Source organism: Streptomyces sp. WAC07094 (genome assembly GCF_036320405.1).
Classification (GTDB): Bacteria; Actinomycetota; Actinomycetes; order Streptomycetales; family Streptomycetaceae; genus Streptomyces; species Streptomyces lannensis.
This window is the reverse complement of record NZ_JAVMJZ010000001.1, coordinates 1,087,885-1,143,398: the sequence shown is the minus strand read 5'-3', so window position 1 is coordinate 1,143,398 and position 55,514 is coordinate 1,087,885. Positions and strand designations below refer to the sequence as shown.

The 55,514-nt window shown below is 70.9% G+C and carries 53 protein-coding genes and 1 tRNA gene (1 of these 54 running past the window's edge); 25 read left to right on the top strand and 29 right to left on the bottom strand.

The window, feature by feature from the left end:
• Positions 1-772, top strand: the 3' portion of a protein-coding gene (locus tag RCR19_RS05120) for a sulfite exporter TauE/SafE family protein (protein WP_331263990.1). It extends 2 nt beyond the left edge of the window; only the last 772 of its 774 coding nucleotides appear in the window; only part of the start codon is in view: it crosses the left edge, with 1 base visible at position 1; its stop codon occupies positions 770-772.
• Between the two features lie 27 nt (positions 773-799).
• Here the strand turns inward: RCR19_RS05120 and RCR19_RS05115 are convergent, their stop codons facing one another.
• Positions 800-1,579, bottom strand: coding sequence for an HAD-IIA family hydrolase (locus RCR19_RS05115; RefSeq protein WP_331263989.1), 780 nt, complete (start codon positions 1,577-1,579; stop codon positions 800-802).
• A 127-nt stretch (positions 1,580-1,706) separates the two neighbouring features.
• Here RCR19_RS05115 and RCR19_RS05110 point away from each other — a divergent pair, with 127 nt between their 5' ends.
• A complete protein-coding gene (locus tag RCR19_RS05110; RefSeq protein ID WP_331263988.1) occupies positions 1,707-2,453 on the top strand; it encodes a cobalt-precorrin-6A reductase in 747 nt (248 codons plus the stop codon).
• Between the two features lie 248 nt (positions 2,454-2,701).
• Here RCR19_RS05110 and cobF read toward each other — a convergent pair whose 3' ends face one another.
• The gene (cobF, locus tag RCR19_RS05105; protein ID WP_331263987.1) at positions 2,702-3,472 is read right to left on the bottom strand and encodes a precorrin-6A synthase (deacetylating); all 771 of its coding nucleotides are present in this window, start codon (positions 3,470-3,472) and stop codon (positions 2,702-2,704) included.
• Between the two features lie 56 nt (positions 3,473-3,528).
• Positions 3,529-4,053 (bottom strand): DUF309 domain-containing protein, encoded by a 525-nt coding sequence (locus RCR19_RS05100; RefSeq protein ID WP_331263986.1) that lies wholly within the window; start codon positions 4,051-4,053, stop codon positions 3,529-3,531.
• Positions 4,054-4,152: 99 nt separating this feature from the next.
• Here RCR19_RS05100 and RCR19_RS05095 point away from each other — a divergent pair.
• A tRNA-Pro gene (locus tag RCR19_RS05095) sits at positions 4,153-4,226 on the top strand.
• Between the two features lie 160 nt (positions 4,227-4,386).
• Here RCR19_RS05095 and RCR19_RS05090 read toward each other — a convergent pair.
• Complete coding sequence (locus RCR19_RS05090; protein ID WP_331263985.1) at positions 4,387-4,953, bottom strand: cysteine hydrolase family protein; 567 nt, start codon at positions 4,951-4,953, stop codon at positions 4,387-4,389.
• An 86-nt stretch (positions 4,954-5,039) separates the two neighbouring features.
• Positions 5,040-5,930: an LLM class F420-dependent oxidoreductase gene (locus tag RCR19_RS05085; RefSeq protein WP_331263984.1), complete on the bottom strand. Its 891-nt coding sequence runs from the start codon at positions 5,928-5,930 to the stop codon at positions 5,040-5,042.
• Positions 5,931-6,451: 521 nt separating this feature from the next.
• Between RCR19_RS05085 and RCR19_RS05080 the strand changes: the two genes are divergently transcribed.
• Positions 6,452-7,432: a hypothetical protein gene (locus RCR19_RS05080; RefSeq protein WP_331269349.1), complete on the top strand. Its 981-nt coding sequence runs from the start codon at positions 6,452-6,454 to the stop codon at positions 7,430-7,432.
• A 48-nt stretch (positions 7,433-7,480) separates the two neighbouring features.
• Here RCR19_RS05080 and RCR19_RS05075 read toward each other — a convergent pair whose 3' ends face one another.
• Positions 7,481-7,909, bottom strand: coding sequence for an ATP-binding protein (locus RCR19_RS05075; protein ID WP_331263983.1), 429 nt, complete (start codon positions 7,907-7,909; stop codon positions 7,481-7,483).
• Positions 7,910-8,054: 145 nt separating this feature from the next.
• On the opposite strand from RCR19_RS05075, the gene RCR19_RS05070 reads away from it, so the two are divergent.
• From RCR19_RS05070 to RCR19_RS05060, 3 genes are all read left to right on the top strand, one after another.
• Positions 8,055-8,822 carry an IclR family transcriptional regulator gene (locus tag RCR19_RS05070; RefSeq protein WP_059127555.1) on the top strand — a complete coding sequence of 256 codons (768 nt, stop codon included), beginning with the start codon at positions 8,055-8,057 and terminating at the stop codon, positions 8,820-8,822.
• 41 nt (positions 8,823-8,863) lie between these two features.
• A complete protein-coding gene (gene glpK / locus RCR19_RS05065) occupies positions 8,864-10,378 on the top strand; it encodes a glycerol kinase GlpK (protein WP_331263982.1) in 1,515 nt (504 codons plus the stop codon).
• Between the two features lie 309 nt (positions 10,379-10,687).
• Positions 10,688-11,032 (top strand): hypothetical protein, encoded by a 345-nt coding sequence (locus RCR19_RS05060; protein ID WP_331263981.1) that lies wholly within the window; start codon positions 10,688-10,690, stop codon positions 11,030-11,032.
• Positions 11,033-11,587: 555 nt separating this feature from the next.
• On the opposite strand, the gene RCR19_RS05055 is transcribed toward RCR19_RS05060, so the two are convergent.
• The 7 genes from RCR19_RS05055 to xylB all read right to left on the bottom strand — a co-directional run bounded on the left by RCR19_RS05055 (position 11,588) and on the right by xylB (position 21,058).
• Positions 11,588-13,111, bottom strand: coding sequence for an aldehyde dehydrogenase family protein (locus RCR19_RS05055; protein ID WP_331263980.1), 1,524 nt, complete (start codon positions 13,109-13,111; stop codon positions 11,588-11,590).
• A 397-nt stretch (positions 13,112-13,508) separates the two neighbouring features.
• The gene (locus tag RCR19_RS05050; RefSeq protein ID WP_331263979.1) at positions 13,509-14,783 is read right to left on the bottom strand and encodes a GAF domain-containing protein; all 1,275 of its coding nucleotides are present in this window, start codon (positions 14,781-14,783) and stop codon (positions 13,509-13,511) included.
• 219 nt (positions 14,784-15,002) lie between these two features.
• Entirely contained in the window at positions 15,003-15,617 is a 615-nt protein-coding gene (locus RCR19_RS05045) for an N-acetylmuramoyl-L-alanine amidase (protein WP_331263978.1), read from the bottom strand.
• Positions 15,618-15,675: 58 nt separating this feature from the next.
• On the bottom strand, positions 15,676-16,689 hold the full coding sequence (locus tag RCR19_RS05040) for an acetamidase/formamidase family protein (RefSeq protein ID WP_331263977.1): 1,014 nt from the start codon (positions 16,687-16,689) through the stop codon (positions 15,676-15,678).
• Entirely contained in the window at positions 16,686-18,170 is a 1,485-nt protein-coding gene (locus RCR19_RS05035) for an APC family permease (protein WP_331263976.1), read from the bottom strand. Before RCR19_RS05035 ends, RCR19_RS05040 begins: the two co-directional genes overlap by 4 nt.
• A 216-nt stretch (positions 18,171-18,386) precedes the next feature.
• Positions 18,387-19,595, bottom strand: a complete 1,209-nt coding sequence (locus RCR19_RS05030) for an ROK family transcriptional regulator (protein ID WP_331263975.1) — start codon at positions 19,593-19,595, stop codon at positions 18,387-18,389.
• A gap of 17 nt (positions 19,596-19,612) precedes the next feature.
• The gene (gene xylB, locus RCR19_RS05025; protein WP_331263974.1) at positions 19,613-21,058 is read right to left on the bottom strand and encodes a xylulokinase; all 1,446 of its coding nucleotides are present in this window, start codon (positions 21,056-21,058) and stop codon (positions 19,613-19,615) included.
• A gap of 196 nt (positions 21,059-21,254) precedes the next feature.
• Here xylB and xylA point away from each other — a divergent pair, with 196 nt between their 5' ends.
• The 3 genes from xylA to RCR19_RS05010 all read left to right on the top strand — a co-directional run bounded on the left by xylA (position 21,255) and on the right by RCR19_RS05010 (position 23,491).
• Positions 21,255-22,421 carry a xylose isomerase gene (gene xylA / locus RCR19_RS05020; RefSeq protein WP_331263973.1) on the top strand — a complete coding sequence of 389 codons (1,167 nt, stop codon included), beginning with the start codon at positions 21,255-21,257 and terminating at the stop codon, positions 22,419-22,421.
• Positions 22,422-22,552: 131 nt separating this feature from the next.
• Complete coding sequence (locus tag RCR19_RS05015; protein WP_331263972.1) at positions 22,553-23,128, top strand: hypothetical protein; 576 nt, start codon at positions 22,553-22,555, stop codon at positions 23,126-23,128.
• A 180-nt stretch (positions 23,129-23,308) separates the two neighbouring features.
• Positions 23,309-23,491 carry a hypothetical protein gene (locus RCR19_RS05010; RefSeq protein ID WP_059127544.1) on the top strand — a complete coding sequence of 61 codons (183 nt, stop codon included), beginning with the start codon at positions 23,309-23,311 and terminating at the stop codon, positions 23,489-23,491.
• Positions 23,492-23,495: 4 nt separating this feature from the next.
• Here RCR19_RS05010 and RCR19_RS05005 read toward each other — a convergent pair whose 3' ends face one another.
• From RCR19_RS05005 to RCR19_RS04995, 3 genes are all read right to left on the bottom strand, one after another.
• Positions 23,496-24,872, bottom strand: a complete 1,377-nt coding sequence (locus tag RCR19_RS05005; protein ID WP_331263971.1) for a tannase/feruloyl esterase family alpha/beta hydrolase — start codon at positions 24,870-24,872, stop codon at positions 23,496-23,498.
• Between the two features lie 163 nt (positions 24,873-25,035).
• Complete coding sequence (locus tag RCR19_RS05000) at positions 25,036-25,878, bottom strand: hypothetical protein (RefSeq protein WP_331263970.1); 843 nt, start codon at positions 25,876-25,878, stop codon at positions 25,036-25,038.
• Positions 25,879-26,010: 132 nt separating this feature from the next.
• Complete coding sequence (locus RCR19_RS04995) at positions 26,011-26,307, bottom strand: hypothetical protein (RefSeq protein ID WP_331263969.1); 297 nt, start codon at positions 26,305-26,307, stop codon at positions 26,011-26,013.
• Positions 26,308-26,404: 97 nt separating this feature from the next.
• Between RCR19_RS04995 and RCR19_RS04990 the strand changes: the two genes are divergently transcribed.
• Positions 26,405-27,310: an oxygenase MpaB family protein gene (locus RCR19_RS04990; RefSeq protein WP_331263968.1), complete on the top strand. Its 906-nt coding sequence runs from the start codon at positions 26,405-26,407 to the stop codon at positions 27,308-27,310.
• Between the two features lie 222 nt (positions 27,311-27,532).
• Here the strand turns inward: RCR19_RS04990 and RCR19_RS04985 are convergent, their stop codons facing one another.
• On the bottom strand, positions 27,533-28,132 hold the full coding sequence (locus RCR19_RS04985; RefSeq protein WP_331263967.1) for a class I SAM-dependent methyltransferase: 600 nt from the start codon (positions 28,130-28,132) through the stop codon (positions 27,533-27,535).
• Between the two features lie 152 nt (positions 28,133-28,284).
• Between RCR19_RS04985 and RCR19_RS04980 the strand changes: the two genes are divergently transcribed.
• The 5 genes from RCR19_RS04980 to RCR19_RS04960 all read left to right on the top strand — a co-directional run bounded on the left by RCR19_RS04980 (position 28,285) and on the right by RCR19_RS04960 (position 33,285).
• On the top strand, positions 28,285-29,058 hold the full coding sequence (locus tag RCR19_RS04980) for an MHYT domain-containing protein (RefSeq protein ID WP_331263966.1): 774 nt from the start codon (positions 28,285-28,287) through the stop codon (positions 29,056-29,058).
• A gap of 48 nt (positions 29,059-29,106) precedes the next feature.
• Entirely contained in the window at positions 29,107-31,629 is a 2,523-nt protein-coding gene (locus tag RCR19_RS04975; RefSeq protein ID WP_331263965.1) for a nitrate- and nitrite sensing domain-containing protein, read from the top strand.
• The gene (locus RCR19_RS04970) at positions 31,626-32,063 is read left to right on the top strand and encodes a roadblock/LC7 domain-containing protein (RefSeq protein WP_331263964.1); all 438 of its coding nucleotides are present in this window, start codon (positions 31,626-31,628) and stop codon (positions 32,061-32,063) included. Before RCR19_RS04975 ends, RCR19_RS04970 begins: the two co-directional genes overlap by 4 nt.
• Before the next feature lie 19 nt (positions 32,064-32,082).
• The gene (locus RCR19_RS04965; protein WP_331263963.1) at positions 32,083-32,496 is read left to right on the top strand and encodes a DUF742 domain-containing protein; all 414 of its coding nucleotides are present in this window, start codon (positions 32,083-32,085) and stop codon (positions 32,494-32,496) included.
• 183 nt (positions 32,497-32,679) lie between these two features.
• A complete protein-coding gene (locus RCR19_RS04960) occupies positions 32,680-33,285 on the top strand; it encodes an ATP/GTP-binding protein (protein ID WP_331263962.1) in 606 nt (201 codons plus the stop codon).
• A gap of 4 nt (positions 33,286-33,289) precedes the next feature.
• On the opposite strand, the gene RCR19_RS04955 is transcribed toward RCR19_RS04960, so the two are convergent.
• Positions 33,290-33,718, bottom strand: coding sequence for a PPOX class F420-dependent oxidoreductase (locus RCR19_RS04955; protein WP_331263961.1), 429 nt, complete (start codon positions 33,716-33,718; stop codon positions 33,290-33,292).
• A 94-nt stretch (positions 33,719-33,812) separates the two neighbouring features.
• On the opposite strand from RCR19_RS04955, the gene RCR19_RS04950 reads away from it, so the two are divergent.
• Positions 33,813-34,226 (top strand): roadblock/LC7 domain-containing protein, encoded by a 414-nt coding sequence (locus tag RCR19_RS04950; RefSeq protein WP_331263960.1) that lies wholly within the window; start codon positions 33,813-33,815, stop codon positions 34,224-34,226.
• A gap of 274 nt (positions 34,227-34,500) precedes the next feature.
• The gene (locus tag RCR19_RS04945) at positions 34,501-35,436 is read left to right on the top strand and encodes a DUF6397 family protein (protein ID WP_331263959.1); all 936 of its coding nucleotides are present in this window, start codon (positions 34,501-34,503) and stop codon (positions 35,434-35,436) included.
• 36 nt (positions 35,437-35,472) lie between these two features.
• Here the strand turns inward: RCR19_RS04945 and RCR19_RS04940 are convergent, their stop codons facing one another.
• Positions 35,473-36,345 (bottom strand): acyl-CoA thioesterase II, encoded by an 873-nt coding sequence (locus RCR19_RS04940; protein ID WP_331263958.1) that lies wholly within the window; start codon positions 36,343-36,345, stop codon positions 35,473-35,475.
• Positions 36,346-36,364: 19 nt separating this feature from the next.
• Positions 36,365-38,878: a DUF3516 domain-containing protein gene (locus RCR19_RS04935; protein WP_331263957.1), complete on the bottom strand. Its 2,514-nt coding sequence runs from the start codon at positions 38,876-38,878 to the stop codon at positions 36,365-36,367.
• A gap of 144 nt (positions 38,879-39,022) precedes the next feature.
• On the opposite strand from RCR19_RS04935, the gene RCR19_RS04930 reads away from it, so the two are divergent.
• Complete coding sequence (locus RCR19_RS04930; protein WP_059127528.1) at positions 39,023-39,817, top strand: metal-dependent hydrolase; 795 nt, start codon at positions 39,023-39,025, stop codon at positions 39,815-39,817.
• A 25-nt stretch (positions 39,818-39,842) separates the two neighbouring features.
• Here the strand turns inward: RCR19_RS04930 and RCR19_RS04925 are convergent, their stop codons facing one another.
• The 4 genes from RCR19_RS04925 to RCR19_RS04910 form a co-directional block, all read right to left on the bottom strand.
• A complete protein-coding gene (locus tag RCR19_RS04925) occupies positions 39,843-40,118 on the bottom strand; it encodes a type B 50S ribosomal protein L31 (protein ID WP_331263956.1) in 276 nt (91 codons plus the stop codon).
• 34 nt (positions 40,119-40,152) lie between these two features.
• Positions 40,153-40,623, bottom strand: coding sequence for a DUF5709 domain-containing protein (locus RCR19_RS04920; protein WP_331263955.1), 471 nt, complete (start codon positions 40,621-40,623; stop codon positions 40,153-40,155).
• Between the two features lie 255 nt (positions 40,624-40,878).
• On the bottom strand, positions 40,879-42,699 hold the full coding sequence (locus RCR19_RS04915) for an ABC transporter ATP-binding protein (RefSeq protein ID WP_331263954.1): 1,821 nt from the start codon (positions 42,697-42,699) through the stop codon (positions 40,879-40,881).
• Positions 42,696-44,531 carry an ABC transporter ATP-binding protein gene (locus RCR19_RS04910; RefSeq protein ID WP_331263953.1) on the bottom strand — a complete coding sequence of 612 codons (1,836 nt, stop codon included), beginning with the start codon at positions 44,529-44,531 and terminating at the stop codon, positions 42,696-42,698. Before RCR19_RS04910 ends, RCR19_RS04915 begins: the two co-directional genes overlap by 4 nt.
• A gap of 238 nt (positions 44,532-44,769) precedes the next feature.
• On the opposite strand from RCR19_RS04910, the gene RCR19_RS04905 reads away from it, so the two are divergent.
• Entirely contained in the window at positions 44,770-45,549 is a 780-nt protein-coding gene (locus RCR19_RS04905) for a L,D-transpeptidase family protein (protein WP_331263952.1), read from the top strand.
• A 160-nt stretch (positions 45,550-45,709) separates the two neighbouring features.
• Here the strand turns inward: RCR19_RS04905 and RCR19_RS04900 are convergent, their stop codons facing one another.
• A complete protein-coding gene (locus RCR19_RS04900; RefSeq protein ID WP_331263951.1) occupies positions 45,710-46,180 on the bottom strand; it encodes a MarR family transcriptional regulator in 471 nt (156 codons plus the stop codon).
• 141 nt (positions 46,181-46,321) lie between these two features.
• On the opposite strand from RCR19_RS04900, the gene RCR19_RS04895 reads away from it, so the two are divergent.
• Both RCR19_RS04895 and mltG read left to right on the top strand, forming a co-directional pair.
• The gene (locus RCR19_RS04895) at positions 46,322-48,124 is read left to right on the top strand and encodes an ABC transporter ATP-binding protein (RefSeq protein WP_331263950.1); all 1,803 of its coding nucleotides are present in this window, start codon (positions 46,322-46,324) and stop codon (positions 48,122-48,124) included.
• A 43-nt stretch (positions 48,125-48,167) separates the two neighbouring features.
• On the top strand, positions 48,168-49,007 hold the full coding sequence (mltG, locus tag RCR19_RS04890) for an endolytic transglycosylase MltG (protein WP_331263949.1): 840 nt from the start codon (positions 48,168-48,170) through the stop codon (positions 49,005-49,007).
• A 60-nt stretch (positions 49,008-49,067) separates the two neighbouring features.
• Here mltG and RCR19_RS04885 read toward each other — a convergent pair whose 3' ends face one another.
• Entirely contained in the window at positions 49,068-50,162 is a 1,095-nt protein-coding gene (locus RCR19_RS04885; protein WP_331263948.1) for an NAD(P)-binding domain-containing protein, read from the bottom strand.
• 235 nt (positions 50,163-50,397) lie between these two features.
• Here RCR19_RS04885 and RCR19_RS04880 point away from each other — a divergent pair, with 235 nt between their 5' ends.
• Positions 50,398-50,820, top strand: a complete 423-nt coding sequence (locus RCR19_RS04880) for a secondary thiamine-phosphate synthase enzyme YjbQ (protein WP_331263947.1) — start codon at positions 50,398-50,400, stop codon at positions 50,818-50,820.
• 48 nt (positions 50,821-50,868) lie between these two features.
• On the opposite strand, the gene RCR19_RS04875 is transcribed toward RCR19_RS04880, so the two are convergent.
• Entirely contained in the window at positions 50,869-51,606 is a 738-nt protein-coding gene (locus tag RCR19_RS04875; RefSeq protein WP_331263946.1) for a class I SAM-dependent methyltransferase, read from the bottom strand.
• 338 nt (positions 51,607-51,944) lie between these two features.
• Between RCR19_RS04875 and RCR19_RS04870 the strand changes: the two genes are divergently transcribed.
• Complete coding sequence (locus RCR19_RS04870) at positions 51,945-53,381, top strand: ubiquinol-cytochrome c reductase cytochrome b subunit (RefSeq protein ID WP_331263945.1); 1,437 nt, start codon at positions 51,945-51,947, stop codon at positions 53,379-53,381.
• A gap of 144 nt (positions 53,382-53,525) precedes the next feature.
• Here the strand turns inward: RCR19_RS04870 and RCR19_RS04865 are convergent, their stop codons facing one another.
• Entirely contained in the window at positions 53,526-53,930 is a 405-nt protein-coding gene (locus tag RCR19_RS04865) for a DUF5997 family protein (RefSeq protein ID WP_331263944.1), read from the bottom strand.
• A gap of 58 nt (positions 53,931-53,988) precedes the next feature.
• Here RCR19_RS04865 and RCR19_RS04860 point away from each other — a divergent pair, with 58 nt between their 5' ends.
• Complete coding sequence (locus RCR19_RS04860; RefSeq protein ID WP_331263943.1) at positions 53,989-54,753, top strand: LysR family substrate-binding domain-containing protein; 765 nt, start codon at positions 53,989-53,991, stop codon at positions 54,751-54,753.
• 46 nt (positions 54,754-54,799) lie between these two features.
• Here the strand turns inward: RCR19_RS04860 and RCR19_RS04855 are convergent, their stop codons facing one another.
• Entirely contained in the window at positions 54,800-55,498 is a 699-nt protein-coding gene (locus RCR19_RS04855; protein ID WP_331263942.1) for an HAD family phosphatase, read from the bottom strand.
• Positions 55,499-55,514 lie beyond the last annotated feature (16 nt).

Below are 55,514 nucleotides of genomic sequence, written 5' to 3'. Positions count from 1 at the left end.
GAACACGATGACGCTCTGGGACATATCCCCGTGGGGGTTCGCCGCGCTGGCCTTCGCCACGCTGCTCGTCGGCTTCTCCAAGACCGCCGTGAGCGGCGCCAACACCGTCAGCCTGGCCGTCTTCGCCGCCGTCCTGCCCGCCCGCGCCTCCACCGGCGTGCTGCTGCCGGTCCTGATCGTCGGCGACGTCCTCGCCGTCCTGACCTATCGTCGGCACGCCCACTGGCCCACCCTGTGGCGGCTGTTCCCTGCGGTCGCCGCGGGCGTCGTGCTCGGCACGCTGTTCCTGGTGTGGGCCGACGACGCGGTCGTACGGACGTCGATCGGTGCGATCCTGCTGCTGATGGCGGCGGTGACCGTGTGGCGGCGCCGCCGCGCCGACCAGGACGTGGAACCGGACTCGGTGACCACACGGGCCGGCCGTGCCAAGGCACGTTCCTACGGCGTCCTCGGGGGCTTCACCACGATGGTGGCGAACGCGGGCGGCCCGGTGATGTCGATGTATCTCCTTTCCGCCGGATTCCGCAAGCTCGGCTTCCTCGGCACCTCGGCCTTCTTCTTCCTGATCGTCAACGTCTCCAAGGTGCCCTTCAGCGCGGGTCTCGGGCTGATCGACGGCCGCTCACTGCTGCTGGACGCGGCGCTCGCGCTGTTCGTGGTGCCGGGGGCGTTCCTCGGGAAATGGGCGGTCAACCGGATCAATCAGCGGCTGTTCGAACAGCTGGTGATCGCGGCGACGGTCGTGGGCGGCCTCCAGTTGCTGCTGCGCTGAGCTCGCGTCACACCGGTGTCCGCCCGACTACCGGAGCAGGGCGGGCAGGTCGGCGAAGGAGTCGAGGACGTGGTCGGGCGCACCGCTCGCCGCCCGGTGCGTCTCGGGCAGATACTTGCCGGTCCTGACCAGGGCCCCGGTGATCCCGGCTCGCTGGGCCGCGAGCACGTCGGACTCGATGTCGTCGCCGATCATGAGCGCCTGATCCGCGCCGACCCCGAGATGGGCGAGAGCCGCCTCGAAGAACGCGGGCGACGGCTTGCCGGTGACGACGGCCTCGGTGTGTGCGGCCTTCTCCAGCCCCAGCAGGAACGCCCCCGAGTCGAGTTGCAGACCCTGGTCGGTGCGCCAGTACAGGTTGCGGTGCATGGCGACCAGCCGCGCGCCTCTTTGCAGGTGGCCGAAGGCGCGGTTGAGCGCCGGGTAGTCGAACTCCGGGCCGGCACCTCCGAGAATCACGGCGTCCGGGACCGCGTCCGCGTCGTCGACGAAGCGGACGCCGGTGAGATCCTCGCGGATGTCGCCGCTGTTGAGCAGCGAGCACCGTGCGCCCGGCAGACGGTCCGCGAGATACGCGGCCGTGACGGCGGGCGCGGTCAGGATGTCCTCGGCCGCCACGGGAAAGCCTGCCGCGGAGAGGGTCCCGGCGATCGATGCGCGGGTGCGGGAGGTCGTGTTGGTGAGCAGGGCGACGGCGAGACCGGAGTCACGGATCTCGTGCAGGGCGTCGACCGTGCCGGGCAGGGGCTGCCAGGAGACGGTGAGGACCCCGTCGATGTCGATGAGGACGGCACGCACTGAATCCATGGCAGGACCCTAACGAGGCCGGCGGCCACCCGCCCTGCGCCGTGCGGGACACGATGCGACCGCCGCGCCCTCCGGCCGCGGGTACCGAGGGGAGACCGGAGGGTGGCCTGCCCGTACCCTCGGCAGCATGTCCCCGCACGTCCTGGTCCTCGGCGGCACCGCAGAGGCACGTGAACTCGCCGCGTCGCTCGTCTCCCGGCACGGGGTGCGGGTGACCACCTCCCTGGCAGGGCGGGTGTCCCGGCCCGGTGCGCTCGAAGGGGAGGTTCGCGTCGGGGGTTTCGGCGGCGTCGAGGGACTGGCCGACTGGCTCCGGGTGCACCGGGTCGACGCGCTGGTCGATGCCACGCACCCGTTCGCCACGGGCATCACCGCGAACGCGGCACGGGCGGCGGTGGCCACGCGCGTTCCGGCCGTGGTGCTGCGCAGGCCCGGCTGGAGCGCGGTCCCCGGAGACCGCTGGCACGATGCGGCCGGCTTGGAGGACGCGGCGGCCCTGGTGCCCGCGCTGGGCCGACGGGTTTTCCTCACCACCGGTCGACTGGGGCTCGCGGCCTTCGCGGGCCTGGCCGGTATCCATTTCGTGGTGCGGTCGGTGGAGCCCCCACAGCCGCCCATGCCGCCGGACACCCGGGTGCTCTCGGCCCGCGGGCCGTTCACGGTCGAGGACGAGACGGCATTGCTCGTCGAGCACCGCATCGATTTGCTCGTGACGAAGGACAGCGGGGGAGCAGCGACGGCGGCCAAACTCACGGCCGCGCGCGATCGCGGGCTTCCCGTGGTCATGGTCCGCCGTCCGCCGCTGCCCGACGGGGTGACCACGGTGCCGGACGTCGTGGGGGTGCTGTCGTTCCTGGGGCTCGGTCCCCGATGACGGGCGCACGGACCCTGCCGACGGCGTGCACCGTCCCGTCGCGGTGATGCGCCCTCTTCACCCACGCCGGCAGTCGTGCCACGACGGTCGTCCTTCGTCGCCCCTCGTACCGGGCGCGCGTTCGCGCAGTGCGCCGCGACGAACCGCCCGTTCCCGTCCCGGGGTTGGAGGCTGCGGGCCCACAACCGGCCGTGCCGCGTCATGGTGTGCAGCCCCGGGGGACGGGCCCGACGGGTCCATCACAGGCCCTAGCCGCGCGGATGCCTGCGCAGCAGATAGGTGTCCATGATCCAGCCCTTGCGCTCCCGCGCCTGAGCGCGCAGGCGCTCGATGTGCTGTGCCGTCTCGGCCAGCGGACCGGAGACGAGGATCTCGTCCGGAGTGCCGATGTAGGCACCCCAGTAGATGTCGATGTCCTGGTCGGCGTACTGCCGGAAGGTCTGATGGGCGTCGAGCATCACCACGACGTCGTCGACCCCGTCGGGGAACCCCTCCGCCAGCCGCCGGCCCGTGGTGATCTGCACGGGCCGGCCCACCCGGTTGAGTCCCGTGCGGTGCCTTGCGACGAGTGCCGAGACGCTGCTGATGCCGGGCACGACGTCGTAGGAGAACGTCACCCCGCCCCGGTCCAGGATCTCCTCGAGGATGCCGAGCGTGCTGTCGTACAGCGCCGGGTCGCCCCACACCAGGAACGCTCCGGTCTCGTCCTCGCCCAGGTCCTCGACGATGAGCCGCTCGTAGATGCCGGCACGCGCCGATCGCCAGTCGCCGACGGCGGGGGAGTAGGCGGCGCCCCCGGCGGAGCGGTCGCGCTCCGGATCGCGCGCCTCGACGAGGCGGTACGCCCCCTCGGGCACATGTGCGTCGAGAATGTCCCGGCGCAGCTGGACGAGGTCCGACTTCAACTCGCCCTTGTCGAGGATGAAGAACACGTCCGTGCTCCTCAGCGCCTTGACCGCCTGCAGGGTCAGTTGGTCGGGGTCGCCCGCTCCGATGCCGATGACATGAATCTTTCGCACCCCCCGAGTCTGCCGTACCGCGCGGACGGGCGGCCCGACGCCCCCGCCTCCGCCCGCTACGGCCGCCGACCGTAAAGCCGGGGAGCCCACTCCCGCGCGTCGACCTTGGCCGCGTCCCGCTCCACCACCGCGGCCAACTCCCTTGCCCAGGAGATGAGTTCCGCCAGAGACATGCCGTACGGCCGACTCTGTCCCGACTGAGCGGCCCAGTCCGCCACGGCCGTGGCGCCGCGCCGCAGCAGCCGGGTGCCACCGGTGGCGTTGCCGCGGGCCGCGTGCGTGAGTCCGACGGCCAGTTGGGCGAGCCCGCGCCACAGGGGGCGCTCCCCTTCGGGCCCCGACTTCCAGGCGTCCTCGAAGACCTCGTGCGCATGGAACGGTTTCCCGGCGTCCAGCAGTGCCTGGGCTTCGGCGACGCTGTCGTCAGGGGTCCGCAGGACCCCTTCGGGCTGGCGTGCGACCCCCTGGGCGTCGTACGGAAGGGGCCGCCCCAGTCCGTCCCGCGGCCGGGCGTTGCGGGCTCGCCCCTCCGTGTCCCGGTCGCGCCCCCGACGAGCCCGGGCTTCCGATGCGTCACTCATACCCCGATTGTCCCGCACCTCCCGCCCGCTGCGGGGCAGTACCTGCCGTGGGGTAAAGTTCTGTCCGCGAGATCACGCGGATCACCGCGGAGAGCGCAACGGGACGTGGCGCAGCTTGGTAGCGCACTTGACTGGGGGTCAAGGGGTCGCAGGTTCAAATCCTGTCGTCCCGACGGCGACGTCGGAAGTCTTCTCGGTCAGGGGCTCTCTTTGTGGGGCCCCTGACGCGTGAGCGGGAGCGCCGCGGCAGCCCTCGTTCGCTCCTCGCCCACGCTTCGTGTCGGTGCCGAGCAGCACCGATCGATCGTCCCCGGGTCCCGCTGTGCGGCCGCCTCAGTCCGCCTGCTCCGCGGAGAAGCTCACCTCCACAGTGTCCATGGTTCCGCCGCGGCGCCCGGGAGCCTTCTGCCACTGCCAGTAGAGGTTCGTGTGCGCGACCACCTGTTCCGGGGGCGGCGCTCCGAATGCCGTGAGGTCCTCCGTGGTGTGCGCATCGGCGACCAGCGTCGCGTCGTATCCACGGACGAGGGCTCCGTGCAGGGTCGAGCGGATGCAGGCGTCGGTCTGGGCACCCGTGACGACGAGCCGGCCCACTCGGTGCCCGGCCAGCACCGACTCCAGGTCCGTCTCCTCGAAGGAGTCCAAGTAGGTCTTGTGGATGAGCGGTTCCGCGTCGCGCCGGACCAGCTCCGGTACGTAGTTCCAGCTCTCGCTGCCCCGCACGAGATCGGCGCCGGAGTGCTGCACCCAGACCACCGGGACGTCCTCGGCGCGGGCCTTGTCGATCAGGGTGTTGATGTTCGCGATCATTTCGTCGCGGTTGTGGGAGCCGTCCACGACCCCGTTCTGGACGTCTATGACGAGCAGTGCGGTATGGGGCCGGTCGGGAAGGGTCGTCATGGTTTCTCCCGTTTCTCGTCCTGGAACTGACCGGACCCCACAGTAGGCCGCACCACTGACAGCGGCGACCGCCGTCCGGCCGGACGTCAGCGCAGCAGCTCCGCAAGACGACGCCATGCGGCACGCGGGAGGGCGTCGCGGGGCCCGGCGTCGACCACTTGGACGGCGACATGGTCCGCGCCCGCGGTATGGAACGCCTCGATCCGCTCCCGGATGCGGTCGTCGTCGCCCCAGGCGAACAGCGCGTCGACCAGGCGGTCGCTGCCGCCGTCGGCGAAGTCGTCCTCGGTGAAGCCGAAACGGAGGAGCGAGTTGGTGTAGTTGGGCAGGGTCAGGTAGAGGGCGAGGGTGCCGCGGGCCGTCGTACGGGCCCGGTCCGGGTCCGTGTCGAGGACGACCTTCGTCTCGGGCGCGAGAAGCGGTGCGGTGCCCAGGATCTCCCGGGCCACGGCGGTGTGTTCGACCGTCATCAGGTACGGATGCGAGCCGGCGGCGCGGTCGCGGGACAGCTCCAGCATCTTCGGCCCGAGTGCGGCGAGAACCCGGCGCCCCGCGGGGACCCCGGCGGCATCGAGCGCGTCCAGGTAGTCGACCATGGCCGAGTAGGGGCGACGGTACTGTTCCGTCATCCTGGCGTGGCTCACGCCCAGTCCGAGCAGGAACCGCCCGGGACGGTCCTTTTCCAACTCGCCGAATTGCGCCGCGGTCCCGGCCGCCTCGTGCTGCCAGATGCTCTGGATGCCGGTCGCCACGACAAGCCTCGAGGTCGCCTCGATCAGCGGGACCACATGGCGCACCGTGGCGCTGCCGCCGAGCCAGACGGCACCGAAACCGAGTTCTTCGAGTTCGGCGGCGGCATCGGCCAGTTCGCCCCCTCGTGCCGGGTCCTCCGAACGCAGCCCCACGCTCCAGATGCCGTGCCGTCCGACGGCCTCCTTCAACGGGCCCGCGCCGTCCGTGCCTGTGACATCACCCATCGGTTCCGTATCCCTCCGCGCTCGGTGCAGCGACGTGCTCCTGCATCACTTGATCACAGCAGAACCCAACGGACAGACGGTACGGCGCATTCCACGCCGGATGTACTCCTCGCGGGGCGGTACTTCACCTTGGGGCGGGGGCACTTCGCGACCGGCGGGTGGTGGCCCCCGGCGGGCCGCACGGACGCGGGCCCGACGGCCGGTCCCCGCATCCGGTCTCCGGCCGGTCCGCCCCGAGCGGCCGGCAGCCGGGAGCGGGCGCAAAGCCGTGACAACGGGCTCATATAGGCTGCTCGCTCCGGTTCCCGCAGTCCGAGTGCCCGGGAGTGTTTCCAGTGACCGCAACGATCGATCCGTCCGGAGCGACGGGTTCGCCCGAGGACGAGCAGCCCACGCGGGAGGCGTCGGCCGTCGGCGCACCGGTCGTCCGGGCGACGCCCGCGGACGACGGGTTCTGGGTGGAGCCGGCGGCCACGGGCGACGCGGAGCCGTCCTCGCAGGCGTCCGACGTCGACGGGACGGTGGCGCGTGACGCCCATGATTTCGGGGTGTACGCGCGCACCGGCGGCTGGGCGTTCGCCCTGAAGGTGGCACGCAGCGTACGGCCCGGCGGGCAGCCGGCGGGGGAGACCCCGAAGATCTCCGCCAAGCGGTTCGCCGAGCTGGCGGGATGCTCCCCGGAGCGGGTCATGCGGTACTACAAGGCGTGGGACAAGGCGGCCGACGACGGTCTCGTCCCGCACTTCGAGATCCTCGTCCCCGGCCAGGAGGTCGCGCTGCCGGACTCCGACGCCTGGCTCGCCTACTACACGGCCCGCACCAGCGCCGCGTCCGAGCGGGGTCAGGCCATCGCTGCGTCCGCCGAGGCCGAGGGCATCCGGCCGACCAAGGCGCTGGAGGTCGCCGAGAATCCCACCGCGCTGCGTGCCGCGATCCTGGCCGATCCCGCCACCGCCCGGGCCGCGCGTGCCGCCCTTCTCGACCGGCTCCGGGAGGACCCGGTCCTGCAGACCGAGCTCGCCCGTGACGTCGCCAGGACGGACGGGCTGAAGAAGGCGGTGGCCACCGAGAGCCGGGTAGCGGACCGTATCGGGTACGTCCGGCAGATCGTGGAGAAGGGCCAGGTCAAGACCCCTGCGGGGCAGACGATCGATGTGCCCGCCGAACTCCGTGCGCAGGCCGAGCGCCATCTTTCCCTGATCGACGAGCTGGACGACGGGGAGGAGGCGGGACCCTGGGCCGCCGAGGCGTACGACACGGTGAAGGAACTCGTGGCCCGGACCGTCGACGCCGATCCCGACCTGCGTCTTCGGGAGCGCCGCACCAAGTTCTACAGCAGCCTGCAGCGGGCGACGAAGGTGTTCGAGGAGCTGACCCTCGACGACGTCGAGGACCTGGACGACCTGTATGAGGACGACATGCTCCAGCGGCTGGAGGAGCTGCAGACCGCCGTGGGCAGCTGCATCGCGGTCCTGCGGGGAGCGGCCCCACCACAGGCCTGATCCTGCGGACGGTGGTCCACGGCGTCCGCCGCAGCCGTCCCTCCGCCGTCACTCGGCGAGTACCTCGGCCCAGCGGCTGGTCCCCTCCGGATGCACCTCCACGCCGTACCGGGCGGACAGCGCGGCGACGATGCACAGCCCCCGGCCGTGCTCGTCCGGATCGATCGTCGCCGCCGAGCGGCAGGTGGGTACGGCCGGTCCCATGTCGGTGACCGCGACGCGTACGGCATCGCGCCCGTCCAGCCGGGCGCGCGACAGCCGTAGTGCGGCCGGCGGGAAGGCATGGACGACCGCGTTCGTCAGCAGTTCCGAGATCACGAGAAGCACATCCTCCGCGGCGCCCGCGGGCAGGTTCCACCTGGTCAGGATGGCCTCCGCGCGTCGGCGCACGGTGGAGACGGCCCGGGGAGAGTGCGGGAGCGGGAAGACGTACTCCACGCCCTCCACGGGGGCGGCGTTGAGCTGCGCTATTGCCATGTGCCCTCCTCCTCGGGGCGAGCTGCCGGCCGGATACCGGGCGTTCAGGCACGTTATGGAGGGAAACCCGGCGGGTCAATGAAGGGCGGTCGGCATTACCGAACGCCGTCCTGAACCGGGAGGCGATCCGGATTAGGATCGGCTCATGGCCGGGCCAGTCCAGTCCATCGAAAGGGCGGCGGCGATCCTGCGCCTGCTCGCCGGCGGTCCCCGCCGGCTGGGGCTCGGCGAGGTGGCGTCGTCGCTGGGGCTGGCCAAGGGCACCGCCCATGGCATTCTGCGCACGCTCCAGCACGTGGACTTCGTGGAACAGGACGAGGCGACCGGAAAGTACCAGCTCGGAGCGGCACTGCTGCATCTCGGCACCAGCTATCTCGACGTCAACGAGCTGCGGTCGCGCTCGATCAACTGGGCCGACGCCCTGGCCGCCCGCAGCGGGGAGGCCGTCCGTCTCGGTACGCCCCTGGAAGGCAAGGTGCTCGTGGTGCACCACGTCTTCCGTCCGGACGACACCCTTCAGACGCTGGACGTGGGCACGCTGCTGCCCCTGCACGCCTGCTCCCTGGGCAAGGTGCTGCTGGCGTTCGGCGCCGAGCCCGTGGAGCCGCTCGTGGACGCGGGCCTCGAGGAGTACACCCGGCACACCCTGGTGCGCTCCGAGGACCTCAGCAGGGCCCTCGTCGAGGTGCGGGAGCTCGGCTGGGGCGCAGAGGTGCAGGAAATGGCCATGGGGGAGGCCGGCGTCGCCGCGCCGATCCGCGGGCACGGCGGTCTTGTGGTCGGTGCGATCGGAGTGTCGGGACCGGTCGAACGGATCTGCGACACCAAGGGCCGGCCGCAACCGGCCCTCATCACCTTGCTGCGGGAAGCCGCACGGGCGATCTCCAGAGACCTGGGCGCGGCCCGCTGGTAGCTCCCGGCGCCGCCGCGACGCATCGGAAGGCAGTCCCGATCATGGTTGAACGGTATGTGATGTCCATCGACCAGGGCACCACCTCCACGCGATGCATTCTGTTCGACCACCGCGGACGGCTGGTGACGGTCGCCCAACGAGAACACCGGCAGTTCTTCCCCCAGCCCGGCTGGGTCGAGCACGATGCCTCGGAGATCCGGCGCAACCTGGAGCGCATCGTGCCCGAGGCGCTGTCCGATGTCGGCATAGACGTCGGCCAGATCATCGCCATCGGCATCGCCAACCAGCGTGAGACGACGGTGCTGTGGGACCGGCGGACCGGTGCCCCGGTGTGCCGGGCGATCGTCTGGCAGGACGTCCGGACCGCCCAGCTCGTCGAGGACCTCAGGCGGAGCCCCGGCGACGCGTTCTTCCTCGACCGCTGTTGTCTGCGCCCTTCCACCTACTTCTCCGCACCCCGGCTCCGCTGGCTGTTCGATCACGTCGACGGGCTGGAGCAGCGCGCACGGGACGGCGAGGTGCTCTTCGGGACGGTGGAGAGCTGGCTGATCTGGAACCTGACCGGCGGCGCGGACGGCGGCCTGCACATCACCGACGCCACCAACGCCAGCCGCACGATGCTCATGAACATCCGCACGCTGACCTGGGATCCGGAACTGCTGGAGTTCTTCGGGGTCCCGAGCGCGATGCTGCCGGAGATCCGGCCGTCGATCGAGGCCTACGGGCAGGCCCGCTCCATGCTCCCCGGTGTCCCGATCACGGCTGCGCTCGGCGACCAGCAGGCGGCCCTGTTCGGACAGACCTGCTTCTCGCCGGGCGAGGCGAAGTGCACCTACGGGACCGGCAGCTTCCTGGTGATGAACACCGGTACCGATCTTGTGCGCTCCCGGCACGGGCTTCTCACCACCGTCGCGTACAAGATCGCGGATCAGCCCACGGTCTACGCACTCGAGGGCCCGATCGCCGTCACCGGTTCACTGGTCCAGTGGTTCCGTGACCGCCTCGGCCTGATCAGCAGCGCACCCGAGATCGAGACGCTGGCGCTCACCGTCGAGGACAACGGTGGTTGCTACATCGTCCCCGCCTTCTCCGGCCTTTTCGCACCCCACTGGCGCAGCGACGCGCGGGGCGTCATCGTCGGGCTCACCTCGTACATCACCAAAGGGCACCTGGCCCGGGCCGTCCTCGAGGCCACCGGCTGGCAGACGCGCGAGGTCGTCGACGCCATGAACGCCGACTCGGCGCTCGCGATGAAGGAACTCAAGGTGGACGGGGGCATGACGTCCGACAACCTGCTCATGCAGTTCCTTGCGGATGTCCTCGACCTGCCCGTGGTGCGGCCCCTGGTCGCGGAGACGGTCTCCCTCGGCGCGGCGTACGCCGCCGGCCTCGCGGCCGGTTTCTGGCCCGACCTCGAAGTTCTGCGCCGCAACTGGCACCGGGCGGCGCAGTGGATGCCCGACATGGATCCGGAACGGCGGGAGTGGGAGTACGAGTGCTGGAAGCGCGCCGTCGAGCGGTCTCTGAGCTGGATCAGGCCGTCGGGACCGGCGTGATCGGACGCGGCCGGGACGGCTGGGCGCGGTCCCTTGGCGCCATGAGTCGTTGAAATTTGCACGACATTGAACGCTCGCACCTTTCACCCGTTTTGGTAGGGTGACGTTCGCCACTTTGTCGTATTTCATCCAGTACGGGGGCTTCGTAAGCGATTCGGCACATCATTCCCGATCGCCCGGTGATGTGTTTCACTCCGATAGTTCATTGTTCAACTATGCCGGAGTGCGTAGCTTGAGATCGCCGACACAACGGCAGGAACCCCACCGTTCGCAACCACCGGACGATGGGTCGCGCAAGGAGGAAAGACCATGAACAAGCTGGTGCGGCGTCTCACCACCGCGGGCGTCTCCGCTGCATTTCTCAGCGGCGCTCTCTTCGCTGCCGGCGGCTCGGCGATCGCGGCCACCCCGCAGACGCCCGGGCACGCCCCGGCCTCGGCTGTCGTCGCGGACACCAAGGTCGCCACCGTCCACACCCAGCACCGCGTCGATCCCTGGATCGCGGACCAGATCGCGATGTTCGACCCCTGGGTCGTCGGTCAGCTCGAAGACTTCGTCCCCTCGGGCGGCACCGCCGGCCAGCACGGGGTGAGCGACTGGCACCGCAGCCTCGACGACCACACGGTCGTCCTGAACGACGGCGCCCGCCCCTGATCCCACCGGCCCGCTTCCCCGCGGTACCGCGACGGTTCTCCCGCTTTTACGGCTCTCCGCAGGGATCCGACACCCGCCCCGTCCGTACCCGGACGCCGGACGTCGCCTACGCCCCCCACACCCCGCTGCGGAGAAGGCACTGCGGGCCAAGGCCGCGATTCTCAGCGCCCTCGCCCTGCACGTCCACCTGTGCGGTGACGTGTACGTGTGATCGCCCGGGCCGGCGAGGTCCCGGTCGGGTCCTTGGCGTTGGCCGCCCGTCCGGGTCGGCCCACGACGAATCTCCCGGAGCCGCGGGCGGTCATGAACGCCCCCCAACTCGTCCTTTGGTGCCTGTCGGTGCCTGTCGGTGCCTGTCGGTGGCCGCACCGACGTCGGCTGAACACGAGGGGTCCGCGACTTCACTGCCGTCGGCCTGTTCACGCATACCGGACGGCAGCGGTCGGTCACGCCGGTCTCTGTCCGTGCGCGGCATCGTTTCCAGCAGCAGCCCGGACGATGCCGGAAAAGGGCGCCCGCCGGGTCCTCTTCCCGGCCGGCGCCCTTCCTGGGGCTCTAGAAGAAGCCCAGCTTCTGCGGCGAGTACGACACCAGGAGGTTCTTGGTCTGCTGGTAGTGGTCCAGCATCATCTTGTGCGTCTCGCGGCCGATGCCCGAGCCCTTGTAGCCGCCGAAGGCAGCGTGCGCAGGGTACTGGTGGTAGCAGTTCGTCCAGACACGACCCGCCTGGATGGCGCGGCCCGCGCGGTACGCGGTGTTCACGTCCCGCGTCCACACACCGGCCCCGAGCCCGTACAGTGTGTCGTTGGCGATCTTGATGGCGTCGTCGAAGTCGTTGAACGACGTCACGGACACCACCGGACCGAAGATCTCCTCCTGGAAGATCCGCATCCGGTTGTCGCCCTCGAAGATCGTCGGCTGGACGTAGTAGCCGCCCTTCAGCTCGCCGTCGTGCTCGATGCGCTCACCGCCCGTGAGGATCTTCGCGCCCTCCTGACGGCCTATGTCCAGATAGGAGAGGATCTTCTCCAACTGGTCGTTGGACGCCTGCGCGCCGATCATCGTCTCCGTGTCCAGCGGGTGACCGGCCTTGATCTGCTCGGTGCGGGCGACGGCCGCCTCCATGAACTCGGCGTAGTGCCCCCGCTGCACCAGGGCCCGCGAGGGGCAAGTGCACACCTCGCCCTGGTTCAGCGCGAACATCGTGAAGCCTTCCAGCGCCTTGTCACGGAAGTCGTCGTTCGCCGACCAGACGTCCTCGAAGAAGATGTTCGGGGACTTGCCGCCCAGTTCGAGGGTCACGGGGGTGATGTTCTCGGAGGCGTACTGCATGATCAGCCGTCCCGTGGTGGTCTCGCCCGTGAACGCGACCTTCGCCACACGCGGGCTGGAGGCCAGGGGCTTGCCCGCCTCGACACCGAAGCCGTTGACGATGTTCACCACACCCGCCGGCAGCAGGTCGGCCACCAGGCTCATCCACACATGGATGGACGCCGGGGTCTGCTCCGCGGGCTTGAGGACGACCGCGTTGCCCGCCGCGAGGGCCGGTGCGAGCTTCCACGTGGCCATCAGGATCGGGAAGTTCCACGGGATGATCTGCGCCACCACGCCGAGCGGCTCGTGGAAGTGGTACGCCACCGTGTCGTCGTCGAGTTCCGCCAGCGAACCCTCCTGCCCCCGGATCGCCCCCGCGAAGTAGCGGAAGTGGTCGATGGCTAGGGGGATGTCCGCGGCCATGGTCTCCCGGACGGGCTTGCCGTTCTCCCAGCTCTCGGCCACCGCAAGCTGCTCCAGGTTGGCCTCCATCCGGTCGGCGATCTTCCGGAGGACGTCGGAGCGCTCGGTCACGGAGGTACGGCCCCAGGCGGGTGCGGCGGCATGCGCCGCGTCCAGCGCCCGCTCCACGTCCTCCGAGGTACCCCGGGCGATCTCCGTGAACGGCTGCCCGTTCACCGGACTGGGGTTCTCGAAGTACTGACCGCGGGCCGGCGGCACGTACTCGCCGCCGATGAAGTGGTCGTAGCGCGCCTGGTAGGAGACGATCGCGCCCTCGCTTCCGGGCGCTGCGTAACGGGTCATGCGGCTCTGCCTCCCGGGAAAGCGCTGCCCGCCGTTGGGCAGCTCTCGGCGCGAGGCTAGGGAGTGCGACGTTGCGAGTACGTTGCGTGGCAGTGTCGGGCCGTACGCAGGGCGGCCATGCTGCGGGCCGCGGGCAGGGGGAGCACGCTGCGGGGAGGCCTTGTTCGCACGCGGCTCGTCCGCGTTGCTCGGCTCTCGGGCCGTACACAGGGTGATCACGCCGTGGTGCTGCCATGTCCGTGTGCGGCTGGCGGGGGTTGTGTCGCTGTCGGGCCGCGGGCAGGGTGAGCACACTGCGGTGCGGTCTTGCCCGAGCGCGGCTCGTCCGCGGTGTGTGGCTGTCGGGCCGTACGCACGGTGAGCGCACCGCTGGGACACCGTGCCCGTGCGCGGCCTGTCAGCGCGGCAGCGCGCGTCCCCACCGCGGTGCCGCGAACTCCGACTCCAACTCGTCGAGGCGTGCCCGTACCGTCGCCGTCGGCCGCACCGCCGCGAGCGCGCGCCAGATGTCGAGGTCGTCCTCGCCCCAGGGAGCGTTCGCCCAGTCGGCCAGCAGGTCGGGGTCCCTGCGGGCGATGAGCGCGGTGCGCAGCCCGTCGTCGAGCCTGCGTCGCAGCCGGGCCACCGCCGGTGCCTGCGAACCCGGCAGCAAGGGGCCCCGGTACGCCGTCGCGGCCTCCGCCACCGCTCCGGACGCCAACCGCCGTTCCACGACCGCCACATCCGACTCGACTGCGGCCGTCAGCCGGTAGGGGCGTGAGGCGAGCAGTCCGGGACCGAGGACCCGTCGAAGGCGGGCCAGCTCGGCGCGCAGGGTGACCGGCGTGACCGACTCGTCCTCGTAGAGCGCGCACAGCAGTTCGTCGCCGGTCAGTCCTTCCGGGTGCCTGGCCAGCAGCAGCAGGATCTCGCTGTGCCGGCGGCTGAGTCTGATCGTGCGGCCGTCCGCGAGGAGATGCGCCTCGTCGCGGCCGAGCGCGGTCAGCTCCACGGTGTCCGCCGCTGCCTCGGCCGGTGCCAGCAGCGCCAGTTGGGACTCGGCGGCGCGCGCAACCGCCTGGACGAACCCCAGGCTGTGCGGATGCGCGAGCCTGTCGCCACCGGTGATGTCCACTGCGCCGAGCACGCGCCCGGTGCGTGGATCGTGCACCGGTGCCGCCGCGCACGTCCACGGCTGGACCCGCACGGCGAAGTGCTCCGCCGCGAACACCTGCACCGGCCGGTCCACGGCGACCGCCGTCCCCGGCGCGTTCGTCCCCACGGCCGACTCCGCCCAGCGCGCCCCCGGCACGAAGTTCATCCGGTCCGCCCGCCGCCGGGTCGCGGGATGCCCCTCGACCCACAGCAGCCTGCCCTGCGCGTCGCACACGGCGAGCAGATGCTCCCCGTCCGACGCGAACGGACCCATCAGCTCCCGCACCAGTGGCATCACCCGGGCGAGCGGGTGTGCCGCGCGGTAGGAACCCAGGTCGCCGTCCGTCAGTTCCACACGGGCCGTACCGTCGGGACCCACACCCGCCCGCGCCGAGCGTCGCCACGACTCGGCCACCACAGGGCGGACCCGGCGCGCCACCGTGCCCACCGCTCTGAACGTCTCGTGGGCGCGACGCAACTCCCGTGCTCGCTCGACGGGATCGGCCCCCGGCTCGAGGGCCACCCACACATCGGTCAACTCGGCCTCCCGGGACGGCGCTCCGCTGGGGACATCGTCACTCCGGGGGTCCCGGTCGACAACCGTTTGGACCGTCATCGACCCGAACGGGGCCGGGAGAATCCGCGGTCGCCCCGGAACCATGGCGGGAGCCGGGGCCCGGGAGGCCGCCGAGCGCACGGGGGTGGGATCCGTCGGCCTCGACTTCCTTGAGGAGCCGGAGGCCGTGGATCCCTGCCGTCAGCCGAAGTTGACCAGTTGCATGTACCGCGCCCAGTCCCAGTCGGGTCCCGGGTCGGTATGGTCCGTGCCGGGGACCTCGTAGTGCCCGATGATGTGCGCACGGTCCTTCGGGATGCCGAATCTCGCGCAGATCGCCGCCGTCAGCCGGGCGGACCCCTCGTACAGGGAGTCGGTGAAGTAGCCGGGCCGGTCCACCCATCCTTCGTGCTCGATGCCGATGCTGCGCGTGTTGTAGTCCCAGTTGCCCGCGTGCCAGGCGATGTCGTGTTCGCGGACGCACTGCGCGATGTGCCCGTCCACCGACCGGACCACGTAGTGGGCGGACACCTTCTTGCGCGGGTTGGTGAAGATGCCGAGTGTGTTGGTGTAGGTCGCCTGGGTCACATGGATGACGACGCGGTCTACGGGATGGCTCAGCGGCCGGGCCGAGGCCGTGAAGTTGGCCGGGTCTGCCGACATCCAGACGGCGAAGGGATGATCGACGATTCGGGGGCGGGCGGCGGCGGGTACCGAGGGAAGCAGCGCGTAGGGCACCGCGGCGAGGGCCGCGCCCTTCAGCAACCGTCGTCTGCTCAAATGGTGTTCCGCTTGTTCCGAAGCGTCTTGATCCATGGAGGAAGTGCCTTCCGCGCCTGAGGTCCGCAGCTGTGCCGGTCTTGTTCCTGGAGTGTCAACGCCCCAGTGTTGCGGCCGTTTCGCGCAACTGCGTGTGGATTCCGCGATGCGTCTCGCGCGCGGGCAGCCATTCCTTGCGAATCTTGGCCACACACGTGTAGTTGGTGTCGCAGACGTTCGCCAGCGGCGATTCGACCGTCTGGGTGGCGAACTGATACGCGTCCAACTCGCTGAAGCCGTAGTCCCGCACCAGCCACTGCACCAGATCGAGCTGGGATATCCGGAAGGCGTCCTCCAACGGGCGGGCCGAGCCGGTCGAGATGATATGGGTGTCGGACTCGATCCGCGGCCAGGGCGTGGCGATCCCCTTGAGCAGTTCGACGATCACCACGGTGTTCATCGCACATTCGACGGCCACACCGCATGTCTCGCCCTCACCCTGCCTGGCGTGCCCGTCGCCCAGGCTGAACTGCCCGCCTTCGACGTTCACTCCCAGATAGCAGGTGACGCCCGCCCGCATCTCCGGAGTGTCCATGTTCCCCCCGTGCGCGTCCGGCACGAGAGCGGAGCGCACCTCGAGATTGGCCGGTGCAACGCCCACCGTCCCATGCATGGGATCCATCGGCAGTTCGACGCTGATGTCACCGTCGTGCGCGGTGAACAGGGCGGTACGCCGCTCCCGGTCGAGTTGCCAGATCCACACGGTCTCCGGCAACGGCGGCTGCAGGGTGGCCGTGGTGTGTGTGGAGGTCAGCGCTCCGAACAGAGGCACCGTGGTCGAGGCCGCCCAGTCCCGGGCGGGCTCGATCGACACGAAATGGATCGCAAGGGTGTCGCCCGGTTCGGCGCCCTCCACATGGAACGGGCCGGTCTGCGGATTCAGGAACGGGAACTCGCACACCTCGGACACGAGGTCCTTCTCCGACCGCACCCGTCCGGCGAAGCAGTCCTCGGTGTACAGCTCGAGCACGGTGCCCGGCACGATCCGCGCGACGGGCGGAGCACCGCCGAACGTCCACGCGTACTCGCCGGGCGCGGGGCGCACGGTCAGGATTCGGGGATCACTCATTGCTGCACGGCTCCGTTCGGGCGGGGATCGGGTGCGGATGATTCGTCGAGATGGACCCGGGCGGTCTCGGCTATGCGCCCGGGACGGCGCCGCAGCAGGACGAGCAGCACCACGACCCCGGCGGCCATCCAGACACCGACGATCGGCCCGGCGTACGACACCGGTGCCGACAGCGTGGTCACGAAGTGGAAGACGGGCAGGCCCGCCGCGGTCAGCAGGGCGGGCACGAAGGCGGCGATGCCCAGCAGCGGGAACAGCAGATGCTTCACCGGGCTGAACGACTCGCGCCCGCGGCGAAGGAAGTAGCCCGTGCAGGCCGCGTTCACGACGATGTACACACCGATGACGACGGTGACGATGACCGTGGCCAGCAGGAGGAACGCCGTGACCGGGTCGTAGTACAGGCCGAGCCCCAGCATGACGGCGACAGCCACCACGCCTTGCACGAGGACTCCGGCCACAGGGGAGAGGTGACGGGGGTGGAGGCGGGCGAAGACGGCCGGGAACACCTTGATCCGCGCGAACGCGAAGGCCGTACGGGTCGACACATTGGCGCACGCGTTGGCGTTGGCAACGGTGGAGTTGACGACCGCCAGGAACACCAGGACCCAGAAGAGCCCGAAGGACGCACGCGCCACACCCTCCCAGGAGGCCGCTCCCGAGGCACCGAAGCCGGCGAAGCGGTCCGGACCGAAGTACACGGTCATGGCGTACGTCGTGACCACGTAGAAGAGGCCGATCGCCAGCGCGGCCCCGAGGACAGCACGGTGCATCGTGCGCCGCGGGTCCTTCGTCTCCTCCGCGAGCGGCGCGGCTGCCTCGAACCCCGCGAAGGCGAGCACCGTGTACACCGACCCGGCGAACACGCCACTGATGCCTTCGTATCCCTTGGCGGTGTGGGAGGTGCCGAACACCGAGAGCGTGTTGTCACCGCCCGCCCTGACGATGAGCCAGACCGCGAAGACCAGGAGGACCAGGACCTCGAACGCACCGAGGATCGTGCCGAAGCGGGCCGAGGCCCGCACGCCGAAGTACCCCGCCGCGGCGATGACCACCGCTCCGGCGACGGCCCACGGCCACCACAGGTCCTCGGGGTACGAGGGCCATTCCTGGTGCAGCGTGCCTGCCGTGGTGAAGCCGAGCTGCAGGAGCAGCAGCGGCGGTACCAGTGCCTCGACGAACACATAGCCCCAGCCGACGAGGAAGCCGACGGCCGGATGCAGACCCTGCGCCGCATATGTCGCCACCGAGCCCGCCGAAGGCAGCCGGCGGGCCAGTTCGGCCACGCACGACGCGGTGAACAGGCAGGCCACGAGGGCGACGAGCACGGCAAGCGGCAGACTGCCGCCGGCGAAGGCGGCTCCCGAGGGGATGGACGCCGCGACCGCGGCGGCCGGCGCCATCGCCGTGATGCTCTGGAAGAGGACTTCGCGCAGACCGATCGCCTCGCGCCGCAAGCCCAAGGGTTCTTGCCCTGCCATATGAATCCCCCGATCCGACTCGTGCGCGGTCGCCGCCCCGCAGCTGCGCCTCGCGTGAACAACGGTAAGGCGCTGGGCGGTTGAGCAGGAAGGGGGCGGAGTCCTCGGTGGACAACGACGGGATTGTGGACAACTCCCTCACACGTTGGAGGGGGAGTGGGCCGTCGAGAGGCCCGCAGGGCCCTCGCAGGCGACTCCGCCGGTGCGGCCCGACCGCTACACCCGTTCCGCGACGGCCGCCGGGTCGTCCAGCACCGCCCGCACGACCGAGTGCGCGGCGCCGAGCAGCGGCCCCTCGGGCCCCAGACGCGACACCGCCACCGCGCAGCCCCGGCCCGCCGTCCGCCGTGCCAGCTCCCGCTCCAGGGACGGCAGTAGCCAGGGCGCCAGGGCGGCCAGTGCACCACCGACCACGACCGCCTGCGGGTCCAGCAGGTTGACGGCTCCGGTCAGCGCGATACCGAGCGCGGTCCCCGCCTCGCCCAGCGCCTCGCGCACCTCCGTGTCACCCTGCGCGGCCCTTTCGGCCAGCAGCCCGACACGGTCCTGCCCCGGTGGCAGTCCGGCCGCGCGCAGCACCGCCTCCTCGCCGGCGTACTGCTCCAGGCAGCCGCGCCCACCGCACGCGCACTCCGGTCCGTCGGGGCGCACGGGCACATGTCCCAGTTCGCCCGCGAAGCCGTGCGTACCGCGCAGCAGTCGCCCGTCCACGACCACCGCGCCACCGATACCGATCTCCGCCGAGACGTGCAGGAAGTCACGAGGGGTGGCTTCGCCCAGCCACAATTCCGCGAGCGAGCCGAAGTTGGCCTCGTTGTCGACGGTCAGCGGCAGTCGGGCGGGAACCAGGGGCCCGAGGTCGAGATCGTGCCAGTCGAGGTTGGGGGCACGGACGACGGTCCGGGCATCGCGCGCGACCAGGCCGGGTACCGCGACGGCGAGTCCGGCGGGCCACAGCCCTTCCCGTTCCGCCTCCGCCACCACTTGACCCACGAGCGCGGTCAGTTCGCCGAGCACCGGCTGGGGTGGGCGGCCGCGGTTCGTGCCGTGCCGCACCGCCCGCGCCCGTACGGCACCGCGCAGATCGACCGCGCACACCGCGAGGTGGTCGACCCCGATCTCGGCACCGATCCCGGCGGGACCACGACCGCTGACGGTCAGTGCGGAACCGGGCCGCCCGACGCGGCCCGGGCGCTCCGGCCCCAGTTCCTCCAGCAGTCCCGTGCGGATCAGCTCGTCGACCAGTGTCGAGACGGCCGCCCGGGTCAGGCCGATCCGCGAGGCGACCGCGGCACGCGACAGCGGACCCTCGGCGCTCACGGTGTGCATGACCCGGGCCAGATTGCGGCGGCGCATGCCTTGCTGGGTGTCCGGCAGCCGGCGGCCGGGGCTGGACGGATGGGCTTCGTGCAGCGGTGCGGTCATGCCTCCCTCGGATCCCGTCAGTGCCGGTCGGGCTCGCGCTCCAGCAGCGGTGCCGCGTCGGAGAGTACCCCGGCGATCCTGGTCAGGGCCGCCTCGTCACGCTGCACGGCCTCCAGCACCGGACCGCGGGCCGTGTCCCAGCGCCGGGCGACGGCGGCCGGGTCCTCGCCCGTCAGCAGTCCGGCAGCCTGCGCGGCGGCCCCCAGCGCGACGAGTTCCTTGGCCTCCGGCACCTGCACGGGACGCCCCGAGAGGCGGCGCACCGTCTCCTGCCACGCCCTGCCGCGGGCACCGCCACCGATGAGCAGCAACGGAACCGTGCGGTCGGCGTCCTCGTCGAGAACCAGGTCGAGGGCACCCAACAGCGAGTGGACCGCCCCGTCGTACGCCGCCTGCAGCAGCTGGCCGGGCGTGGTGTCGTGCCGCAGGCCGTGCAGCAGTCCCGTGGCGTGCGGGAGATTCGGGGTGCGCTCGCCGTCGAGGAAGGGGAGCAGTGTCACGGCGGTGCCCGGTTCGACGGCCTCGCGATCCCGGCCCAGCAGCGCGGCGATCCGGTCGACGGCGAGGGTGCAGTTCAGGGTGCAGGCCAGCGGCAGCCAGTCACCGTGCGCGTCCGCGAAGCCCGCCACGGTGCCGGTCGGGTCGGTGGGGCGGCGCTTGGAGACCGCGTACACCGTGCCGGAGGTGCCGAGGCTCAGCACCGGGGTGCCGGGGCGCAGGCCGAGGCCCAGGGCGGCGGCCGCGTTGTCGCCCGTTCCCGGCGCGACCAGGGTGCCCTTGGAGAAGGGCAGGTCATGGGCGTCACGCACGGTGCCGGCGACTTCGCCGGGACGCACCACCCGGGGCAGCAGGGCGGGGTCGAGTCCCACGTGCGCGAGGATCTCCTCGTCGTACGACTCCGTCGCGGACGCCCACCAGCCGGTGCCGGAGGCGTCGCCGCGGTCGGTCGTGCCCTGACCCGTGAGACGTTCGGTGAGGTAGTCGTGGGGCAGGCGAACGGCCGCGGTCGCCCGGGCGGCCTCCGGCTCGTTCTCCGCGAGCCACGCCCACTTGGTGACCGTGAAGGACGCGCCGGGAACGCTGCCCGTGCGGTCGGCCCATGCCTTCGGGCCGCCCAGTTCCTCCACGAGCCGGCGGGCCTGGGGCGCCGACTGCACGTCGTTCCACAGCAGGGCCGGGCGTACCGGGTCGCCGTGCGCGTCCAGGGTGACCAGTCCGTGCTGCTGGCCGCCGATGGAGACCGCGGCCGCCTCGCGGGCCGCCTCGCCGCACTGGTCAAGTGCCTCGCACAGGGCGTCCCACCACTGGCGCGGATCGCTCTCGCGGCTCGCGCCCGTCGAGACGGTGTGCGGTGCCTGACCGCTCGCCACCACCTGTCCGGTCGATGCGTCGACGACCAGGGCCTTGGTGGACTGGGTGGACGAGTCCACCCCGACGACGAGCGGACCCTCGGCTGCTGACATCGGGCTCTCCTCTTCCGCGGCTGGCGGGATCTGGCCTGTGGGGGCGTGTCGCGGGCCCGTGCGGCCCCGTGTGCTCACATCGTCACCGTACGAAGTCTTCGTACAGGGACACATCGTCTCTTCCCAGAGATGCCTTCGCATACTAATTTGTTAAGCGCCATGACGAAATAGTCTTCAGCGAGCAAGGAGCCGTGGCATGAACTACCAGCCCACCCCCGAGGACAGGTTCACCTTCGGCCTGTGGACCGTCGGCTGGCAGGGACGGGACCCCTTCGGCGACGCCACCCGGCGTGCCCTTGATCCGGTGGAGACGGTTCAGCGCCTCGCCGGGCTCGGGGCCTACGGAGTCACGTTCCACGACGACGACCTGATCCCCTTCGGATCCTCGGACAGCGAGCGCGAGTCGCACATCAAGCGCTTCCGGCAGGCCCTCGACGCGGCCGGGATGACCGTGCCGATGGCCACCACCAACCTGTTCACGCACCCCGTGTTCAAGGACGGGGCCTTCACCGCGAACGACCGGGACGTCCGTCGTTACGCGCTGCGCAAGACCATCCGCAACATCGACCTGGCGGCGGAGCTGGGCGCGAAGACCTATGTCGCCTGGGGCGGCCGGGAAGGCGCCGAGTCCGGCGCGGCCAAGGACGTGCGCGCCGCCCTCGACCGCATGAAGGAGGCCTTCGACCTCCTCGGTGAGTACGTGACCTCCCAGGGCTACGACCTGCGTTTCGCCATCGAGCCCAAGCCGAACGAGCCGCGCGGCGACATCCTGCTGCCGACCGTCGGCCACGCCCTCGCGTTCATCGAGCGCCTGGAGCGCCCGGAGCTCTACGGCGTCAACCCCGAGGTGGGCCACGAGCAGATGGCCGGCCTCAACTTCCCGCACGGCATCGCCCAGGCCCTGTGGGCGGACAAGCTCTTCCACATCGACCTCAACGGCCAGTCGGGGATCAAGTACGACCAGGACCTGCGTTTCGGCGCGGGCGACCTGCGGTCCGCCTTCTGGCTGGTGGACCTCCTGGAGAGCGCCGGCTACAGCGGCCCGCGTCACTTCGACTTCAAGCCGCCGCGGACGGAGGACCTCGACGGCGTCTGGGCCTCGGCCGCGGGCTGCATGCGCAACTACCTCATCCTGAAGGAGCGTTCCGCGGCCTTCCGCGCGGACCCGGAGGTCCAGGAGGCCCTGCGCGCCTCGCGTCTGGACGAGCTCGCGCAGCCGACCGCGGCGGACGGCCTCGAGGGCCTGCTCGCGGACCGCGGTGCCTTCGAGGAGTTCGACGTGGAGGCGGCCGCCGCGCGCGGCATGGCCTTCGAGCGTCTCGACCAGCTGGCCATGGACCACCTGCTGGGCGCGCGCGGCTGATCGCTGCCGAATCCCGCCTGTGGGCGACCTCCGCGCGCAATGCTCCGGAATCATGCGATCCACGACATGACTCCGTATCAACCGCAGTGCGGGGGTCGCGCCATGGGCCCGTCCGGGGCGACTCTGGCGGTATGGCCATCCCGCCCATGCCACCCCGACCACCAGGAGACACGCCGCCCGCGGACCACGGCGGATTCGGCCCGCCGTCCGGAGAGGGCCATGGCCCCGTCTCCGGCGGCTACGGTCCGCCCACCCGCGACCAGGGCGCGCCCTACGGGAGCCCCGCTGCCGGTGGCTACGGCCCACCGCCGGGCGGCGGACACCGGTCGCCGGGTTCCGGGGGCGGCCTGCCCCCGGCACCGCCACAGGGACCGCCCGGTGCCCCCGGTCCGCGCCGCGGTGTGCTCTTCCTCGCCGTCGCCGTGATCGTGGCGCTGGGCATCGTCGCCGTGGTCCTGTTGGTGAACCGCGGAGGCGGGTCCCCGGAGCGCAAGCCGCCCGCCGGGAGCAGCCCGAGCGGTTCGTCCGCCCCCTCCCTCGGCATCCCGTCCGGACTGCCCACCGAGCTGCCCTCCGAGTTGCCCACAGAACTGCCTTCGGGGCTCCCTACGAGCCTGCCGACGAAGTTGCCGTCCGGCTTCCCCAGCGAGCTGCCCAGCAGCTTCCCGAGCGACCTCGAATCGCTCTTCGCCACCCCTGCTTCCTGATCCGCGGCGGGACCCGCCGGTCGTTCCTCGCCGGCGGGCGCCACGCGCGTGTCAGGGTTCGCGGCTCAGGGTTCTCTCAGGGTCGCGGTCCGGAACCGGCCGGAGCACGTGCCCGTTCTCAGAACAGAGAGCGGTGCCGCCGAGGCCCGCGAGCGGCTTCGGCCGCGAAGGAGGCGACACATGTCGAGAAACACGAAGATCGCCACGGGGGCGGTGCTGGCCGGGCTCGTCCTGTGGATCTGGCTGCCCTGGTGGGCGGTCCTTCTGATCGTGGTGGGGGTCCCCACGGCGGCGTACCTCACCCTGGACCCCTCCCAGCGGCGCAGGCTGCGCCGCGTCGCACGCAAGGAGATCGGCCGCTGAGGGGTCAGCGGCCGGCCGGGGCGTCCGTCAGGGCGCAGGAGCCGACCACGTCGCCGTTCGCGGGCCTGCCGACGGTACGGTCCGCGGGCGGCCGCACGCCCCGGTCCACCCAGGCGGTGAGCGCGTCGAAGGCGGCCCGGTAGCAGGGCAGGACGGGCCGCAGCCGGTCGGGATAGGTGTCGTAGAGGCCGTCGACATGGGTGCCGCCCTCGACGGTGTAGTAGCGGTGCAGTGCGCCGCGTCCGCTACGGGCCACCATGCGGGCGTAGACGTCCGAGTCCGTGGCCTTGGGCAGCAGGGCGTCCAGATCGCCGTGCAGTGTGATCAGCGGTTTCCCGATCCGTCCCGTGAGGGCGACGCGGGCCACCGCCCGGTGCACGGACGCCGGCCGGGCCGCGTAGTCGTACGCCGCGTCCGAGCGGCAGGGGGCGAGTATCTCCTCAACCGTCGACCCCGCGGACGCGCCGGGGCAGGAGGTGTCGTACGACGGGTCGAACTCGGCGCGATAGATCTTCTGCGTCAGACCCCAGTAGGCCTTCTCGTGGTACGCCCACAGGAATTCCGATCCCCGGGCGAACCCGGCAGCGTAGAGGTCCTCGTCCCGTGCCGAGCCGAGCGCCCGGGCCACGGTCACCGGCAGCGACGTCAGGAGGTTGGGGCCCTCCGTCGTCCACAGGGCGCCCTCCCAGTCCACGCCGCCGTCGTACAGCTCGGGCCGGTGCTCCAGCTGCCGGCGTGTCAGATAGCCGCCGTTGGAGATCCCGGTCATATACGTCCGCCGGGGTGCTCGTCCGTAGTGTGCGGCGACGACCCGCTTGGCGGCGAGCGTGAGCTGGGTCGTACGCCGGTTCCACTCGTCGACCGCGTCACCGGGGTGGTTTCCGTCCCGGTAGAAGTCCGCCCCGCTGTTGCCCTTGTCCGTGGCCGCGTACGCGTACCCCTGGGCGAGGACCCGGTCGGAGATCGCCGTGTCGGTCGCGTACTGGCGGCGCGTTCCGGGCGCTCCGGTGACGACGAGACCGCCGTTCCAGTGGTCGGGCAGCCGGATCACGAACTGCGCGTCGTGATTCCAGCCATGCGTCGTGTTGGTGTGGGAGCCGTCCGGGAAGTAGCCGTCGATCTGCAGCCCCGGCACGCCGGACGGGTTGCGGGTGTCCTTGGCCGTCAGCCCTGCCTGATCCGCCATGTCAGTGTACGGGGTCCCCGCGAGAGCGGACGTCGTCATGTCATCGAGGCAGGCGCTCTGCTGGAACGCGGCGCCCGGCACCCGCACCTTCTCCTGCCGTCCGCAGGGGTCACCGCCGACGGCCGAGGCAGGTCCGCTGAGGGTCGAGGCCAGCAGGGCGGCGGCGAACAGGACAACGCTTCGTGACAGGCGCATGGCGGGGCCTCCGGGACGCGACGGGAGCACGGAGCTGCCCATGCTGCGGCCGCGGGAGCCCGCCGACCATGGGTGCGGGCCACAGGGACGTGGCCGGCTCTATGGGGGTGCACAACGCGCCCCTGCCGGCCGGCCACTGATCCATCCCGATGCGCCGGGCGTCTCAGAGCGGGCGTACCGCCATCTTGTCGAGCGCCTCCAGCAGGCTCGGCAGCTCCGGGCCCCGGCCCACGGGGACCACCTCGCCGGGTTCCTCGTCCAGGAGGACGAACGCGATGTCGTCGGTCCGGGCGATCATGGACCAGCCGGGCCCGTCGGCGCGGAGGATGCGCGCGTCTCCCGAAGCGAACGAGGACCGCACACGTCCCAGCGGCGGAGGGGCGTCCACATATGCGCGTGCCTCGGCGAGGACGCGGCGGACGCCGGTGCTGAGCCTGCTCTCGCCCACGACCTCGGCCGGCCCGACTCCCTTCTCGGCCTTCGTCCCGTCGTCTGCGGGTGCGAATGCGTTGTCGTCGAGCTGCTCGCGCCAGACGGCCCACCGCAGTGCGATGTCGTCGGCACCCAGGCGCCGTTGTGCGGGCCCCCAGACCTCGGTGTCCGGCGGCGCGAGCGGCCTGCGGTCGGCGAGTTCGGGACCGGGGTCGTGGGGTGCGGGCACGTTGGGCGCCGCGACGGCCACGGCCAGCGGCCAGCCCGGCAGAGCGGCCACGACCGACCGCTCGTCGGGCGACAGGTCGTACTCCATGCCGCAGTCCCAGGACGCGATCGCGACGGCCACGAGCGAGACGTCGTCGACCACCACCGTCCAGCGCGCCCCATCGCCGTCCTGGCCGAGCACGAGCCCGTATCCGTCTGCGACGGGTGGCAGGTCGAGAGCCGCGCAGGCCTCAGGAAAGTCGTCGCCCAGCACGCTCGGGAACTGCGCGGGCGTCAACAGAATCGCCGTCAGCACATACAGCGCGTCGTCCTCGGCGGCGACGGCGTCCTCGTCCGTCCCGGCCATGCCATCCTCCCCAAGCTTTGGTCCGTCGGCGCACCTTAATGCGCCCGCGAGCCACTTGTCACGAGTGCGAATTCCATGAAGAGCCGCACGTGTCAGGCCGGACCGGGCGAATCGACCGGAGGAAAGTCCGCGCTAGGCGGCGGGCAGACCGAGAAGCGTGCGCGCGACCGCCCGCGGTGACTCGTCGCGCTCCCGCGCAAGGGCGATGACCGCGCGGCAGGCAAGCTCGCTCACGCCGAACGACAGTGCCTCAGGAGAGACCCATGTCGAGACCTCGTCCATCCGGTCCTGGTCGTCCTCGGCACACGCCGCGACATACTCGGAGGCCGCCTCGAAGAGATTGTGCGTGCGCTTCTCGCCGCCTGCGGGCTCCTCCAGGCGCAGGGACTTGACGAGTCTGCCGACCGATGTGCGGATCCTGTCGAACATGCCGGGCCGCCTTCCCCCTCGCGGTTGCCTTCTTCGACGTGCATCTGCTGCTCTCAACCTAAGGTTGAAGCCTCGATGGCAGAAGGGGGACAGGACGGTGAAGCGATTCGATCGACTCGAACGGATCAGGCGTCTGGATCCTGAGAAGGACGCCCTGGAGATCTACCGGCTCAGTACCGCCTACGAGTTCCCCTGGGACTACACCCGTGCCCTGGAGCTGGCCCTCTACCGCACCTACGCCGTCCCCCGTATCGGTCGTCTGCTCGCCGAGACCGGTGAGCTCACCGAACGGGCCCAGAAGCGCTACGACGACACCGCGCTGCTGCTCGGCACCATCGTGGAGCACGGCTTCGACGGCGAACAGGGACGCACCGCGATCCGGCGCATCAACCAGATGCACTACAGCTACGACATCGCCGACGACGACATGCGGTACGTGCTGTGCACCTTCGTGGTGACGCCGAAGCGATGGATCGACGCCTACGGATGGCGCAGGCTTTCCCGGCACGAGACGGTCGCATCCGTCGTGTACTACCGCACCCTCGGGCGGCACATGGGCATCACGGACATCCCGAAGACCTACGAGGAGTTCGAGACCTTCCTCGACGCCTACGAGGAGGCCCACTTCGGGACGGACGCGGGAGCCCGGCGCGTTTCCGACGCGACCCTGGACCTGATGGCCTCCTGGTACCCGCGCGCGCTGGCTCCACTGGTTCGCCTGGCGACGCTCGCCCTGCTCGACGACTCGCTCCTCGAAGCCTTCCGGTACGAGCCGCCGAGCGCCGCCACGCGCGCGTCGGTGCGCCGCGCGGTCCGTGTCCGCGGCCGTCTCGTACGCCTCATACCTCCGCGGCCCGCTCCCCACTTCGCACGGCAGAACCCGGAGATCAAGGGCTATCCGAACGGCTTCCGCGTCTCCGCTCTGGGGACCCGTCCCGTCCCTGGTGTCCAGGGATGTCCGGTCCGGCGGACGGGCGGTGCGACAGGCCCGCCGCCCGAGTGAGCCGGACGTCGGCAGTTGGGGGGGGGTGCGAATCGGCCCGGGCGGAGGCCTGGGCGATGGCGCAGTCCGCGCCGAAAGGGCGGCCCGCCGATCGAACGGCGAACTGCGCTACGGCCGGGGCCTGGAGGCCGAGGACGCGGGCGCGGTGTGCGTGCCGGGTTCGACGCCAAGTCCGGCGACCCGGAGACGTGCTCGTGGCGGAGGTGGCTCCCCGGCTGCGGCTCAGCCCTCGCGGATGGCGACGGCGAGGAAACGTGAGTCCTCGTCGACGTACGACGTCATCCGCCAGCCCGAACCGGCCAGCAGAGGGCCGAGGTTCGCCTCGGCGCGCAGATCGTCGGGGGTGATCTGCCGGCCTTGCCGGGCCGCGAGCGCCGCCCGCCCGATCGGATGGAACAGCGCGAGCAGGCCGCCGGGCCGCACCACCCGGGCCAACTCCCGCAGATTCTCGGTGGGACGCGGCAGGTGGGCGATCAGACCGGCCGCGAACACCGCGTCCAGGGATCCCGTCCGGACGGGGAGCGCGGCCACGTCGGCGAGCAGCAGCAGGCCGTCGCGGTCGCGTCCGGCACGTACGGCGGCCTCCAGCATGGCCGGGGTGAGATCGGCGCCGAGGACGACCCCTGAGGCCCCTACGGCGGCACGCAGCGGCGTCAGGGCCCGGCCCGTGCCGCAGCCGGCGTCGAGCACGCGATCACCCGTGCGCAGTCCGAGACCGTCGACCGCCGCGGCGTACGCCGGACCGTCGTCGGGGAATCGCGCATCCCAGTCGGCCGCACGTGCCCCGAAGAACTCCTGGACGTGTGTGTGGTCGTCGCTCATGTTCCGCATGATTCCTCACCTCCACGAACGGTGCCGCAGTGCACATGTTCGAGCGTGATGCGATCGTTCCAGGACCTGACTGTGTCAGATTGCAACACCTTTCGAAATGCGCCCCCTCTGTGCGCTCGCGCTCCGACTAGCGTCCCGTGGCCATGGGACACATGGACCACGCCGCATTCGGCTGGCTGACACCCTTGCTGTCGTACGTGATGGCGTGCATAGGCGCGGCCCTCGGGCTGCGCTGTACGGTCCGCGCGCTGAGCGCCACCGGCAGGTCGCGTCGCAACTGGCTGCTCACCGCGGCCTCGGCGATCGGCACGGGCATCTGGACCATGCACTTCGTGGCCATGCTCGGTTTCGCCACCACCGGTACCGAGATCCGCTACGACGTGCCGCTGACCATCCTCAGCCTGCTCGTAGCCATGATCGTCGTAGGTGCCGGCGTCTTCGCCGTCGGCTACAGCCGCGACCGCGCCCGGGCCCTCGTCCTGGGCGGCCTCACCACCGGCCTCGGCGTCGCCAGCATGCACTACCTCGGCATGGCGGCGCTGCGGCTGCACGGGACGGTGCACTACGACCCGCTGATGGTGGGGCTTTCCGTGCTGATCGCCGTCGTCGCGGCGACGGCGGCCCTGTGGGCCGGACTGAACATCAAGTCGCCCGTCGCGGTCACCGTCGCCTCTCTCGTCATGGGCGCGGCGGTCAGCAGCATGCACTACACCGGAATGTTCGCAGTGAGCGTTCATGTCACTCCGTCCGGCGCGTCCCTTCCCGGGGCCACGGCGATGCAGTTCATCTTCCCCCTCGCCGTCGGCCTCGGGTCCTATCTCTTCCTCACCTCGGCGTTCGTCGCCCTGTCGCCGACAGCCGGGGAGCGCGAGGCTTCCGCGTCGGCCCAGCGACCCGTCGAGAGCGCAGCCCACTGACCGCGGGCCCGGACGACACGTTCCCGACACTCTCCGAGCGAGGAGTTCATGCGAACATCCCGTAGGGCCCGTACGGCCGGTGCCGGACCGAACCCCGCGCCTCCGGTGCGCGGCCGAAGGGCACACGCCGGCCCGCCGGCCGACGAGCGCCCCGAAACCGACGAGCCGAGGGGCACGGACTCCGATCCGCCCGTGCGTGCGGGACGCCGGCACATCCGCCCCCGTACCGTCCGGGCGAAGATCGTCTGCCTGCTGATGGTGCCCGTGATCTCCCTGCTCGCCCTGTGGGCCTACGCCACCGTCACCACGGCCCAGGACATCGCCGGACTGCGCCGGCTCCAACGTGTGGACTCCATGGTCCGCGCCCCGCTCGCCGACGCCGTGGCCGCGATCCAGGCCGAACGGGTGGCCGCAGTGCGTTATGCGACCGACCCTGCCGCCGAGCGTCCGGACGACCTGAAGGCCCTGGCCGGCCGCACCGACCGTGCCGTGGCCAAGTTGCGGCTCGGCGACCGCAACACGGTCGCCGACGGTGCCGATCTGCCCTCCGGTCTCCCCGGCAGGCTCGAGACCTTCGTCACGGGCGCCGAAGCACTGCGCTCCCTGCGGGGCGACCTTCTCGCCCATCGCGTCGGCTGGGACGAGACGTACGGGCAGTACACCAGGACCATCGCCACGGCGTTCGCTGTGGGCGGCGCGCTCACCGACGTCCAGGACGCCGACCTCGGCTCCGACGCGCGCGTGCTGCTGGAGTTCTCCCGCGCGGGCGAGTCGCTCGCCCAGGAGGACGCCGTCCTCACGACCGCCCGCCTCGCGGGCACTCTCGACGGCGAACGTCTGAGGTTGTTCACCGGCGCCGTGGACACCCGGCGGACGCTGACCGAATCCGCCGTGGCCGACCTGCGCGGTTCGGAACAGGCCGCCTGGCAGCGGATCGCCAGGAGCGACGCATACGCCGACCTCGGCGCAGTCGAGGACAAGGTGCTGTCCGGGAAGTCCGGTGCCCAGGCCGTCGGTGCGGCGCCCGCGGCCACCTGGACCCCGGCGCACACGCGCGTGCAGGGCGGAATGCGGGACATCGAGACGGACGCGGGCCGAGGAGTGGCGGACCGGGCGGACCCGTTCACGCGCGGTGTGCTCACCCCCGCCGGTGCCGCGGTCCTGGTGGGCCTCGTCGCCGTCGCAGCCTCGCTCGTCATCTCCGTCAGGATCGGACGCGGACTCGTCGTCGAACTGGTCAGCCTGCGCAACGGCGCCCTGGAGATCGCGCGGCGCAAACTGCCCGAGGCCATGCGCAAGTTGCGTGCCGGGGAGGGGATCGACGTCGACGCGGAGGCACCGCCGGGACCGTCCGCCGAGGACGAGACGGGGCAGGTCGCCGAAGCGCTGGGCACCGTGCACCGCGCGGCCCTGCGCGCCGCGGCCGAACGCGCGGAGCTCGCCAGCGGAATCTCCGGCGTGTTCGTCAACCTGGCCCGGCGCAGCCAGGTCCTGGTGCATCGTCAGCTCAGCCTGCTCGACAGCATGGAGCGCCGCTCCGAGGACCCGAGCGAGCTGAGCGACCTCTTCCGGCTCGACCACCTCACCACGCGCATGCGGCGCCATGCCGAGAGCCTGATCATCCTCTCCGGAGCCGCGCCCGGCCGTGCCTGGCGCATGCCCGTCCCGCTGACCAACGTCGTACGGGCCGCCGTCTCCGAAGTCGAGGACTACGCGCGCGTGGAGGTGCGACGCCTCCCCGAAGCCTCGGTGACCGGCTCCGCGGTGGCGGACCTCACGCATCTGCTTGCCGAGATCATCGAGAACGCCGCCCAGTTCTCGCCTCCCCACACGCGCGTGCGCGTCAGCGGGGAGCCCGTCGGCAACGGCTATGCCATCGAGGTCGAGGACCGGGGGCTCGGGATGGGCAGGGAGACCCTGACCGAGGCCAACCGGCGTATCGAGCAGTCCGAGGCGCTCGATCTGTTCGACAGCGACCGGCTCGGCCTCTTCGTGGTCAGCCGGCTCGCCGCCCGGCACGGGATCAAGGTACATCTGCAGACCTCGCCCTACGGCGGCACCACCGCCGTCGTCCTGCTGCCGACCGCGCTGCTGCACCACGGGGCGGAGGGGCGTCCGGCCCGGCCGGCCGAAGCCGAGCGGCGCGAGGACCACGAGCACGCGCCCGTGGCCGCCGTTGTGCGCAAGGAGCCGGTGGAACAGGCCCAGGAGCGGCCCGCGTTGGCGGCCTCTGCCCCGGCCGGCATGCGGGCGTCCGCCGGAGCCCCACCGGACAAGGCGCCACCCGGGGTCACCACGTTGAGGCTGCACCGCAGCGGGGACGACTCGGAGGGCTCCGAGGACCTGCCGCGGCGGGTACGGCAGGCAAGCCTCGCCCCCCAGCTGCGCAAGCAGAGCGCGCAGGAACCGACCACGGGCCCCCGCGGCCCGGTGCGCGACGACGAGCGCACACCCGAACTGGTACGGGACCGCATGGCGGCCTATCGCGAAGGCTGGGTGCGTGGCGGGGGCCGCGCAGCCGGGCGGGCGGCAGGACACGTCGGCGACAGCAGCGAAGGAGACCCTGCATGATCCAGGACCCCGGTATGAGGACCGCCCAGCGGTCGGGCGAACTCGACTGGTTGCTGGACGACTTGGTGGTGCGCGTCAAGGAAGTGCGACACGCCGTGGTGCTTTCGAACGACGGACTGGCGGTGGGCGCCTCCTCCGATCTGAGCCGTGAGGACGCCGAGCACCTCGCCGCCGTCGCCTCCGGCTTCCACAGCCTCGCCAAGGGAGCGGGCCGGCACTTCGGAGTCGGCGGAGTCCGCCAGACGATGGTCGAGATGGACGACGGCTTCCTCTTCGTGGCGGCCGCGGGCGACGGATCCTGTCTGGCCGTTCTCACCGCCGTCACGGCAGACATCGGTCTGGTGGCGTACGAGATGGCACGGTTGGTGAAGCGTGTCGGCGAGCACCTCTACACCCCGCCCAGGGCGTCCGCCGGGCCGCCGGCCGCCGGATGACGGCCGAGGGCGGTCGCAGATGACCGACGACCGGACAGGCGCTCCGGACGTGCCGGGCAGCCAGTGGTACGACAACGAGGCGGGACCGCTCGTCCGTCCCTATGCGATGACGGGCGGGCGTACCGCACCGGGACCCAGCGGGGTGCGCTTCGACCTCATCGCCCTCGTCTCCCTCGACATCGGGGCGCTGGACGGGGTCGACGACGCCTCACTGGGTCCGGAGCACCGTTCCCTCATCGATCTGTGCCGCATCGAGACTCAGTCCGTCGCCGAACTGGCCGCGGACGCCGACCTGCCGGTGGGCGTCGTGCGTGTGCTGCTCGGGGATCTGCTGGAGCTCGGCTGTGTCACGGTCTCGCGCCCCGTACCGCCGGCCCAGCTGCCCGACGAACGGATTCTGCGCGAGGTCATCGAGGGGTTGAGGGCCCTTTAGACGGTGCACCGGAACCACCCGCACCGCGATGTGCGCCGATTCAGTAACCGAATGGGCGGCAAGTGGTCAGATCGGTCAAATACCGGTCCAAGGCCGCGCGGTCGGTCCGCAGTTGTCATGATGCTGACTCCGCACGGATGTACTGATATCGACCGTTGCCGGCACTCCCGAGAGAAGTGATCGATGGTCTCCGAGCACTCCGACGCCTCCGAGGACGAGATGACCGCCCTGGCGTTGAAGATACTGGTCGCCGGCGGATTCGGCGTGGGCAAGACGACCTTGGTGGGGGCGGTCAGCGAGATCAGGCCCCTGCGCACGGAGGAGCTGCTGAGCGAGGCCGGCCAGTCCGTCGACGACACCGGCGGGGTGGACCAGAAGGTCACGACGACGGTCGCCATGGACTTCGGGCGGATCACCATCCGGTCCGGGCTCTCGCTGTACCTCTTCGGCACGCCGGGCCAGGACCGCTTCTGGTTCCTGTGGGACGAACTGTCCCAGGGCGCCCTCGGCGCCGTCGTCCTCGCGGACACCCGGCGACTCGAGGACTGCTTCCCCGCGGTCGACTACTTCGAGCACCGGCACATCCCGTTCGTGGTGGCGGTCAACTGCTTCGCGGGTGCCCGCACGTACGGCGCCCACGACGTGTCGCGTGCCCTCGATCTCGACCGGGGCACTCCGGTGGTGCTGTGCGACGCCCGGGACCGGGACTCCGGGAAGGAGGTGCTGATCCGGTTGGTGGAGTACGCCGGGCGGATGCACACCGCCCGGCTGCTGGATTCCGTCGGCTGACGCGCTACTCGGAGACGGCGGAGTAGGCCAGCGCCTTCTCGATGCGGACCCGCACGAGGAGTTCGCCCGGGACGCCGTTGCGGGCGCCGAACTCCTCGGCCCGTTCCTCCCCCATGTACCGGGCGCCGATCCGGGCCGCCCAGTACCGCAGTTCGTCCAGGTCCTCCGACAGCCGTGCGCGTCCCTGGAGCACGACGAACGCGTACGGCGGCCGGTCGTCGTCCACGCACAGAGCGACGCGGCCGTCCCTGGCCAGATTCCGTCCTTTCACCGTCTCCTTCCCGGTGTTGAAGACCAGGTCCTCGCCATCGAGCAGGAACCAGATCGGTGCCACGTGCGGACTTCCGTCCGCCCGGACGGTGGAGAGTTTCCCGGTGCGGGTGCCGTCCGAGACGAAGGCCCGCCATTCCTCGTCGGTCATCTTCTGTGCCATGCCTCCATCCTGCTTGCCGCGAAGGCGGCTGTGGTGAAGGCTGGCTGATCGGATCCTCCGGCGAGGGGGAGCGTCTTCACGGGGAGAGAGGAAAATGGGGCAGAACACGGAGCTCGGCTGGCTCCTGGACGATCTGACCGAGCGCGTGGAGCACATACGGCATGCGCTGCTGCTGTCCAACGACGGATTGGTGACCGGAACGAGCACGGGGCTGCGGCGCGAGGACGCCGAGCACCTGGCCGCGGTCTCGTCCGGTCTGCACAGCCTGGCCAAGGGCTCGGGCCGCCACTTCGGTGCGGGCCAGGTACGGCAGACCATGATCGAATTCGATGACGCGATCCTGTTCGTCACCGCCGCGGGACCGGGCAGCTGCCTGTGTGCCCTCAGCGCGGCCGAGGCCGATATCGGCCAGATCGCCTACGAGATGACGCTGCTCGTGAACCGGGTCGGGGACCACCTCGCCGTGGAGTCACGGGACCGGGACCGCGCGCCGTCCGTCGATCTGTGAGCCGTCCACGGATCCCTGACGGGGTGGTTGGCACGCGTGCCCGTGGTCTCCCGCGGGCGCGCGCCCGCGGCTGACCCGCTGCCCAGAACAAGAGTACTTCGCGGGCCGTCGACACGGCATCGGACGTGCACCGCGGACGGCCCCTCGGGCCTGCGAGGAAGGGTGAAGCGCCGAGTTATCCACAGGCAGAAAACGGAATTCGGTGATCCGGCTACGGTTTTTCCGAGGCGGACGCACTGGGCGCTCGCCACGGACTCCACGGGGGAGAGCCGCCATGTCCGGAAACACGATCACGTCCACCGCCGCCGAGGCCACCCGCACTGCTCCGGGTGCCGCTTCCCGGCGCACATCGCTGGCCCTGAGCGGCGCCGTGCGCGAACTGGACCTCAGGCGCGGTGAGTTCGAGCTCGCTGTACAGCTGGGCTATGTGCGGACCGTTCCCGGTGAGACAGGAGGCCGTCGCGTCACGCGGGCGGAGCTGGACCGGGTACGAGGCGAGGAGGACTTCCCGGATTCGCTCCGGAAGCGGGTCGAGGTGATGGGCACACGTGACGGAGCCGCCTTGATGGGTGTGTCACCCGCCAGGTTCACGCGCTTCGCCCGGCTCGGCCTGATCGTGCCGGTCAAATGGTACCTGAATCGCTACCAGGCCGTGGTCTGGCTGTATCTGGCCGAGGAGTTGCGGCAGTTCGCCACCGGCGAGGCCAACGCGCCACTGCTCGCAGGCCGTACACCGCAGGGATTGCGCGACCAACTGGACGGGGGCCTGGATCTGCGGCCCCGCAACTGGCGGGGCCGCCACCTCGGATTCCGGTTGCGCGAGACGGACGACCTCTGGGCGAAGGCCGCAGTGGTGGCCTCCCACCTCGATCCGGCGCAGGTCGAGGAGACCGTCCACGATCCGTACGAGCGTGCCGAGTTGTACCGGCTCCGGCCCACGCAGGCCGTACCGGGATCGCCCGACTCGCCCGCGGCACGGATCGCCGCGCGGATCACGACGGCGAACGATGACGACGAGATCGGCTGGCTCCGGGCCGACCTGGCGCAGGCGGTCGTCGAGGCCCGTCGGTACCGCCCCGCGCCGGGGGCGCCGTCCGCGCAGCCGGCCGGTCCTCCCGGAGGAGTGAGCGCCCGCCAGGAACCGCCGATGCGGGCGGACCCCACCTCCTCACGGGGCATGTTCGGCTGGCTGCGCCGCGGGAGCTCCTGACCGGGCGGGCCCCGTCGGGGCCCTGCACGCCCGGCGTCATCGCTCGAGTCGGCGGAACAGCCCTTCCTGGACGACCGAGACGAGCAGCCGTCCCTCGATGTCGTAGATGCGGCCGCGGGCAAGGCCGCGGCCACCCACCGCGATCGGGGACTCCTGGTCGTACAGGAACCACTCGTCCGCGCGGAACGGCCGGTGGAACCACATGGCGTGGTCCAGCGACGCCATGTCGAAGCCCCGTGGCCCCCACAGCGGTTCGACGGGAATCCGGACGGCGTCGAGGAGGGTCATGTCGCTCGCGTAGGTGAGCGCGCAGGTGTGCACGAGCGGGTCGTCCCCGAGAGGGCTCACCGCACGCATCCAGACGGCGCTGCGCGGTTCCGCGTCCTTGATCTCCTCGGTGGTCCAGCGCAGCCGGTCCACATAGCGGATGTCGAAGGGCTGACGCCGCGCCATCCGCTCCAGCGTCTCGGGCAGGGTGCCGAGGTGCTTCTCGACCTCCTGGGCCACCGTCGGCAGCGATTCCGGGCCCGGCACCACCCGCGCCGGCGGCAGCTGGTGCTCGAAGCCCCCCTCTTCAGGCATGTGGAAGGAAGCGGTCAGATTGAAGATCGTGCGGCCCCGCTGCACGGCGGTGACCCTACGGGTGGTGAACGACCTGCCGTCCCGCACCCGTTCGACCTGGTACACGATGGGAACGCCCGGGATGCCCGGACGCAGGAAGTACGCGTGCAGCGAGTGCACCGGCCGTTCGCCGTCGGTGGTGCGGCCGGCGGCGACCAGGGCCTGGCCGGCCACCTGGCCGCCGAAGACCCGCTGCAGGGACTCCTGCGGGCTGCGGCCACGGAAGATGTTGAGCTCGATCTGCTCCAGGTCGAGCAGGTCGACGAGCCTCTCGGCCGGGTTCGTCATGAATCGATTTCTCCTGTGCTCACAGCTGCCCGACGTCGGTGACCCGGACGACGGCACGGCCCTCCGCATCGGATGCAGCGAGGTCGATCTCGGCGCTGATACCCCAGTCGTGGTCGCCGTTCGGATCGGCGAAGGCCTGTCGGACGCGCCACAGCCCGTGCTCCGGCTCCTGCTCGATCATCAGCAGCTTGGGACCGCGGGCGTCGGGGCCGGTGCCGAGTTCGTCGTACTCGTCCCAGTACTTGTCCATCGCCGCGCCCCACGCCTCGGCGTCCCAGCCGGATTCGCCGTCCATCTCGCCGAGTTCCTCGACCTGGTCCAGAGCGGCGAGCTCCACCCGGCGGAACATGGCATTGCGGACCAGGACGCGGAAGGCCCTAGCGTTCGTGGTGACGGGCTTGACCTCGTCGGCCTTCTCCTGGGCCTGCTCGGCCGTCAGCTCCTCGGGGTTGGCCAGCTGCTCCCACTCGTCGAGCAGGCTGGAGTCCACCTGGCGCACCATCTCACCGAGCCAGGCGATCAGGTCCTCCAGATCGTCCGACTTCAGGTCGTCGGGGACGGTGTGCTCCAGGGCCTTGTAGGCGCCGGCCAGGTAGCGCAGCACGATCCCCTCGGTACGGGCGAGCTCGTAGAAGGAGACGAACTCGGTGAAGGACATCGCCCGCTCGTACATGTCGCGGATGACCGACTTCGGCGACAGCGGATGGTCGCCGACCCACGGGTGGCTCTTGCGGTAGGTGTTGTAGGCGTGGAAGAGCAGTTCCTCGAGCGGCTTGGGGTAGGTCACGTCCTGGAGCCGCTCCATGCGCTCCTCGTACTCGACACCGTCCGCCTTCATCGCCGCCACGGCCTCACCGCGCGCCTTGTTCTGCTGGGCGACCAGGATCTGGCGCGGGTCGTCGAGGGTGGACTCGACGACCGAGACCATGTCGAGCGCGTAGGAAGGGGACTCGGGGTCGAGAAGCTCGAAGGAGGCCAGCGCGAAGGTGGACAGCGGCTGGTTGAGCGCGAAGTCCTGCTGGAGATCGACCGTGAGGCGCACGATACGACCGGTGGCGTCCGGCTGATCGAGCTTCTCGACGATGCCGCCGTCCAGCAGCGAGCGGTAGATCGCGATCGCCCGCCGGATGTGACGCAGCTGCTGCTTGCGCGGCTCGTGGTTGTCCTCCAGCAGATGGCGCATGGCCTCGAAGGCGTTGCCCGGCCGGGCGATCACCGACAGAAGCATCGTGTGGGTGACCCGGAAGCGGGAGGTGAGCGGCTCGGGCTCGGAGGCGATCAGCTTCTCGAAGGTGTTCTCCGTCCAGCCGACGAAGCCCTCCGGTGCCTTCTTGCGCACCACCTTGCGGCGCTTCTTCGGATCGTCGCCGGCCTTGGCGAGCGCCTTCTCGTTCTCGATGACGTGCTCCGGCGCCTGCGCCACCACCAGGCCCGCCGTGTCGAAGCCCGCACGCCCGGCGCGTCCCGCGATCTGGTGGAACTCACGGGCGCGCAGGGTGCGGACCCTGCTTCCGTCGTACTTGGTCAGCGCCGTGAACAGCACCGTGCGGATGGGGACGTTGACGCCGACGCCCAGGGTGTCCGTGCCGCAGATGACCTTCAACAGACCGGCCTGGGCCAGCTTCTCCACCAGGCGGCGGTACTTGGGCAGCATGCCGGCGTGATGGACGCCGATGCCGTGCCGTACATAACGGGAGAGGTTGCGGCCGAACTTGGTGGTGAAACGGAAGTTGCCGATCAGCGCGGCGATCTCGTCCTTCTCCTCGCGCGAGCACATGTTGATGCTCATCAGCGCCTGGGCCCGTTCCACGGCCTGCGCCTGCGTGAAGTGGACGATGTAGACCGGGGCCTGCCGGCTGTCCAGGAGGTCGGTGAGCGTCTCGGTGAGGGGGGTCAGCCGGTACTCGTAGGAAAGCGGCACGGGACGGGTAGCGGAGCGCACCACCGCGGTCGGCCGCCCGGTGCGGCGGGTCAGGTCCTTCTCGAACATCGAGACGTCGCCGAGGGTCGCCGACATCAGGATGAACTGCGCCTGCGGCAGCTCCAGGATCGGGATCTGCCATGCCCAGCCGCGGTCACCCTCGGCGTAGAAGTGGAACTCGTCCATGACCACCTGGCCGACATCGGCCTGCCTGCCGTCGCGCAACGCGATGGACGCGAGGACCTCGGCTGTGCAGCAGATCACAGGGGCGTCCGCGTTGACGGAGGCGTCACCGGTGAGCATGCCGACGTTCTCCGTGCCGAAGAGCTTGCACAGCTCGAAGAACTTCTCCGAGACCAGCGCCTTGATAGGCGCCGTGTAGAAGGTGACCTCGTCCCGGGCGAGAGCGGCGAAGTGCGCACCGGCGGCGATCATGCTCTTGCCGGAGCCGGTCGGCGTGGAAACGATCACGTTCGCTCCCGAGACCGCCTCGATCAGTGCCTCCTCCTGGTGGGGATAGAGGGTGAGACCGCGCTCCCCGGCCCACGCCTCGAAGGCTTCGTAGAGAGCGTCGGGGTCTGCGGTCCGCGGGAGCTGATCGATGAGGGTCACGCCCCCATCTTGCCTGCCCGGGCAGCGGATGGGGGAATCGGATGCCGGTTGGAAGATCACGAACGCTACGCTGTGGCGCCTACGAGGCGTCAGCGCACACCGGCAACTGGGCAGCGCGAAAAGAAGATGGGGCGGGAAGCGGCCATGATGGGACCAGCACACTCACTGTCGGGGGCCGCGGCCTGGCTCGGGGTCGGGGCCGCGGCCGCCGCGGCGGGCCACCCGATGCCCTGGCCGGTGCTCCTGGTAGGGGCCCTGATCTGCGCGGGCGCCGCGCTGGCTCCGGATCTGGACCACAAGGCGGCCACCATCTCGCGGTCCTTCGGGCCGATCTCCCGCTGGGTGTGCGAGATCGTCGACAAGCTGTCCTACGCCGTCTACAAGGGAACCAGGAAGGCGGGGGACCCGCGCAGGTCCGGCGGTCACCGCACCTTGACGCACACGTGGCTGTGGGCGGTGCTGATCGGTGCAGGCACCTCGGTCCTCGCCATCACGGGCGGCCGCTGGGCGGTGCTGGCCATCCTCTTCGTGCACATGGTGCTGGCCATCGAGGGGCTGCTCTGGCGGGCGGCACGCGGTTCGAGCAGCGATGTCCTGGTGTGGCTGCTGGCGGCGACGAGCGCCTGGATCCTCGCGGGCGTACTCGACAAGCCCGGCAACGGCTCCGACTGGCTGTTCGCTGAGCCGGGCCAGCAGTATCTGTGGCTCGGCATGCCGATCGTCCTGGGCGCCCTGGTGCACGACATCGGTGACGCGCTCACGGTCTCGGGCTGCCCGATCCTGTGGCCCATACCCGTGGGTCGCAAGCGCTGGTACCCCCTGGGCCCGCCGAAGGTGATGCGGTTCCGCGCCGGCAGCTGGGTCGAGCTGAAGGTGCTGATGCCGGTCTTCATGGTGCTCGGCGGGGTGGGCTGCGCGGCGGCCCTCAACGTCATCTGACCGGGGCCGGGGTACGGCGGGCTGCCTACCGGTCCGCCTCCCGGCCCCCCTGCTGCTCCGGGCCGCCGTACCGACGCTCGAACCGGGCGACGCGGCCCTCCGTGTCCACGGTCCGCGCCTTGCCCGTGTAGAAGGGATGGCTCTCGGACGAGATCTCGACGTCCACGACCGGGTACGTCTCTCCGTCGTCCCATTCGATGGTCTCGTCGCTGCTCGCGGTGGATCGCGTGAGAAAGGCGTATCCGGCGGCGCGGTCGCGGAAGACGACGGGGTGGTAGTCGGGGTGCTTGTCCTGCTGCATGGGCTGCTCCCTGGGTGGCGGGGGACCGGCGGTGTCAGCTGAACGAGGTGTCCTCGTCGACGATGTGCACGGCCGCCTCCTCGGCCGACGCCGCCGCACCGTCGATGCCGACGTCGCTCGCGATCAGACCGCTCTCCTCGTCCTCGTGCGCCCCCTCACCGGGAGCGACGAGGCGGCCCGAGCGGACGTCGCCGACCTCGCTGTCCAGAGGTTCCCCGTCGCCGTCCATCCAGTCCCCGATGCCGTCGCCGTCGGGGATCGCGACGTCCGGGATTTCCTCGGAGAGTCGTTCGTCCAGGGTTTCCCCACGGTGCCCCTCGGACGCGGTCACGCCCACGTGATCCACGGCCCAGGGCCGCTCCGGTGGCGACCAGCCCCGGTCAAGAGGGTCGCCGACCCCGTCGGCGAGCAGGGTGTCCTCGGAGTCGAGCAGCCCCGCGTCGTCCTGCACCTCGGATCCGTCGGGCTGGTAGACGTCGTCTCCCCAACCGTCGGTGCTGTCCACGGGTACCTCCAGATATGGGACGGAACCGGGCACCGCCGCGCGCGTCACGGCGGACACGGGTAGCGCCGTGCACGGGCCGTGCCCTTCCGAAGCGGGTGGCCGCGGCACGTCCCCCGCGCCGTTGCCACTCCCAGCCTTCCACTCCGCAACGTCACTGCGCAACGGCAACCGTGGTCGCAGCACGGCACAGGTACGCGGGGCGGTGGGACACGATCCGGGACGGGCCGCCGGCTCCCGGAGTCGGCGGCCCGACGGTCAGCCGTGCCAGGACCGCCACAGCGCCGCGTACGCGCCGTCCGCGGCGACCAGCTCGTCGTGGCTGCCGAGCTCGCTGATCCGTCCGTTCTCGACCACGGCGATCACATCGGCGTCGTGCGCCGTGTGCAGTCGGTGCGCGATGGCGACGACCGTGCGCCCGTCCAGGACGCGGGCCAGTGAGCGCTCCAGATGGCGGGCCGCGCGGGGATCGAGCAAGGACGTCGCCTCGTCGAGCACGAGCGTGTGCGGGTCGGCGAGCACCAGCCGGGCCAGTGCGATCTGCTGTGCCTGGGCCGGGGTGAGCGCCAGACCGCCGGAGCCCACCTCGGTGTCCAGACCGTCGTCCAGGGCGCGTGCCCAGCCGTCCGCGTCGACCGCCGCCAGCGCTGCCCACAGCTCGGCGTCGGCTGCGGCCGCCGCGGTCGCCTCCTCGCTCGACGGGTGCCGGGCATGGGGGAGGGCCAGCAGCAGGTTGTCGCGCAGGGAACCGACGAAGACGTGGTGCTCCTGGTTGACCAGGGCGACGTGCGAGCGCACGCGCTCGGCGGGCATGCGGGACAGTTCCGCACCCCCGAGGGTGATCCGGCCGTCCCGGGGCGCGTAGATCCCGGCGAGCAGCCGGCCCAGCGTGGACTTGCCCGCACCGGACGGCCCGACCAGGGCGAGCCGCGTACCGGGCGCCACCTCGAGGGAGACCCGATGCAGCACGTCGACTCCGGCGCGGTAGCCGAAGCGCACCTCGTCGGCCTCGACATCGCGTCCGTCGGGTGCGAGCGAGGTGTCGCCGGCCTCCGGCTCGATGTCGCGGACCCCGACCAGCCGGGCCAGCGACACCTGGGCGACCTGCAGCTCGTCGTACCAGCGAAGGATCAGGCCCACCGGGTCGACGAGCATCTGCGCGATCAGCGCGCCCGTCGTCAGCTGGCCCACGCCGATCCAGCCGTGCAGGACGAACACCCCGCCGATGAGCAGCACGGAGGCGAGGATCGTGACATGCGTGATGCTCACGACGGGGAAGAGCACCGAGCGCAGCCACAGCGTGTAGCGCTCCCAGGCGGTCCATTCCTTGATCCGCCGGTCGGAGAGAGCGATACGGCGCTCGCCGAGGCGGTGCGCCTCGACGGTGTGACCCGCGTCCACCGTCTCGGCGAGGACGGCGGCCACGGCCGCGTAACCCGCGGCCTCGGAGCGATAGGCCGACGGAGCACGCCGGAAGTACCAGCGGCAGCCGATCACCAGCAGCGGCAGCGCGAGCAGCACGGTCGCGGCGAGGGGCGGGGCCGTGACGGTCAGGCCGCCGAGCAGCAGCAGCGCCCACACCAGGCCGATCGCCAGCTGCGGCACGGCCTCGCGCATCGCGTTGGCGAGCCGGTCGACGTCGGTGGTGATCCGGGAGAGCAGGTCTCCCGTCCCGGCCCGTTCCAGTACGCCCGGGGGCAGCCCCACCGAGCGCACGAGGAAGTCCTCCCGCAGATCGGCGAGCATGCGTTCGCCGAGCACGGCGCCGTTCAGGCGGACCAGCCGCACGAACACGGCCTGGACGACCAGGGCGAGGACGAAGAGGGCGGCGGTGCGCTCCAGGTGGAGCTCCCGGGCGTCGTCCGACACGCGCTCCACAAGGCCGCCCAGCAGGTACGGACCCGCCATGGACGCGACGACGGAGACCGTGTTCACCGCGACGAGCAGCAGGAAGGCCCGGCGGTGCCGGCGGAACAGTTCGGCCACGTAGGTGCGGACGGTCGTGGGGGCGCCGACGGGCAGCGTGTTCGCCACCGCCGGGGCCGCCGGGTCGTACACCGGTGGCGCCACGCCGATCATGCGGTCTCCTCGATCTCTTCCAATTCGGCCAGTACACGCTCGGTGAGCCCGTCGTCAGCCGGTGCGTCGGCGGTGGGTGCGCCGTCCCGGGCGGCGGACTCCTCGTCGGTCTCGCGGGTCACCACGGCGCGGTATCGGGGGTCGTCCCGCACCAGCTCCCGGTGCGGGCCCACCGCCGCGACCCGTCCCTCGTGCACCAGCACGACACGATCCGCGCGGTCCAGGACCAGCGGCGACGAGGTGAACACAACCGTCGTACGGTCCGCCCGCAGCGCCCTGAGGCCTTCGGCGATCCGGGCCTCGGTGTGTGAGTCGACGGCGGAGGTCGGCTCGTCCAGCACGAGGACCTGCGGGTCGGTGATCAGTGACCGGGCCAGCGCGAGCCGCTGGCGCTGGCCGCCCGACAGGGACCGGCCGCGCTCGGTGATCCGGGCGTCCATCGGGTCGTCGGCCGCCGGCGACCCCTGCGTGAGCGCGTCGAGTACGTCGCCGCACTGGGCGGCGGCGAGCGCCGCCTCGGCGCCGACCGCCCCGGAGGCGGGCACGTCGAGGAGCTCACGCAGCGAACCGGACAGCAGCACCGGGTCCTTGTCCTGGACGAGGACGGCCGTCCGCGCCGAGTGGAGCGGGAGCTCGTCCAGCGGGATGCCGTCGAGGAGCACCGAGGTCCCCTCCTCGGCCGGGTGTCCGCCCAGCCGCTCGGCGAGCATGCCTGCCGCGTCCGGGTCACCGCAGACCACCGCGGTGAACAGTCCCGCGGGTACCAGGAGACCGGTCGTCGGGTCGTAGAGGTCTCCGGTCGGCACGGTGGCCTCGCGGGACCCCCGGGAGTCCGTTGCGCGCTCCAGTGACAGCACCCGGGCCGCGCGCCGGGCGGAGGGCCGTGAGAAGGAGTACGCCATGGCGATCTCCTGGAAGTGCTGCAGCGGATAGGTGAGCAGCATGACGGCGCTGTAGACGGTGACCAGCTCGCCGACGGCGATCCGGCCCTCGTGGGCCAGCTGCACACCGCGCCAGACCACGGCGATCATCAGCAATCCCGGCATCAGTACCTGGAGTGCCGAGATCACCGACCACATCCGGGCACTGCGCACCGCCGCGGTGCGGACTTCCTGAGAGGCCCTGCGATAGCGGTCGAGGAACAACTCCTCGCCGCCGATCCCGCGCAGCACCCTGAGGCCCGCGACGGTGTCCGACGCCAGTTCGGTGGCGCGGCCCGCCTTCTCGCGCTGGGTGTCGGCCCGCCGGGTCGCCCGCGGCAGCAGCGGCAGCACCGCGAGGGCCAGGACGGGCACGCCCACCGCGACGATCACACCGAGGGCGGGCTGGTACACGAGCAGGCCCACACAGACCGCCACCACGGTGAGCGCGGCCGCGCTGAAGCGCGAGACGGCCTCCACGAACCAGCCGATCTTCTCCACGTCGCCGGTGGACACCGCGACCACCTCGCCGGCCGCGACGCGGCGCGTCAGGGCTGAGCCGAGCAGCGCCGTTCGGCGCGCCAGGAGCTGCTGGACCCGGGCGGCCGCGGTGATCCAGTTGGTGACGGCGGTGCGGTGCAGCATGGCGTCGCCCAGCGCGATGCCGAGCCCGCACAACAGGAGCAGTCCGCCCGTCTGGGCAAGACGAGCCCCCGAGCGGTCGACGACCGCCTGGACCGCGAAACCGACGCAGAAGGGCAGCCCGCAGACGGACAGGAAGTGCAGCAGCCCCCAGGCGAGGGACTTGAGTTGACCGCCGAGCTGATTGCGGCCGAGCCACCACAGGAACCGGGGCCCGGAGCGTGCGTCCGGCACCCCCGGGTCGGGATACGGAAGGTCTTGGATCTGCATGACGTCCCAGTGGCTCGTGTCAGTGATGGACGGGGCCGTGGCGCGTAGCCGCCCCTGGGGGAGCGCCTACGGGCGTCCGCGATTGCCCGTAACAAACCGTGAAAGGGTCGCCTCGGGACGTGGTCGGTGGCAAACGGTTTTCCGGCCGGATGGGGCGCGGGGCTCATCTTCGCGACACGTAGGCGGATCACGCCCATATATACCTGATTGCCGGAAAGATAATGTGACGATATGACGCATGCGAACAGGTGATGTGAACGGCACGGCGCGCTCACGGGTCCTGGGTGCGGCCTGTGGTGTGCTTCTGATGTTCCTGTCGGCGTGCGGCGGTTCGGGTGCGGAGCCCGGCCGGTCGCCCGGTGCCCGTGCGCCCACCAGGGCGGCGGGTCCCCCTGCCGGCGTGGCCGAGCCACCCGTCGGCGGGCCGGACACGGCGGGTCGCCTTCCAGGGGTCGGTGAACGGCTGTACGCCGGCATCCCCGCGGACACAGGTCAGGCCGTGGTGGTCTACGGCGACGCGGAGGACTCACCGGACTCGGAGGTCGTGTTCTACGAGAGGGAGGGTTCCGTCTGGTACGAGGCCGGGCGCTGGTGGGGCCACAACGGGCGAGCGGGCTGGACGACGGACCATCACGAGGGCGATCTGCGCACTCCGGTGGGTGTGTTCACGCTCACCGACGCGGGTGGTGTCCTCGACTACCCGCGCTCCGGGCTCCCGTACGACCACAACACGGTGTCCTACCGGGTGCCGAAGGGCTGGGGGGAGAAGCACCGCAACGACTTCGACCATGTCATCGCGATCGACTACAACCGGATCCCGGGTACGCCGCCGAGCGACCCGACGCGTCCCGAGGGCCAGAAGAAGGGGGGCGGCATCTGGATGCACGTGGACCACGGTGACGGAACGTCGGGCTGCGTCACCCTGCCGGAGGACGGCCTGGACTACCTGTTGTACACGCTCGAACCGGAACGGCGTCCGGTGGTGGTGATGGGGGACAGGGAGAACCTGGAGTCCTAGCCGTTTCGCGGAACTCCGGGTACGGCGATCGGACGTCTTCGGCCGCTCGTCGCCGGCGGGTGCGGCCCGGGTGGCCGCCGCCGCCCCCGGCAGCCGGCGGTCGATCGGGAACGTGCGGGCGAAAGGGCGATCCTGCTGTCGCTCCGGTGGTGATCCGCCGTCAGCAGCGTCGGTTCCGCCCGGACATGGCGGGGGCGTCCCCGCCGTCCATCAAGGTGTCGAGCAGGGTGCCGAGCATCTCGCGTTGCCCGTCCGTCAGCGGAGCCAGGATCTCCCGGGCGGCGGCCCTGCGTGCGCCGTGCAGCTCCCGCAGCGCCGTGTGGCCCTCGTCCGTGATCTCGATCCGGATCACCCGGCGGTTGGTGGGATCGGGTGCCCGGCGCACCCTCCCGCTCGCCTCGAGGCCGTCGACCAGCGTCGTCACCGCTCGCGGCACCACTTCGAGGCGCTCGGCGAGATCCGCCATCCGGGGCGGTGAGCCGAAGTGCGCGAGGGTGCGCAGCAGCCGGGACTGGGCCGGGGTGATGCCCAGTCCGCACTGCTCCAGATGGCGCTTCTGGATGCGGTGCACCCGGCGGGTGAACCGCAGGAGCTGCTCGGCGAGCAGGTCGTCGGGATCTGGGGTGCTCATGCGGGAACAATATCAGGATGCCGTTCATTGTGAATATAGGTAACAATGAGTGGAGGTCCGCTGGTCCTCGCCATGGCGCCGCTGTGGGTCGCCCGCGACAGCCAGAGCCCTGAATGTCCCTCTCACCGCCCGTAGGAGCCCATGCATCCCGACCACACCACCCCGGCCCCCTTGCCCGGCGACGCGCCGGAGCGACCGCGTCAGGTGCGCCGCATCCTGAAGCTGTTCAAGCCGTACCGTGGCCGTCTCGCGATCGTCGGCCTGCTGGTCGGCGCCGCGTCCCTCGTGTCCGTCGCCACGCCGTTCCTGCTCAAGGAGATCCTGGACGTCGCGATCCCACAGGGTCGCACCGGACTGCTGAGCCTGCTCGCGCTCGGCATGATCCTGAGCGCCGTCGTCAACAGCGTCTTCGGTGTGCTGCAGACCCTGATCTCCACCACGGTCGGCCAGCGTGTCATGCACGACCTGCGCACCGCCGTCTACGGACGGCTGCAGCGCATGTCGCTCGCCTTCTTCACCCGCACCCGCACCGGCGAGGTCCAGTCCCGTATCGCCAACGACATCGGCGGCATGCAGGCGACCGTCACCTCCACCGCGACGTCCCTGGTCTCCAACGTCACGAGCGTTGTGGCCACGATCGTCGCGATGGTCGCCCTGGACTGGCGGCTCACCGTCGTCTCGCTGCTCCTGCTGCCGCTGTTCGTATGGATCAGCCGCCGGGTCGGCAACGAACGCAAGAAGATCGCCACCCGGCGTCAGAAGCAGATGGCCGCCATGGCCGCCACGGTCACCGAGTCGCTGTCCGTCAGCGGCATCCTGCTCGGCCGCACCATGGGGCGTGCCGACTCGCTCACCAAGTCCTTCGAGGACGAGTCCGAAGGGCTCGTCGACCTCGAGGTGAAGTCGAACATGGCGGGTCGCTGGCGCATGGCCGTCATCACGATCGTCATGGCCGCCATGCCGGCCGTCATCTACTGGACCGCCGGAATCGCACTTCGACTCGGCGGCCCCTCCATCTCCATCGGCACGCTCGTCGCGTTCGTCTCGCTGCAGCAGGGGCTGTTCCGGCCGACCGTGAGCCTGCTGGCCACCGGTGTCCAGATCCAGACCTCGCTCGCCCTCTTCCAGCGGATCTTCGAGTATCTCGACCTGCCCATCGACATCACCGAGCCCGCCGACCCCGTGCATCTCGACCAGGTCAAGGGCGAGATCCGTTTCGAGGGCGTCGAGTTCCACTACGACGACAAGAGCGGTCCGATCCTCGAGGACATCGACATCACGGTCCCGGCCGGCGGGAGTCTCGCCGTGGTCGGCCCGACCGGCTCCGGGAAGTCGACGCTCAGCTACCTGGTGCCGCGGCTGTACGACGTGACCGGCGGGCGGGTCACGCTCGACGGGGTCGACGTGCGCGACCTGGACTTCGACACGCTCGCCCGCGCGGTCGGCGTGGTGTCCCAGGAGACCTACCTCTTCCACGCCTCGGTCGCCGACAATCTGCGCTTCGCCAAGCCGGACGCCACCGACGAGGAGCTGCACACGGCCGCGAAGGCGGCCCAGATCCACGACCACATCGCCGCACTGCCCGACGGGTACGACACGATCGTCGGCGAGCGTGGTCACCGCTTCTCGGGCGGTGAGAAGCAGCGGCTCGCCATCGCGCGCACCGTCCTGCGCGACCCGCCGGTACTCATCCTCGACGAGGCGACGAGTGCGCTCGACACTCGCACCGAGCACGCCGTCCAGGAGGCCATCGACGCCCTGTCGGCCAACCGCACCACGCTCACCATCGCGCACCGCCTGTCCACCGTCCGGGGGGCCGACCAGATCGTGGTCCTCGACTCCGGGCGCACGGTCGAACGGGGTACGCACGAGGAGCTGTTGGATCTGGGCGGGAGGTACACGGCCCTCGTCCGGCGGGACGCCCGATTGGAGACGACAAGATGAAGATATGCCGGGTTTGTCGGGTTCGGCGGGTTACGGTGCCCGTATGGAGACGAACACTCCGTCAGGGAAGCGGACCCGACTGACCGGCCCCGCCCGGGTCGCCTTCGTCGTGGCCGGGGCGATCGTGGCGGGCGCCGTCGTGGCCGTGCCGCTGCTGATTCTGACGAGGGGTGATGAGCCCCGGCAGGTCAGACTCGTCATCCCGGAGGGCTGGCGTGCCGGCCAGATCTACCGGGCCGTCGACAAGGCACTCCGGCTGCCTCCGGGCTCCACGCGGAAATCCCTGGCCAAGGCCCAGCTGGGACTGCCGCAGGAGGCGCACGGCAACCCCGAGGGATATCTCTTCCCGGCCACATATCCGCTCCGTGAGAACTCCACCCCCGAGTCCGTGCTGCAGTACATGGTCGACACCGCGAACAAGAGGTTCAAAGGCGGGACGACCACCGCCGGTTCCCCGCGCACCGCGATGGGCGTCTACCGGACCGTCACCATCGCGAGCATCGTGCAGTCCGAGGCGGCGACCAGCCAGGACATGCGCAAGGTGGCCCGGGTCATCTTCAACCGCCTTCAGCGCGGCATGCCGTTGCAGATGGACTCCACCCTGAACTACGCGAAGGACCGCTTCACGCTGGACACCAGCCTGGACGACACGAGGATGGACAGCCCCTACAACTCGTACCGGCACACGGGTCTGCCCCCGACGCCCATCGCGAACCCGGGCAGCGACGCGATGCGCGCGGTGCTGAACCCGACACCGGGCGACTGGCTGTTCTTCGTCACGGTCAAGCCGGGCGACACCCGGTTCGCATCGAGCTACGAGGAGCATCTGCGCAACGTCCGGGAGTTCAACCGGGAGCGCGCCGGGGCCGCACCGTCGAAGTGAGGGCGCAGCAGGCGCACACCGCCCCGAGGGGTGCGTCCGGCGGCGACGGAGGTTCGGGCGCTATGCGGCGCTCTCCACCGCGAACCGCTCTCCCGCCAGCAGCCGTCTGATGTCCCGTACGGCGGCACGTCCCGCCCGGTTGGCGCCGATCGTGCTGGCCGACGGGCCGTACCCGACCAGGTGGATCCGCGGGTCGGAGACCACCCGGGTGCCGTCGATCCGGATGCCGCCCCCCGCCGCGCGCAGGCGCAGCGGGGCGAGGTGGTCGATCGCGGCGCGGAAGCCGGTGGCCCACAGGATCACATCGGCGTCCACGTGCCTCCCGTCGTCCCATTCCACGCCGTCGGGCACGATGCGGTCGAACATCGGCTGCCGGTCCAGGACCCCGTCGGCGATGGCCCGACGGATCGCGTCGTTGAGCGGCAGGCCGGTCACCGAGACGACACTCCTCGGCGGCAGGCCCTGCCGCACCCGTTCCTCCACGAGCGCCACCGCCGCCCGCCCCACGTCCTCGGTGAACGGCCCCTCGCGGAACACCGGCGGGCGCCGGGTCACCCAGGTGGTCGCCGCCGCGTAGGGGGCGATCTCCATCAGATGCTGGGTGCCGGATGCGCCGCCGCCCACGACCACCACCCGCAGGCCGGCGAACTCCCCGGGGCCGGCGTACTGGGCGGTGTGCAGTTGCCGCCCCCGGAACGACTCCTGTCCGGGGTAGCGCGGCCAGAAGGGCCGGTCCCAGGTGCCCGTCGCGTTGATCAGCGCCCGGGCCGACCACGTTCCCGCCGACGTCTCGACAAGCAATCGGCCGCCCGCGCCCTCACGCACGGCCCGTACGTCCACCGGCCGCCGCACACGCAGATCGAAGGTGCGCTCATAGGCGGCGAAATACTCGCCGACGACCTCGGAGGACGGCCGCTCCGGATCCGCGCCGGTCAGTTCCATGCCCGGCAGTGCGTGCATCCCGTGCACCTTGCCGTACGTCAGCGAGGGCCAGCGGAACTGCCAGGCGCCGCCGGGGCCCGGGGCGTGGTCGAGGACGACGAAGTCGCGCTCCGGCTCGAACCCCGTGCGCCGCAGATGGTAGGCGCTGGACAGTCCTGCCTGACCAGCGCCTATGACGACCACGTCGACTTCGCGTACCCCTGTGTCGTTCACGCTTCCACCAACCGCGCCGGGTCCGGGGATCTTCCCGCGGGAGGGAGCGCACATCACAAGCGACGCGTTGTCCCCGTGGCCCGGGCCCGTCGTCCGCCCGGGACCGTTGCCGGCGCGCCGTTAGCCTCGGCGGTGGCGGCGTCCCGCGGCCGGTGGCTTCACCGGCCGGATCAGGCCCCACCTCGGTGGACGGCCGGTGAGGTGTGGGCGCCGTCCGATGGGTGAGGATGAAGGCATGTCCGATGCCTTCAGCACCCGCGTCCTGAACGTCGCCTCCGGTTCCGGTGAGACGGTGGTCGATCTCACCCGGGAGTGTGAGGCCTTCCTCCGTGACACGTCGGGAGGACGGGACGGTCTTCTGAACGTTTTTGTGCCGCACGCGACAGCCGGCGTGGCCGTCATCGAGACGGGTGCCGGCAGCGACGACGACCTCCTGGCGGTTCTCCACACGCTGCTCCCGGCCGACGACCGCTGGCAGCACCGCCACGGAAGCCCCGGCCACGGGCGCGACCACGTCCTGCCGGCCCTTGTCCCGCCGCACGCGACCCTGCCCGTGATCGGCGGCCGGCTGGAGCTCGGAACCTGGCAGTCGGTGTGCCTGGTGGACACGAACAGGGACAATCCCCGGCGGCAGGTCCGTCTGTCGTTCCTCGGGTAGCCCCGGGCACGGCCGCGGGACGGAATCCACCCGCGGCCGAGGGGCTCCTCAGGAGGGCTTGCGCCACACCGAGATGTGCTTGCCGGACTCCTGGGTGAACGGTGCCCCGTCCCAGTCCCCGACGCGCCGCTCCAGCTCGAGCCCCGCGATACGTGCCATCAGGTCGAGTTCCGCCGGCCAGGCGTACCGGTGGCGCGAGTTGTCGCGGCGATAGCGGCCGTCGCCGTCGCGGGTGAGGTGGTGCGAGACGAGCGTCTGCTCGACCAGGTCGAAGGTGTCGAATCCGAGATGCCTCTCGGAGACGTCGAAGGGCACCGCGACCTGACCGGGCGGCAGGAAGCGCAGTGGCGGTACGCCCAGTTCGATGACGAATCGTCCGCCGGGTGCCAGATGACGTGCCGCGTTGACGAAGCACTCGACCTGCTCCTCCTGCGTCAGCAGGTTGGAGATGGTGTTGTAGACGAGATAGACGAGGGTGAACTCGCCGGGGACGACGGTCGTGGCCATGTCCCCGGTGGTGACCGGGAGAGCGTCCTCGCCGATCTTGCTCCGCAGGACCGCCGCCATGTGCTCGGACAGTTCGATGCCCGTCACGGGCACACCACGCTCGCGCAGCGGGACGCCCACTCGTCCGGTTCCGATGGCGAATTCCAGGGCCCGGCCGTCTCCGGCGAGTTCGGCGAGGAAGGCGAGCGTCGGACCGAGGACGGCGGCCGAGGACATCTCGGTCTCTTCGGCGTCGTAGCGGTCGGCGGTCGCTCGGGTCCACAGCTCACTACTCGTCATGGGCGGCCACTCTGCCGGGCACTTCCAGGCGCTGTCGACGCATTTTCTCCATCGTCCGTGGAGTCGGCCCCGGCCTCCGAACGGGTGCCCGGTCCGGTGCGCGCGAGTGTTTCACGATGACGCTGTACTCATCCGGCGGCCCCGCGGCAAGGCATGCAGGGGAGCGATCGGCGGGAGGGGCGGAGGAGGTGTTCGGTGGACCGGGACCGGTGTGAGGCGCCCGCCGACGACGGTCGAGCGCGATGAGGGCGAGGCGCCGACCGTCAGCCGTTCGTCGGACGACGGGAGCACATCGACCGGGGGAGAGGCTCGTCGGGGCGCTGGGCGGACGGTTGCCCATGACGGGCGGCGGTCGGCTGCTGCGCAAGGCCTTCCCCGAGCACTGGTCGTTCCTGCTGGGGGAGATCGCGCTCTACAGCCTGGTCCTGCTGATCCTGACCGGTGTGTGGCTGACGTTCTTCTTCGCTCCGGAGATGAGCGAGGTCGTCTATCAGGGGCGGTACGTACCGCTGCGCGGCATCCGCATGTCGCGGGCCTTCGACTCGACCCTGCACATCAGCTTCGACGTGCGCGGAGGCCTTCTCGTCCGCCAGATGCACCACTGGGCCGCCCTGGTGTTCGTCGCCGCGATCGGTGTGCACATGCTGCGGATCTTCTTCACCGGTGCCTTCCGCCGTCCCCGGGAGCTGAACTGGGTCATCGGCGTCACGCTCCTCGTGATCGCCATGAGCGAGGGTTTCGCCGGCTATTCGCTCCCCGACGACCTGCTCTCCGGAACGGGGCTGCGCATCGCACAGGGCATCATGCTGTCCCTGCCGGTGGTGGGCACCTACGTCAGCATGTTCGTGTTCGGGGCCCAGTTCCCGGGCGAGGACATCGTGCCCCGGCTGTACGCCATGCACATCCTGTTGCTGCCCGGCCTGTTGATCGCCCTGGTCACGGTTCACCTGATGCTGGTGTTCCAGCTGAAACACACCCAGTGGCGCGGGCCCGGCAGATCCAACCGGAACGTCGTCGGCAAGCCGCTCTTCCCGCAGTTCATGGCGTCCTCGACGGGGCTGTCGTTCACGGTGTTCGGGGTGACTGCGCTGCTCGGCGGTCTCGCCCAGATCAACCCCGTCTGGGTGTACGGACCCTATCGGCCGGACGAGGTGTCGACCGGTTCCCAGCCGGACTGGTACGTCGGCTTCCTGGAGGGCGCGCTGCGTCTCGTACCGCCCTGGGAGACGAACGTCGCCGGCCACACCCTGATGTGGAACGTGCTGCTGCCCGCGGTCGTGCTGCCCGGGCTGCTCTTCTCGGTCCTGTACGTCTACCCGTTCGCCGAGCAGAGGCTCACCGGTGAGTGGGGCGGGGAGCAGCACCTGTGCGACCGGCCGCGGGACCGTCCTGTGCGGACCGGACTCGGCGTCGCCGGGACCGTCTTCTACGCCGTCCTGCTCCTGGCCGGCGGCAACGACATCATGGCGTACAGCTTCCGGATCTCCCTGAACGCCCTGACCTGGATCTTCCGGATCGCCCTGGTGGTGGCGCCGGTCGTCGCCTTCCTGATCACACGGCGGCTGTGCCGCGCCCTGGCGGAGGCGGAGCAGAAGCGGTTGACGCGGGGACAGGAGAGCGGAGAGGTGCGGCAGACCGTGGAGGGCGGGTACGCGAGTGATCACCGTCCCGTGACGAGGTTCCGGCCGGGTGCGCCGAGGCGGCCCATCGGTCCTGGCGAGCACACCGGAACCGCGTCCCAGGAGCCCTCCGCGCCGACCCGACGACGCCGATGAGGAACGGCCGCAGCCCTTGGACCACGCCCGGCCCGGCGTGGTGCACAGGCCCCACAACTGCGACCGGGTTCACCGGACCGCGACAGACGGTGGCCGGACGCCGCTATGGTCGCGCGGCACCCGGAAGGCAGGGGCCGGGAGGAACTACCGTCCCGGCTCGTCGGAGGAGGCAGCGCGTTCGGCGTCCCGCTTCTTGATCCGTGCCGTTTCCTTGCGGACCTCGGCCTGGGTGGCGCGCTCCTTCTCCAGCCACTCGGGCCCGTCCTGCTTCAGCGCCTCGATCTGCTCGGTCGTGAGAGCGTCGGTGACCCCGGCGCGGGCGAGGCCCGAGATAGACACACCGAGCTTCGCCGCGACCACCGGGCGCGGGTGCGGACCATTGCGTCGCAGTTCCTCCAGCCACGCGGGCGGATCGGCCTGGAGCTCGTTCAGCTCCTGGCGCGTCACGACACCCTCCTGGAACTCGGCGGGGGTGGCGGGCAGGTACACACCCAGCTTCTTCGCCGCGGTGGCGGGCTTCATCGTCTGGGTGGTCTGGTGCGACTTCATGCTGTCCAGACTATCGGCCGCGCACGAGACGTCCGACCACGCCGGGTAACCTGGCGGGGTGACAGGCTCGGAAGCATCCCCCTCGTTCCGGCTCGCGTACGTCCCCGGGGTGACGCCCGCCAAGTGGGTGCGGATCTGGAACGAGCGCCTGCCCGATGTCCCGCTGACCCTGCTCCCGGTGTCGGCCCGTGAGGCATCCGATGTGTTGCGCGACGGCGAGGCGGACGTCGGGCTTGTACGGCTGCCGGTGGACCGCTCGGTCTTCAGCGCGATCCCGCTCTACACGGAGACGACCGTGGTCGTCGTCCCCAAGGACCACCTGATCTCGGCGGTCGACGAGGTGTCCGTCGGCGATCTCGCCGACGAAGTCGTCTTCCACCCCCTCGACGACGTCCTGGGCTGGGAGGAGGTGCCGGGGGAGCCCGCCTTCGAGCGCCCCGCCACCACCGAGGACGCCGTGGAACTGGTCGCGGCCGGTGTGGGCCTCCTCGTCGTGCCGCAGTCCCTGGCGCGGCTGTACCACCGCCGTGACCTCACCTACCGGACCGTCGTGGACGCCCCTCAGTCCGGAGTCGTCCTGTCCTGGCCGGAGGACGCGACCACCGATCTGGTGGAGGACTTCATCGGAATCGTCCGGGGGCGGACGGTCAACAGCACACGGGGGCGCGCCGCCCCCGAGGCGCAGCCGAAGAAGGACAAGAAGCCCGACGCGGTCGCGGCCCGGCAGAAGCCCACGTCGAGGCAGTCCACGGGCCGTGGCCGGCAGGGCGGTGCCTCGGGCACGAAGGGCGCCAGGCGCGGCAAGCCCCGCCGCCGCTCCTAGGGAGTCCTCGCAGCCGCCGCCGTGGTACGAACACGAGGCAGCGTGGTCATGAGGAGGCCCGAGCGGAGCCCATGAGCCAGTCGTACGCCGTCCGGGCCGTGAACTCCGCCTGTCCGCCGCGCAGCAGCAGCCCCGCCGTGGCGAACGCCGGTTCGTCGGCCTGCGCCGGGACGTAGGGGACGGCGATGCACCGCATTCCGGCGGCGTGCGCGGCGGCGACACCGGGCGCGGCGTCCTCCAGGACCACGCAGTCGGCGGGCGATACCCCGAGGCGCCGTGCGGCCTTGAGGAAGACGTCCGGGGCCGGCTTGCCGTGTGCGACCTCGTCGGCGGAGACGTAGGTGGTGAACCGGGAGGCCAGGCCCGTTCCCGACAGGATCGCCTCGATGGCTCCCGGCGACGAGCCCGAGGCGATGGCCAACGGGACGCCGTCGCCGGCCAGCAGTTCCACGAGCGCCCGCATCTCCGGGTAGACGGGGGTGGAGGCGCGAGCCAGTTCCATGTAGTGGCGGTTCGTCTCCGCGAGCAGTTCGTCCAGCGGGGAGTCGAGGCCGTGGCGCTCCTGCAACAGCGCCAGCGTCTCCCGTGTGCTGATCCCGACGTACCGCTGGTGGTCCGCCCAGGTGAAGCCGGGGACGCCGCGGTCGGTGAGAAGCCTCCGTGTCGCCTCGAAGTAGTTGGGCTCGCTGTCGACGAGCGTTCCGTCGAGATCGAAGACGACCGCGGTCGTGCCGGGAAGGGCCATGAGGTCCAGGATGCCA

Excerpts from the sequence above, each read along its gene's own strand:
- RCR19_RS05040 (WP_331263977.1), bottom strand. The coding sequence starts at position 16,689 with ATGAGTGATCCCCGAATCCTGACCGTGCGCCCCGCGCCCGGCGAGTAC.
- RCR19_RS05035 (WP_331263976.1), bottom strand. The coding sequence starts at position 18,170 with ATGGCAGGGCAAGAACCCTTGGGCTTGCGGCGCGAGGCGATCGGTCTG.
- RCR19_RS05005 (WP_331263971.1), bottom strand. The coding sequence starts at position 24,872 with ATGCGCCTGTCACGAAGCGTTGTCCTGTTCGCCGCCGCCCTGCTGGCC.
- RCR19_RS04945 (WP_331263959.1), top strand. The coding sequence starts at position 34,501 with ATGTCCGGAAACACGATCACGTCCACCGCCGCCGAGGCCACCCGCACT.
- RCR19_RS04965 (WP_331263963.1), top strand. The coding sequence starts at position 32,083 with ATGACCGACGACCGGACAGGCGCTCCGGACGTGCCGGGCAGCCAGTGG.
- RCR19_RS04900 (WP_331263951.1), bottom strand. The coding sequence starts at position 46,180 with ATGAGCACCCCAGATCCCGACGACCTGCTCGCCGAGCAGCTCCTGCGG.
- RCR19_RS04925 (WP_331263956.1), bottom strand. The coding sequence starts at position 40,118 with ATGCAGCAGGACAAGCACCCCGACTACCACCCCGTCGTCTTCCGCGAC.
- RCR19_RS05085 (WP_331263984.1), bottom strand. The coding sequence starts at position 5,930 with ATGGGTGATGTCACAGGCACGGACGGCGCGGGCCCGTTGAAGGAGGCC.
- RCR19_RS04915 (WP_331263954.1), bottom strand. The coding sequence starts at position 42,699 with ATGATCGGCGTGGCGCCACCGGTGTACGACCCGGCGGCCCCGGCGGTG.
- RCR19_RS04910 (WP_331263953.1), bottom strand. The coding sequence starts at position 44,531 with ATGCAGATCCAAGACCTTCCGTATCCCGACCCGGGGGTGCCGGACGCA.
- RCR19_RS05110 (WP_331263988.1), top strand. The coding sequence starts at position 1,707 with ATGTCCCCGCACGTCCTGGTCCTCGGCGGCACCGCAGAGGCACGTGAA.
- RCR19_RS04875 (WP_331263946.1), bottom strand. The coding sequence starts at position 51,606 with ATGACGAGTAGTGAGCTGTGGACCCGAGCGACCGCCGACCGCTACGAC.
- RCR19_RS04995 (WP_331263969.1), bottom strand. The coding sequence starts at position 26,307 with ATGTTCGACAGGATCCGCACATCGGTCGGCAGACTCGTCAAGTCCCTG.
- RCR19_RS05030 (WP_331263975.1), bottom strand. The coding sequence starts at position 19,595 with ATGACCGCACCGCTGCACGAAGCCCATCCGTCCAGCCCCGGCCGCCGG.
- RCR19_RS05075 (WP_331263983.1), bottom strand. The coding sequence starts at position 7,909 with ATGGCAATAGCGCAGCTCAACGCCGCCCCCGTGGAGGGCGTGGAGTAC.
- mltG (WP_331263949.1), top strand. The coding sequence starts at position 48,168 with ATGGAGACGAACACTCCGTCAGGGAAGCGGACCCGACTGACCGGCCCC.
- RCR19_RS04880 (WP_331263947.1), top strand. The coding sequence starts at position 50,398 with ATGTCCGATGCCTTCAGCACCCGCGTCCTGAACGTCGCCTCCGGTTCC.
- glpK (WP_331263982.1), top strand. The coding sequence starts at position 8,864 with ATGGTTGAACGGTATGTGATGTCCATCGACCAGGGCACCACCTCCACG.
- RCR19_RS05010 (WP_059127544.1), top strand. The coding sequence starts at position 23,309 with ATGTCGAGAAACACGAAGATCGCCACGGGGGCGGTGCTGGCCGGGCTC.
- RCR19_RS04870 (WP_331263945.1), top strand. The coding sequence starts at position 51,945 with ATGACGGGCGGCGGTCGGCTGCTGCGCAAGGCCTTCCCCGAGCACTGG.
- RCR19_RS04955 (WP_331263961.1), bottom strand. The coding sequence starts at position 33,718 with ATGGCACAGAAGATGACCGACGAGGAATGGCGGGCCTTCGTCTCGGAC.
- RCR19_RS05055 (WP_331263980.1), bottom strand. The coding sequence starts at position 13,111 with ATGACCCGTTACGCAGCGCCCGGAAGCGAGGGCGCGATCGTCTCCTAC.
- RCR19_RS04940 (WP_331263958.1), bottom strand. The coding sequence starts at position 36,345 with ATGACGAACCCGGCCGAGAGGCTCGTCGACCTGCTCGACCTGGAGCAG.
- RCR19_RS04980 (WP_331263966.1), top strand. The coding sequence starts at position 28,285 with ATGGGACACATGGACCACGCCGCATTCGGCTGGCTGACACCCTTGCTG.
- RCR19_RS04855 (WP_331263942.1), bottom strand. The coding sequence starts at position 55,498 with ATGGCCCTTCCCGGCACGACCGCGGTCGTCTTCGATCTCGACGGAACG.
- RCR19_RS05045 (WP_331263978.1), bottom strand. The coding sequence starts at position 15,617 with ATGGATCAAGACGCTTCGGAACAAGCGGAACACCATTTGAGCAGACGA.
- RCR19_RS04865 (WP_331263944.1), bottom strand. The coding sequence starts at position 53,930 with ATGAAGTCGCACCAGACCACCCAGACGATGAAGCCCGCCACCGCGGCG.
- RCR19_RS05060 (WP_331263981.1), top strand. The coding sequence starts at position 10,688 with ATGAACAAGCTGGTGCGGCGTCTCACCACCGCGGGCGTCTCCGCTGCA.
- RCR19_RS04950 (WP_331263960.1), top strand. The coding sequence starts at position 33,813 with ATGGGGCAGAACACGGAGCTCGGCTGGCTCCTGGACGATCTGACCGAG.
- RCR19_RS04970 (WP_331263964.1), top strand. The coding sequence starts at position 31,626 with ATGATCCAGGACCCCGGTATGAGGACCGCCCAGCGGTCGGGCGAACTC.
- RCR19_RS04895 (WP_331263950.1), top strand. The coding sequence starts at position 46,322 with ATGCATCCCGACCACACCACCCCGGCCCCCTTGCCCGGCGACGCGCCG.
- RCR19_RS05090 (WP_331263985.1), bottom strand. The coding sequence starts at position 4,953 with ATGACGACCCTTCCCGACCGGCCCCATACCGCACTGCTCGTCATAGAC.
- RCR19_RS05070 (WP_059127555.1), top strand. The coding sequence starts at position 8,055 with ATGGCCGGGCCAGTCCAGTCCATCGAAAGGGCGGCGGCGATCCTGCGC.
- RCR19_RS05100 (WP_331263986.1), bottom strand. The coding sequence starts at position 4,053 with ATGAGTGACGCATCGGAAGCCCGGGCTCGTCGGGGGCGCGACCGGGAC.
- RCR19_RS04975 (WP_331263965.1), top strand. The coding sequence starts at position 29,107 with ATGCGAACATCCCGTAGGGCCCGTACGGCCGGTGCCGGACCGAACCCC.
- RCR19_RS04985 (WP_331263967.1), bottom strand. The coding sequence starts at position 28,132 with ATGAGCGACGACCACACACACGTCCAGGAGTTCTTCGGGGCACGTGCG.
- RCR19_RS05015 (WP_331263972.1), top strand. The coding sequence starts at position 22,553 with ATGGCCATCCCGCCCATGCCACCCCGACCACCAGGAGACACGCCGCCC.
- RCR19_RS04930 (WP_059127528.1), top strand. The coding sequence starts at position 39,023 with ATGATGGGACCAGCACACTCACTGTCGGGGGCCGCGGCCTGGCTCGGG.
- RCR19_RS04960 (WP_331263962.1), top strand. The coding sequence starts at position 32,680 with ATGGTCTCCGAGCACTCCGACGCCTCCGAGGACGAGATGACCGCCCTG.
- xylA (WP_331263973.1), top strand. The coding sequence starts at position 21,255 with ATGAACTACCAGCCCACCCCCGAGGACAGGTTCACCTTCGGCCTGTGG.
- RCR19_RS05115 (WP_331263989.1), bottom strand. The coding sequence starts at position 1,579 with ATGGATTCAGTGCGTGCCGTCCTCATCGACATCGACGGGGTCCTCACC.
- RCR19_RS04905 (WP_331263952.1), top strand. The coding sequence starts at position 44,770 with ATGCGAACAGGTGATGTGAACGGCACGGCGCGCTCACGGGTCCTGGGT.
- RCR19_RS05000 (WP_331263970.1), bottom strand. The coding sequence starts at position 25,878 with ATGGCCGGGACGGACGAGGACGCCGTCGCCGCCGAGGACGACGCGCTG.
- xylB (WP_331263974.1), bottom strand. The coding sequence starts at position 21,058 with ATGTCAGCAGCCGAGGGTCCGCTCGTCGTCGGGGTGGACTCGTCCACC.